Raw genomic sequence first — 55,135 nt, 5'->3', positions numbered from 1 at the left:
AACGGCGGCCCGCCGTCGCGAGGCCGGACCGATCATCGCGGCCCTGGCCGCAGCCGCGCAGGTGGCTGTTCCCGGCGCGGAGCACCTCGAGAAATGGGCCGAGTCGGCCGGTGGAGCGCAAACGGAATAGGGCGGTCAGGCTCGGCGGCGCCACCAGGCGGGGCGGGGTGGGGCCAGCTGGTTGAGGCGGGTCCGGACGGCGACGGCCAAGTCGCTGTTGCGGCCGAACGTGCGCTCGGTGTCGGCCAGCAGATCGCGGTATCCGGTGCGGGCCTCTCGGGTCTGGCCCCGCTCGGCCTGGACGTCGAGCAGGTTGCCGCGGGCGTTCAGGCTCAGCGGGTGGGCCGGGCCGAACGCGGCGACGCGGAACTGGACGACCTGGCGCAGCAGCTGTTCGGCCTCGGCCAGGCGGCCCCGCTCCCACACCACCAGGGCCAGGTTGAGCAGGCACGACACGGTGAACGCGTGGGACGGGCCGACGCTCTGGCTGAACTCGGAGTGGGCCGTGACGAACTGGCTCTCGGCCTCGGCCGTGCGGCCGCTGTCCTGCAGGGCGAAGGCCAGGTCGTGCCGGCACGCGGCGACCTCGATCACGGCCGCGCCCCGGCGTTCCAGCTGCTGGAGCCGGGCCTGGAGCTGGTGCACGTCAGCGCTCATCTTCCGCCCTCCACAATCGACCTTAAGGCAATGTGCACTCGTTGTGCCGACGTCGTCACAGGATGAGATGCAGCGGGCCGCGAGGGAGACACGGGATGAGACACTGGGGGCCGCCGTCGAGGGGGATGAATGTCGTTCCGTTACTTCGTCTACATCAGCGACGCCAAAGTGGAGATGTTGCTGCAGCAGATCGATCCGCAGGCCCTGCGCAAGCGCAACACCGAGTTCGGGGTCGAGCTCAAGGTCCTGACGGCCAAGCGCGGCGGCGAGGCGATCGCGGGGGCGGAACGTACGGCCCGGCTCGAGCGGGTTGTCCGCTATCTGACCGACTTCGGCGACCTCGGCACCGTGGAGCAACCGGGCCAGTTCTTCTGGGGGATGCTGCCGCTGCGCTGGGGGCCGACCGTGGGGGCCGACGGCTTCCCGATGGTCTATTTCGGCGCCCGCACCGGCAAGACCGTGCTGGGTCTCGGCGGCTCCCGCGCGCACGTCTTCGGCACGCCGCCCGGCGCCGACCAGCAGGTGCTGCCGATCGCCCGGTCGATGCTGCCCTCGCTGCTCGAGGGAATCACCCGGGTCGAGGGAGCCCAGGCGCCCGAGTCGGTCACCGCGGCCACCGACGCGTTGCGCGGCCCGGCCCAGAACATGGAGTTCATCGCCAAGCGCCTGATGGACGAGCCCGGCCCCGAGGGCGAACGGGTGCTGCTCGGTTCTCCGCTCTATGTGGCACTGGTTGACTGACAGGTGACCTGGGAAGCCGGTCAGGTCGTGTTCGAGCACTACGAAGTGCTCGACGTGGTCCGCCGCGGTGGCATGGGCGTCGTGCACCGGGTGCACCACCGGGAGTGGGAGACCGACTTCGCGGTCAAGACCCCACGCCCCGAGCTGAGCCGCGACGAGAAGAGCCGGGCCGCGTTCGAGCGCGAGGCCGACACCTGGGTCCGGCTGGGCGCGCACCCGCATGTGGTCGGTTGTGCCCACGTACGGCGTCTGGACGGTCTGCCCCGGGTCTTCGCCGAGTGGGTCGACGGCGGCAGCCTGGCCGAGGCCGTGGCCGCCGGCCGCCTCGGCCTCGACGACCAGCCCGGGTTGATCGACACCGCCGTGCAGATCGCCTGGGGGCTGGCCTTCGCGCACGAGCGCGGCCTGGTGCACCAGGACGTGAAGCCGGCCAACGTGATGCTCGAACCCGACGGCACCGCCAAGGTGACCGACTTCGGGCTGGCCCGGGCCCGCGCGGCCGGGGGAGAGGTCAGCTACGCCGGCTGCACCCCGGCCTACTGCTCACCCGAACAGGCCCGGTCCGCGGCGGGGGATCTCCAGCCGATCACCGCGGCGACCGACGTGTGGTCGTGGGCGCTGTGTGTGCTGGAGATGGCCATGGGCGGCCCGCCGACCCGGCACGGCCAGGCCGCGGCCGAGGTCTTCGAACAGTCCGGCCTGAAATTGCCGGCCACGCTGACCGACCTCCTGCGCCGGTGTTTCCAGCACGAACCCGGGCAGCGGCCGACCATGACCGAGGCCGCCGACACGGTGGCCGCCCTGATCCCGCACCCGCGGGAGCGGCCGCCTGCGACCGGGTTGCTGGCCGACGGGTTGTCGAACCAGGCGCTGTCGCTGCTCGAACTGGGCGAGGTGGACAGCGCCGAGGAGGCCTGGCGGATCGCGACCGGTCTGCATCCGGGGCACCCGCACACCGTCTACAACCAGGGTCTGCACCTGTGGCGGACCGGCCGGATCACCGACGAGCAGGTGGTCTCGGAGATGACCGCGCTGGCGGTCGACCCCGCGGGCCGCCGCCTGCTCGACCTCCTGCGGCAGGAACGGGGCTCGGACCTGCCGGGCCCGTCGCTCGAGTTCACCGGCACCGGCGGGACGGTCACGGCGGTGGCGACCGACCACGAGGGCCGCACCGCGCTCAGCGGCGACGAGGACGGCGCCCTCGTGGTGTGGTCGCCTCCGGACGGCAAGCGCCGGCACCGCCTCAGCAAGCGGGGTGCGGCGGTGGTTGCGGTTGCGGTCGACCGCAACGGCCGTACGGGAATCGCGGCCCGGGCCGACGGAAGCACCGAGGTGTGGGACCTGCGATCCGGCCGCCGCACGACGGTCATCAACTGGGGCACCAGCGCCGCCTCCCACGTTGCGATCAGCGGCGACGGGCGCACCGGGCTGACCGGAGGCCACGACGGTGTCGTGCAGGTCTGGGACCTCACCGACGGCGCTCAGGTCGGCCGGCTTCGAAGACACACCATTCCCGTACGGGCATTGGCGTTGAGCCCCGACGGCCGGCGGGCGGTGACCGCCGCCTTCCACGGGCAGACGGGTGCGGTGGTGCTCTGGGACGTCGGCGCCGAACGGATCGAGCGCGAGCTGACCGGGCACGACGACCACAACTTCTGCGAGGTGGACCTCGTGGCGGTCAGCCGCGACGCCCGGCTGGCGGTGATCGCCGAGTTCCACGGCTACCTGCTCGTCTGGGACACCCGGTCCGGGACCGTACGGCGTACCGCCCGCAACCCGCTCACGCTGTCCGACCGGGCGCTGGCCGTCACCGCCGACGCGGAACTGCTCGTGTCGGCCGGGCATGGACGGGCCACGCGGTTCTGGCTCACCGAAACCGGCCGCAGCCTGCACACGCTGGCCACGACCGGCTCGGAGGCCCACCGGATGGTGCGGCAGGTCGCGCTCAGCGGCGACGGCCGGATCCTGCTGATCGCCGATGGTCGCGAGGGCGTGCGGGTGCGCCCGGTGCCACCGACCGGCGTGCGGGCGCCGTGGAGCTATGCGCGTTCCCGCGACGCCGGGCGGCTGGTCACCGATCAGGCCGCCTTCGCCGCGGCTCTGGAACGTTCCGACCGGGCCGCCGGAAGCGGGGACGTCGCCGCCGCCGCGGCCGAGCTGCGCCGGGCCCGCACGATTCCCGGGTTCGCCGCTCACCCCTGGCTGCTGGACCGCTGGAACGAGCTCGGGTCGCACGGCCGGCGGACCGAGTTGCTGGGCGTCTGGCCTTCCCACGAGCTCGAATCGATCCGCCACTTCACCCAGCCGGTCCGCCCGTTGCTGACCGCCGACGGCAACCGGCTGCTGACCGGCGGGGCCGACGGCTATCTGCGGGTCTGGGAGCGCGGCAAGCTGATCTACACGTTCCCCGAGCGGAACGGCCGGATCTCGGCGATCGCGTTCGACCCGGAGGAGCACTACGCGGCGTCGGTGAGCAACGACGGCGCCGTACGGGTGTGGGACCCGGACACCGCCGGCTGCCGCGCGGCCCTGCCCGGCGCGACCGGGCGTGCGACCGCTTTCGCGCTGACCACGACCGAGGTGGTCGTCGGGGACGAGAACGGCGCCGTGCAGGTCTGGAATCTGGAAACGGGGACGTCCCTGCTCACCATTCCGGGCGAGGGCGGCCGGGTCGACTCGCTGGCGGTCCACCCCGACGGCACACGGTTGCTGGTCGCGTCCACGCATCCGGACCGTCCGATCGCGGGCGACGTCCGGCTCTTCACTTATCCCGATGGGGAGTTCGTCGCCCGGGACGACGCCGGACGCGACGCGCGCGTCCTCTACAGCCCGGACGGCGCCCACTTGCTGATCCACGTCGGTGGGAGCGTCCTCTCGTGGGATCCCTCCACGCTGGAATATCGATGGCACCACTTCTTCGGTTTCCCGGGCGCGATGGCCGTGGGCGCCGACTGGCGGCTCGGCGTGGCCGGCGGTTTCGAGAAGCCGATCGTCTTCGAGCCCTCGACCGGCCGGGTCCGGCGACGGCTCGACAACGCCGGTTTCACCCAGGTCGCCGCGGTCACCCGCGACTCCCGGTTCGCGGCCACGGGCGGCGTCGACCGCCGGGTCCTGATCTGGGACCTGGACCGCGGCGAGCTCGTCCGCACCCTGGAGGGCCACCGGACGATGGTGACCGACCTCGTGTGGAACGCCGACGGCAGCCTGCTCGTCTCGTGTGACGCGTCGCCGGCCGTGCACCAGTGGCGCTGCGACTGGGACTACGAGTTCGTCTGACTCTCGGTCGGGGCGGGCTTTTCCCGTACGGGGGAAGGGTCGTGACCGCTCGCCGAAGAGCTCACCTCGCGGGCCCGGCGGGTCGCCGGATGATCCGGGCCGAGCACGCGCACCGCGACCGGCAGCAACTCACGGAACAGCTGCCCGGACTCGCGACGGCGGTCCATGTCGTACAGCAGATTGGCGTAGTTGGCCGCGGTCAGCACGGTTCCCGGATGGTCGAGGCCGAGCACCCGGCGGTGGTCGTCGACGATCACCCGGAACAGCTCGGCCGCCTCGTCGGGCCGCCCCAGGGCGCGCACCAGCGAGGCCAGGTTGCTGCGGGCGACCAGCGTGGACGGGCTGTCCGGCCCGTTGTTGCGCTCGAGGTCGTCGACCACGCCGCGCTGCACCGCCTCGGCGTCCGGGTGCTCGATCCGGGTCAGCAGCATGGCCAGCAGCGTCCGCAGGTTCATGGTCAGCTGGTGGTCCGGGCCGAGCATCGCGTCGGCCGCGGCGAGGGCGTCGCGATATTCCCGGGCGGCCTGATCGTCCTGGCCGGCCGCCTCGAGCAGACGACCGAGCCGCCCCCAGCCGACGATGTCGTCGTAGTCGCGACCCTTCGGCCGGTCGAACACCTTGCGGGCCTCGGCCAGGCGGCCGCGACCCGCGAGGAAGAGGAACAGGCTGTCCCGGGCCCGCTCGGCAGGCTGCGAGCCCCGTTCGGCGAGGTCGAGCGAGGACCGGTAGTGGCGCTCGGCCTCCCGTTCCTCCCCGCGTGCCGCGAGCACGTCACCCAGCACCCGCAGGGCCTCCAGCGTCATCGGGTGGCGCTTGCCGATCTCGCGGCGGAAGTCGGCCAGCACCCGAGGCGCCACCTCGGGCCCGCGCGGATGGCCGGGCTCGACCTCGAAGCAGCGCAGCAGGTCGAGGCCGAGCACCTTCCAGTCGTAGTCGTGCCGGGCGTACGCCGTGAGCAGGATCTGGATCCGCTGATCCATGGTGACGTCGCCGAGGTCGGGCATCAGGTCGAGGTTGACGGTGGTGCGTGCTCTCCGCTCCATGGCCCCAACGTATCGACCCCGCGCGAACTAGCTTCGGGCCCCGAGAACGCCACGGCGGCGCAGTTCGGCCTGCAGCGCCGCGATGTCCAGGTCGTGCGGGGTGTTGCCGGAGCGCACGGCCAGCGCCGCCGCGGTTCCGGCCGCCTCGCCGGTGGTGAAGCAGGTCGCGGTGATCCGGGCCGAGCCGTTCGCCTCGTGGGTGCTCGACACGCAACGGCCGGCGGCGAGCAGGTTGCGCAGGTCGTGGGCGAGCAGGATCCCGTACGGGATGTCGTAGGCGGCGTTGGGTTTGTCGGTGTGCGACAGACCGGCCGAGGCGGCGTCGTGCACGTCGATCGGGAACGCGCCCTGACCCACGCTCGTCGGCGACGACCGGCCCAGCTTGACGTCGTCCTGGGTCAGCGTCTGCACGCCCAGCACGCGCCGGGACTCGCGGACACCGATGCGGTCGGCGACGTCGGCCAGGTAGGCCAGCCGCCCGCCGGGCACGTAGTCACGGAACCACGAGACGGTCTCCATCACCTGGGACGCCAGACGGAGATAGGAGTCTTCCCCGGCCACCGTACGGGTGAGGTTGAGCACCGCCTCCCCGCGTGTGGGCCACCCCGCCAGATGCATTTCCGTACGCCGCCAGGACAGTCGCCCGTCGCGGAATCCCTTCTCCAGCAACGTCCCGAAGCCCCACAGGTTGACGTGGTCCTCGGTGTGCTCGCCGATCCGGCTGCCGGGCCGGAAGTCGTCGGGGTGGACGCGGGCGTAGTCGAGCAGCGGCGCGTAGTCGATGCCGCCGAGCTTGAGGGTCAGCGAGACCGGCTGGGTGGCTGCGGTGTCGGTCTGCAGGGCGGCGCCCGCGTGGCCGAACACCACCGCGTCCCCGGAGGCGTCGACGATGGTGGACGGGCGCAGGACCGCGCGCGGCGACTCGACGGTCACCGACGTGACCCGGTCGCCCTCGACGGTCGCGCCGACCACCGGCGTGTTCAGCATCAGCCGCACGCCCGCGCGCTGCAGCATGATGGCCTCCACCATGGACAGCTCGGCGTGGTTCACCGGGGTGCGGGTCGCGGTGTAGGCCACGTCGTCGGGCACGTGACCGGGGCTGCCGCCGTACTCCTGCAGCAGTGCGACGATCCGCTGCCCGACCCCACCGGTGACCTGGTTGCCGGCGGCGTCGTGGAAGCCCGCGCTGTGTTCCAGCAACTGCCGTGCCAGGGTGCCGCCGACGTGGCCGCTCGCCTCGACCAGAAGGGTGTCGGCCCCGGTCTCGGCGGCCGCGATCGCCGCGGCCACACCGGCCGAGCCGGCTCCGACCACAAGAACGTCAGTCATGTCAGCCTTTCACTCCGCCCGCGGTCAGGCCCTTCTCGTAGTAGCGCTGCAGCACGAAGAAGAGGACGACCACGGGGATGGTCACGAGGGTGCTGAGCGCCATGATCGCGCCCCAGCGGATGTCGAACGAGGTCACGAACCCGGCCATGGCGACCGGCGCGGTGACGTTGTCGCCCTGGGCGATGACGCTGGCGAACAGGTATTCGTCCCAGGACAGGATGAACGAGAACATGGCGGTGGTGGCCAGGCCCGTACGCAGCAACGGCAGCGTCACCCGCAGGAAGCCGCGGAAGTAGCCGAGGCCGTCGACCCAGGCCGCCTCCTCCAGCTCACGCGGCACCGCCTCGACGAACGACTTCATCAGCCAGGTCGCCAGCGGCAGGGTGATGGTCACGTGCGCGATCACGATGCCGGTCAGCCCGCCGACCAGACCCAGGCTGGAGAGCACCAGATAGAGCGGCACGAGCAGCAGGATGGCCGGGAACAGGTAGCCCACGCTCAGGCCGATCAGCAGCAGGCGGCGGCCGGGGAAGGTGAACCGGGTGACCGCGTAGCCGGCCGTGGTGCCGACCACGAGCGAGATCAGGGTGGCGAAGACGGCCACGATCAGGCTGTTGGCGAACCACTGCAGGGCGTCGCTGGCGAACACCTCGCGGTACCACTCGCCGGTGAAGCCGGACGGGATCAGCGACGGGTCGGAGACGAACAGCTGGTCGGCCGGGCGCAACGAGCTGAGCACCATCCACAGCAGCGGGCCGACGGCGAAGAACACGATGAGGGCGAGCGCGATGACGCGCCAGACCTTAGCCATTCGTCCGCCTCCGCAACTGCGTGCCGAGCCACGCGATCAGGCCGATGACGGTGATCAGCAGGCCGGCCGCGGTGGCGATGGCGGCCGCGTAGCCGACCCGGAACTCACCCATCACGATCTTGTAGATGTAGGTGGCCAGCACCTCGCTGGAGCCGGCCGGGCCGCCCCGGCTGAGCAGCCAGACGAGCTCGAAGTACATCAGCGTCCAGATGCCGCGCAGGGCCAGCAGGGCGATCACGGCCGACCGCAGGTTGGGCAGCGTGATGTGCCGGAACTCCTGCCACGCGCCGGCGCCGTCGACCCGGGCCGCCTCGTACTGCTCCCGGTCGATGCTCTGCATGCGGGCCCAGAACACCAGCATGGCGAAGGGGAAGCCACGCCAGACGTTGACCAGGATGACGGTCCAGAGTGAGGTGCTCTCCTGCCCGAGCGGCGAGACGCCGGTCTCGAGCAGGCCCGCGCCCTGCAGGTTGGTGCTGAGGATGCCGTAGTGCCCGTCGAGCATCCACTGCCAGATCAGGGCGGTGGCGATGACCGGCACGACGTACGGGATGAGCAGGATCTGCCGGACCCAGCGCATGCCCTTCCAGTCGCTGTCGATGAGCAGGGCGGCGGCCAGGCCGAGCAGGATCTGCCCGGCCAGCGAGCCGACCGTCCACAGCAACGTGTTGACGACGGTGGACCGCAGGCCCGCGTCGCCGAACAGCGCGGAGTAGTTGCCCAGACCGGCGAACGACGCGTCACCGGTGAGCAGGTCGATCGAGTATAGCGACGTCCGGAAGCTCTCGAAGATCGGATAGGCGAGGATCGCGGCGAACAGGAGCGCCGCGGGCAAGGCGAACGCCATGCCCGCGCGCTGCTGCCGACCGGTCAACCCCCGGGAGAGGAAGGCGGGTCGAAGGGTCATCAGGACACCTTGGCGAGACGCTTCATCTCGGCGTTGATCGCGTCGAAGGCCTGCTCGGCCGTCTTGCTGCCGGCCGCGGCGGCCTGCAGCTGGTCGCCGACGAAGGTGGTGGCCTCGATCTGCCCGGCCAGCTGGTTGAGGCCGGCCTCCATGCCGTAGCGGTACCACTGCGGCAGGATCTGCTCGCGGATCGTGGTGATCTCGGTGCCGAACTCCTTGACGGTCGCGTTGTCCTTGTAGGTTGCGGTGTCGGCGGCGCTGTTGGTGGCCGGCAGCGCGAAGACCGGACGGGTGTTGGCCCGCGCGGCCGCCGACTCGGGCGCCATCATGCACTCGACCAGCGTCTTGGCCGCCTTCTCGCGGCGCTCGTTGCTCTTGCCGATCATGTAGAAGTAGCCGCCGCCGAGCACGCCCTGCGGCTTCGCGCCCGTGGTCGGGGCGGGCAGCGGGAACACGCCCATGTTCTTGAGCATGTCGGGGTTCTGCTCCTTGGCCAGGCCGACGACCGCGCCGAAGTCCATGACCATGCCGAGCTTGCCCTGCACAAAACCGGTGCGGAAGTCGTTCCAGACCCAGGTGCGGGCCTCCGGCGGTGAGGCGGCCTTGTAGAGGTCGAGCATGTACTGGGTGGCCTCGACCGCCTTGGCCTTGTCGCGGTCGAGCGCGTACTCGCCGGTCTCCGGGTCGAACGTGTGCACGCCGTTGGCGTACAGGAACTGGTAGTAGGTCTGCGGGGCGACCAGGGCCGAGCCCATCGGCACGGCGAAGCCCTTGACGCCGGCGGCCGGGTCGTTGAGCTTCTTGGCCGCCTCGAGCAGCTCGGGCCACGACTTGGGGATCTGGATGCCCTTGGCCGCGAACAGGTCCTTGCGGTACCAGACCTCCTGGTGCAGGGCCCAGTCGGGGACGGCCCAGGTCTGGTCGTCCTTGCTCACCGCGTGCAGGTAGGACGGGATGAAGTCGGCGCGGCCGTGGGCGTCGATGACGTCGTCCACCGGCACGATGTAATTTCCGGCCTGACCTGCGGCGACGCCGCCCTCCAGGGTATTCATGACGTCGGGGCCGTTGCCGGCTTTGAATGCCGTCACCATCTTCGGGTACATGCTGTCGAACGGCACCGCCTCGAACTGCACCGAGACGCCGTCCTGCTGGGTGGCGCACTTCTCGGCCTGCTGCTTCACGGTGTCCGACTGGGCGGCCACGGTCAGGTTCGACCACAGGTTTAGCGTGATCGGGCCGCCGTCGTCGGCCTTGCCGGCCGAGCCCGAGCCGGTGCCCGCTCCGGGCGGGGAACAGGCGCTCATCAGGGTCGCGCCGAGCAGGGCGGCAGCGGTGACGGCGAGCCGGGCACGGGATCGATGCCGATTGCGGTCAACGGTCATGGGGAGTCCTCGTATTCGCGAGCGGTGGCAGCTTTGAAATCGGTAACATGATCTTGATCAAGGCGTCCGATCAGCGGGACGGACTTTGATACAAGCAGCTCATCACCCTGAAACACAAGGTTGACATCACATCCGGGATGAGAAATATTCGGTCGGCATGTAACCGGTAACATTCCGGTCCTGCGCCACGTCTCCATACCCTGGGAAAGGGCTGCACCGTGTCTTCTGATCTTGAACTCGCCGGCATCATTCCCCCGCTCGTCACCCCCTTCGACGCGAACGAGAACGTCGACATCGAGAAGCTGCGGGCGGAGGTCCGTTTCCACCTCACGCTCGGCGTGCACGGCATCTGCGTGACCGGCTCGACCGGCGACGGCCAGATGTTGTCGTGCGAGCAGTCGGTGGAGATCGCCAAGGCCGCGGTCGAGGAGGTCGGCGGCCGCATCCCGGTCATCGCCGGCATCATCCGTGACTCGACCGCCGAGGTGATCCGCTACGGCAAGGCGCTCAAGGAGGTCGGCGTCGACGCCCTGCAGGTCACGCCGGTGCACTACCTCTTCCAGCCGGACGAGGCGACCACCCTCGACTACTACCGGCGCATCACCGAGGAGACCGGGCTGCCGGTCATCGTCTACAACGTCATCCCGTACGCGCTGATCCCCGCCACCACCGTCTATCGCGTGCTGCAGGAGATCCCCGGCGTCGTGGGCGTCAAGCAGTCCGGCGGCAACATCCACCACCTGGCCGACCTGCTCAAGGCGGCGCCGACCGGCGGGGCCATCCTGACCGCGGTCGACGACCTGCTCTACCCGGCCTACCTGCTCGGCGCGCAGGGCGCGGTCAGCGCGACCCTCACCGTGGTGCCCGAACTCTGCGTCGAGCAGTGGCACGCCGTGCAGAACGGGAACCACAAGACCGCCCTCGAGATCCACAACCGGCTGCTCCCGGTGTGGCGCTCGATCGACGGCCCGAACATGACCGTCCGCATCAAGACCGCCCTCAAGCTGCAGGGTCGCGACGGCGGGCTCGGCGCCCACCCGCTCACCCCGGTCAGCGCCGACGAGGAATCGACGATCCGGGCCGCTCTGGTCGAAGCGGGCGTGCTCGGCGCGTGATTGACTCACCGTCGGCTCTTAACGGCCTGCCTGCATCATCGAGGAGTCGGCTGGTGGTTGGAATTCGAGACGTGGCCCGGCTGGCCGGGGTGTCCACGGCGACCGTGACCCGGGCGTTGCGCGGCGACCCGTCGGTCACCGCGGCGACCAAGGCCAAGGTGCAGGCGGCGGCGGTGCAGCTGGGCTACGTGCCCAGCGCCGCCGCCCGGGCGCTGTCGCGCGGACACTCCAATCTGCTCGGCCTGTTCGTGCCCGACATCGTGAACCCGTTCTACGCCCAGGTCGCCCAGGGGCTGGAGGACCGGGCCGCGGAGGAGCGCTACCACTGCGTCATCGCCAGCTCGCACCTCAACCGGGAACGCGAGCAACAGCTGCTGACCTCGTTCCAGGACGGCACGCTGGCCGGGCTGGCGGCCACCACGGTCGGCAGCGACGAGAGCTTCGCCGCGGCCCTGACCGCCACCCGCGGCCCGCTGGTGCTGGTCGACCGGCGGCCGCGCGGGTTCAACGCCCCGCTCGTGCGCACGGACAACCGCAAGGTGACGCGCCACGCGATCAGCCGGCTGTTCGCGATGGGGCACACCCGGATCGCCATGATCTCCGGCCCCCGCGAATTCGACACCGCCTGCCAGCGGTTGTCCGGCTTCCGGATGGCCTATCAGGACGCGGGTTCCTTCCTGCCCGACTCCTACATCCGCCACGGGCATCTGGGGGAGGCGGGCGGTCACGCGGCCATGCGGGAACTGCTGGCCCTGCCTCAGGTGCCGACCGCGGTGTTCTGCTTCAACAACCTGGTCACGGTCGGCGCGCTCACCGCCATCCGGGCGGCCGGACTGAAGATCCCGCACGACATCAGCGTGCTCGCGTTCGACGACATGTCCCTGTTCCCGCTTGTCGACCCGCCCATCACGGCGATCGCCCAACCGGCGTACGAGATGGGCCGGGCCGCGGCCGACATGCTGCTGCGCCGCCTGGCCGGCGAGCAGGAGGTCACCGACATCGTCCTGCCGGCCACGCTCATCGAACGGGAGTCGCTCGGCCCGCCGCCGGCTGCCGAGAGAATCACGCCGCCGGCCACATAGAACGGAGCCTTCGGCCATGGCCGAACCCTTCCTCGACTCGTCCTCCGACTACGTCGACCGGGCCCTCGCCGGGTTCGCGCTCGACCACCGCGACATTGTCGACCTGCATGACAACCCCGCTTTCGTACGGGCCAAGGCGACCGCCCCCGGCCGGCGCGTGGGACTCGTCTCGGGCGGCGGATCCGGTCACGAGCCCATGCATGCGGGGTTCGTCGGGGCCGGAATGCTCGACGCCGCCGTACCGGGAAAGGTCTTCGCCTCTCCCCACAACCGGCAGATCTACGAGGCCAGCCGGGCCGTCGCGGGACCGGACGGCGTGCTGCACATCGTCAAGAACTACACCGGCGACCGGATCAACTTCGGCATCGCGGCCGAACGCCTGGCCCACGACGGGATTCCGGTCGCCCGGGTGCTGGTCGACGACGACGTGGCGACCGAGAGCGAGAAGACCGCGACCGGGCGCCGCGGGACCGCCGCCACCATCGTGGTCGAGAAGCTGCTGGGCGCGGCCGCCGACCGCGGCGACGACCTGGACTCGCTGGCCAAGTTGGGATCGCTGGTCGCCTCGGCCTCGCGCAGTGTCGCGGTGGCCTCGCTGGCGCACACGTCACCGGTGACCGGCGAGCTCGCGTTCCCCTTGCCCGAAGGCGAGATCGAGTACGGCGTCGGCATCCACGGTGAGCGCGCCGCCCAGAGCATCGCCCGGCCGCCCCTGCCCGCCCTGGTCTCGCGGATGACCACCGAGGTGCTCGGCAAACTGCCCGCCGGCGACCGCGCGATCGTGCTCGTCAACGGGCTCGGCGGCACCACGTCGATCGAGCTCTACAACGTCTTCGCGCTCGTGGCCGAGGCGCTGCACGGCCGCGGCGTCGAGGTGGCCGGCAGCCTGGTCGGCACGCTCTCACCGGCCCTGGACATGAAGGGCTTCTCCATCACCGTCACGATCCCGGCGGACGACTGGATCGGGCTGTGGGACGCGCCCGCCCGAACCGCCGCCCTGCGCAAGTGAGGCCACCCGCCATGTTGATGAGCACCTACCTCGAGGCGGCCGAGACCGCACACGCCGCCCTGACCCGCATCGACCAGGCCGCCGGGGACGGCGACTTCGGCGACAACCTGCGCGGAGGCCTGCGCGGCGTGGTCGCCGCCCTGCCCGCCGACGCCGGCCTGACCACCGAGTTCACCGTCGCCGGCACCTACTTCCTGGACGAGGTCGGCGGCACCAGCGGCCCGCTGATCGGGCTGCTGCTGCAGAACGTCGCCGTAAGCCTGGGCCGCGACGGAGAGACCGACGCCGCGCTGGTCGCCGGGCTGGAGGCCGGAACCGCGGCGATCCAGCGCGTCGGCGAGGCCGTGGTGGGCGACCGTACGATGGTCGACACTCTCGCCCCGACCCTGGACGACCTGCGCACATCGGGCGATCCGGTGGACTGGGCGGCGATCGCCGGTCGCGCGCTCGAGCACGCCCGCGCCACGGCTTCGCTGTCGCCGCGGATGGGCCGGGCCAGCTATGTGGGTGACCGCGCGCTGGGGGTGCCGGACGCCGGTGCGATGGGTATCGCGCTGCTTTTCTGGGCGCTGGCCTCGCGTTCGTCGTCCTTGGCCTTCCCCTCCGAGCTGGCCTCGCCTTCCGAGCCGGCCTCTTCTTCAGAGCCGGCCTCTTCTTCCGAGTTGGAGGCGTGATGCATCGGCTCACCGGAGAGATGTTCGTCGGCGCCGAGCGCGTCATGGGTTCCGCGGGCACGGCCGATTCGGTCGACCCGGCCACGGGCGTCAAGTTCCTTCCCCCGTACGGGATGGACGACGGCACCGCCGCATCCGAGGCGTGCCGGAAGGCGGCCGCGGCCTTCGACACCTACCGCGCGCTGCCCACTGAGCGCCGGGCCGAGTTCCTGCGCGCCGTCGCGTCGGAGCTGGAAGCGGCCGGCGAGCAGATCGTCGAGCTGTACGCGGAGGAGACCGCGCTCGGCGAGGCCCGCGCCCGCAACGAACTGGCCCGCACCACCGGGCAGTTGCGGATGTTCGCCGACCTGCTCGACGACCCCTCGTGGCCGGAGGTACGGCGCGTCGACGGCCTGGTGTCGCGGCGCGTTCCGCTGGGGCCGGTGGCCGTCTTCGGCGCCTCGAACTTCCCGCTCGCCTTCTCGGTGGCCGGCGGGGACACCGCCTCGGCGCTGGCCGCGGGCTGCCCGGTCGTGGTCAAGGGACACCCGGCCCACCTGCGGGTCAGCGAGCTGGCCGGCGCCTGCGTGGCCGCGGCGGCCGCCGCGACCGGGATGCCGGACGGGGTGTTCTCGCTCGTCTTCGGTGCCGGCAACGACATCGGGCAGCAGCTCGCCGCCGACCCCCGGATCGCCGCGATCGGTTTCACCGGTTCGCGCGCCGGAGGCACCGCGCTGATGGGCACCGCACAGCGGCGTGCGGTGCCCATCCCGGTGTACGCGGAGATGTCCAGCATCAACCCGGTGTTCCTGCTGCCGGGCCGGCTCGAGGCGGGCGCGGCCGAGGTGGCGGCCGGGTTCGCGGGCTCGCTGACGATGGGGGCGGGCCAGTTCTGCACCAACCCCGGGCTGCTGCTGGCCGTCGAGGGGGCCGGGCTGGCCGAGTTCCGGCGGGCGCTGGTTCCGGCGCTCGGCGGGCAGGCCGGTCAGACGATGCTCACGGAACGGATCGCCACCGCGTACGGGGAAGGGGTGGCTCGTCTCGGAAGCATCCCGGGCACCGGGCGGATCGCCGTGGGAGGCGAGGGCCCGAACCCGCCGGCCGTCTACGAGGCCGATGTGGAGACCTTCCTGAAGCATGAGGAGCTGCACGAGGAGGTGTTCGGCGCGGCTGGGCTGCTCGTGGTGTGTCCGAGCGCGGAAGACCTGGTGCGGGCCGCGGAACACCTCGGTGGGCAGCTCACCGCCACGCTGCAGGCCGCGCCCGGCGACCGGGATCTGGCGCTGGCGCTGCTGCCGGTTCTGGAGCGCAAGGCCGGGCGCATCGTCTACAACGGCTGGCCGACCGGGGTGGCGGTGACCGCGGCGACCGTGCACGGTGGGCCCTACCCGGCCACTTCGGACGGCCGGAGCACGTCGGTCGGGACGATGGCGGTGGAACGGTTCCTGCGGGCGGTCTGCTATCAGGACTTCCCGGGTGGGTTGCTGCCCAACCTAGGGACGTAGCAGCTTCGGCGCGTCTGTGGAGCCGTACGGGGGAATTCGACCCGATCCGCGGTCACTTCTATATCGCTGGGTGGAGCGATCCGGATCTTTGTCGATGGTCGAAATGTCACAAATGCAGAATGCTTGTTACAGCCCCGGGTGCCCGTCTCCGACCTTTCGGACGAAGGACCAAGGCCGGCATCCGGGGTCTGTCTGCCTAAGGCCCGTTTTATAACTGAGATGGGGCTGCGGAGGGGCCCAGATCCCGTCTGGCGGCGTCCCGTGGAAGTCCGGTTCCAACACCGGGAGCCGGACTTCCACGGGCCGACACCAGACGAAATCTGGACCCCGCCTCACTCCCACCCCAGTTATAAAACGGGCCTTAAGCTCGTCTCGTGATCGAGCGACATGTGAACACGTTGGCGGACTTCTGTGCGTTGCGGGACGTTCCTGAGCTGACCCGCGACGCCGTCGAGGAGGTGGCCGGCGGCCGGGTCGACGTCGCGATCCTGTTCGGCGGCAGCACCCTGGCCGGGGGCGACGTGTTCGCGCAGGCGATCGCGGACGAGGTCGCGGACCGCTACATGATCGTCGGCGGGCAGGGGCACTCCACCGACGTGCTGCGCGCGGCCGTCGGGTGGCCGGACGCCGAAGGGATGACCGAGGCGGCGATCTTCGACCGTTACCTGGGCGAGCGCCACGGCGTGCGGACCGACCTGCTGGAGCAGGAGTCGACCAACTGCGGCAACAACGTGACCCTGGCCCTGGCCCGGCTCGCCGAGCATCACGTCCCCGTGCGGCGGATCCTGATCATCCAGGACGCCACGATGCAGCGGCGGATGGACGCCGGCTTCCGTCTGCACGCGCCCCGCAGCCGGATCGTGAACTTCGCGTCCCACCGTACGCACGTTCCGGTCGCCCGGCCGCCTCTCGGCATGTGGGCGCCCGAGCGGTACCTCGAGATGCTGATGGGGGAGATTCCCCGGTTCACCGGGTACGGCCCCGAGGGGCGCGGTTTCATCGCCCACGTCGACGTGCCCGCTGCGGTGACGGAGGCCTGGGCCGCGCTTCGTGACCTGGGGGTGGGGGAGGCGCGGGTCGCCGACCAGCGGTGGGCCGGATAAGCGCGGTTGCGTCGGTCGTCAACTCCGGGTTGACGATTCCTAGTCGTCAACCTATGGTTGACGCATGACTTCCGAACCTGTGGCCCAAGTGGTCCGGCTGGACGATCTGATCGAGGCCATCAAGAGAACCCATTCCGGCGCGCTGGACCAGCTCAGCGACGCGGTGCTGGCGGCCGACCACCTCGGCGACGTCGCCGACCACCTGATCGGCCATTTTGTGGACCAGGCGCGCCGCTCCGGCGCTTCCTGGACCGAGATCGGCCAGAGCATGGGCGTCACCAAGCAGGCCGCCCAGAAGCGTTTCGTGGCCAAGCCCTCCGACCTCGACAGTGGCCACGCGTTCAGCCGCTACACCGACCGCGCCCGGAAGGTGGTCGTGGCGTCGCAGGAGGAGGCCCGCAACCGGGGCAACAGCGAGATCGGTGTGGCGCACCTGTTGCTAGGGCTGGTCGCCGACCCGACCGCCCTCGGGGCCCGGGCGATCGTCTCGCAGGGAGCCACACTCGACGCCGTACGGGCCGCCGCCGTGGCCACGCTGCCGCCGCCGATTTCGTCCCTGCCCGCGATGATCCCGTTCGAGGCCCCGGCCAAGAAGGCACTCGAGCTGACGTTCCGCGAGGCCCTGCGCATGAACCACACCCACGTCGGCACCGAGCACATCCTGCTGGCGTTGCTGGAGCTGGAGGCCGGAGCCGGCATCCTGGCCGACCTCAACGTCACCAAGCCCACCGCCGAAACCGCCATTGCGGCCGCCCTGGCCGCCACCCCCAACCCGTAGGAGCACGGTGGGCTCAATCCCGGCCGATTCGGGCCCGTTGTGGCCGGCCCCGAGCGGCCCCAGCGGCTCCCGGGGCCAGGCCCACTGTGACCAACCGAGAGCAACCCCGATGGCGCGATGTGAAGGCCGGACCGCCGGGCAGCACGGCCCTCGCCTGACGGCCTTGTCAAGGCTGGGGCTCGTCGCCTGGTTCCAGCGTGAAACGCCGCAACGTCATGGCGGTGAGGGCGGCCATGACGAACGGCACGACCATGCACACCGACATGGTCAGGACCGTCTGGCTGCCCAGGGCGCCGGTCAGTGGGGTGGTCAGAGCTCCGCTGAGGAACGGGAGGCCGCCGCTCAACGCCGAGGCTGTTCCGGAGAAGCGGCGGCCGGCGTTCTGGGCGATGGCGGAGTTGGCGGGGAAGTAGAGGCCGAGGCCGCCGGTCATCAGAGCCAGGGCGGCCCATACGACCACCAATGGCGGGTGGTTGCCGGTGGCCAGAACGGTTGCCAGGAACAGGATGATGACCGCGGTGGTCTGCATGGCTACCGCCCAGCGGCGGAGGATCACGGCGCCGGTGCGTTTGACCAGCAGGCGGAACACGACGCTGGTGGTGACCATGGCGATCGCGTTGACCGTGAACAGGGCTGTGTAACCGTGCTGGGTCAGGCCCAGGTCCTGTTGCAGGACGAACGACGACCCTCCGATGTAGACGAAGAAGCCGGCGACCGTGAGGCACTGCACGAGCACCGGCACGGCGAAGCGCGGATCGGTCAGCAGATCGCGGGAACGGCGGCCCAGGTTGAGCAGGCCGCCGGGATGCCGGCTCTCGGGCGGCAGCGACTCGGGCAGGGCCACGGCGGCGGCGACGGTCATCGCGACGCCGACCGCGGCCAGGAACCAGAAGACGATCCGCCAGTCGCCGACGGTCAGCAGCAGGCCGCCGATGGCGGGCGCGAGCACCGGAGCCAGCAGACCCACGGCCGACAGCGTGCCGAACAGCGCGGCGGCCTCGCGGCCCCGGTAGCGGTCGGTGACCACGGCCCGCCCCACCGCGGCGGCCGTGCCCGCGGCGGCGCCCTGGATCGCCCGCTCGACGACCAGCAGCGGCCCGCTCGGCGCCAGCGCGCACAGCACCGACACGACGGTGAACACCAGACAGGCGCCGAGAATGATGGCGCGCCGGCCGCGCGCGTCGCTGACCGGACCGGAGATCAGCTGACCGGCGGCCAGGCCGGCGATGAAGGCCGTGATGGTGAACTGGACGACCTGAGCCGAGGTCTGGAGCGAACTCTCCATCGACGGCATGGCGGCGATGTAGGTATCGGTGGACAACGCCGTCGTGCCGGTGACCAGCAGGAGGGCGGCCAGGCGCGGTTGGGCGGTTCTCGGCGTCAATACCGATGATATCATTTTTATTCTCCGGCTCTTTTTCGAGCTTAAACCGAGAATGGCCGACTCTCAAAATGATGATTTCATGCTAATGGCGACCGAAGATCGGGTCCGCGAATATGTCGCCTACTCGCCGGGCACCTTTCGGGGCGAGCTGGCGGCCGAACTTCGTCTGCCCGCGCCGACGGTGGTGAGCGCGGTGCGCCGGCTCCTGTCCGCCGGGGAGCTCGTCGAGACCGAGGTGACCCGGGCCCGGGCGAGTGCCGGGCGTCGCCCGCGGGTCCTGCGCGTGAGCGGTCCGGCGACGCTCGTCGGGCTGGTCAGCTGGGACGGCGACGGCCTGCGGGCCACCTGCGTCGACGTCGAGGGCGCCGTCGTGGCCACCCGGGCGTTGGCCGCGCCCCGTCCGCACGCCGGCATCGACGGCCTGCGCGCCGCCGTCGACCAGGTCATCGCCCTCGCGCGCGGCCAGGGGCAATTCCTTCTCCGTACGGTCGTGATGAGCGTCCCCGGTCCGTGTCTGTCCGGCCGTGGCGTGCCCCGGGAGCCCGCTCTCGGCGCGCCGACCTTTCCCGTGACGGTGCCGGGCGACCTGGCCGCGATCCTGTCCGAGCGCTGTGGCCTGCCGGTGGCCGTCGAGAACGACGCGAACGTGTGCGCGCTGGGCGAGCTCTACCGGGGCGGGCTCCGGCGCCACGCCGATGCCGTCTCGCTGATCGTGACCGGCCACGGCTTCGGCAGCGCCCTCATCGTCAACGGCGCGCTCGCCCGGGGCGCCCAGGGTTATGCGGGCGAGTTGCCGCACCTGCAGGTCGACCGCGAGGGGCCATTGTGTGCCTGCGGTGGGCGGGGCTGCTTGCTTTATTCCGTACGGGAAAGGGTTGTCGCCTCCGCCCAGGCCGCCTATGCCGAGCCCATCACGTTCGGCGATCTGCCCCGGCTGGCTGCCACCGGTGACATGGGCGCGGCCCGGATGCTGCAGGACGTGGGCCGGGCCCTCGGTGGACCGCTCGCACACCTCTGCACGTTCCTCGACCCCGAAGTGCTGCTGGTCGGCGGAACCCTGGGGCCGTCGGCCGAACACGTCGTCGCCGGCATCCGCGAGGTGCTGGCCGTGCAGGCGCCCCCGGCGGTCGCCGGCAACGTCGCCGTCGTTCGGAGCACGCTCGGCCCGGCCGCCGAGCTGCTGGGCGCCATCGAGCTGGGCCGCCTACGCGCGCGCCGCTGAGGTGTGGAGCGTCGAGTGCACCCGTTGGAGAGCGCGGTCAGTGCAAGAGCGTGACGGCGGCCAGCGGCAGGGCGACCAGCAGGTCGACCGGCCAGGCAAGCATCAGCATGCGGGCGGTGCGGCGCCGCGGATTCCAGCGTTCGCGAATCAGGTGGCCGGCCACGAGGGCCTTCACGAACTGCAGGCAGGCCAGGTCGAAGAAGAGCCTCACTTCGCGGGCCGGCGGCGGCGCCACAGCAGGTCGGCCAGCACGACACCGGCGGCGGCGAGGATGGCCGCACCCACCCAGCGGGACGTGACGACGAACGGCACGAGCAGCACGCCCGTGGCGAGGGCGATCAGCAATCCGGGCGAGCGGGGGCGGTTCCGGGTGGTGATGCGGTTCGCGACGTCGCGTGCTCCCGGTGTGCCGCGCGCGATCTGCGCGGCGGCCTCCCGGGTCTCGGGGCTCGGCGTGCGGCCGGCGAGGATGACGACCGCGGCCTGAACCTGGACGGTGAGGTGGCAGTCGCGGGTACGCACGTCGGTCAGCAGCCGCTGTTCCACCTGCGATCGGAGGCGCGCGTCGGTCACGATGCGCCAGCCTGGTACAGCGACTTCGCGAAGAAACCGCGGGAACATGACGGTTGTGTGTCATTCCGCCGGTAGCCAGCAATGTATGACCGTAATACAATCTGGCGATGGAGTTGACTGCGGTGGTGACCGGGGCGGCCCGGGGGATCGGGCGTTGTGTCGTGGATCGGCTGACGGCCCAGGGATATCGGGTGGTCGCCGCTGACCGCTCGCCGGTCGAGGCCGGTGACGGGATCGTCCCGATGACGGTTGATGTCAGTGAGCCCGGCGCCGCCGAGGCCGTCGTCGGCCGGGCGGTCGACGAGTTCGGGCGGCTCGACCTGCTCGTCAACAACGCCGGCCGGTTCCTGCGCCGGCCCGTCCTGGAGACCACCGACGACGACTTCGACGCGCTGTTCGCGGTCAACGTGCGGCCGGTGTTCCGGTTCTGCCGGGCCGCGCTGCCCCACCTGGCGCAGACCCGCGGGAGCATCGTGAACACCGCCTCGATCTCGGGCCTGGTCGGCATCGCGAACCAGAGCGTCTACGCGATGACCAAGGGCGCGGTCGTCCAGCTGACCCGGCAGCTCGCGATCGAATGGGCGGCGAGCGGGGTACGGGTGAACGCCGTCGCGCCCGGTGCGGTCGACACCGGATTCATGGACGAGGCGCGGGCCGCCGACCCCGACCCGGCCCGGAGCCTGGCCACCACCCTGAGCAACCACCCCATCGGGCGCATGTCCACGCCCGACGAGGTGGCCCGCGCGATCGTCTTCCTGGCCGCCCCGGAGTCGGCCGGCCTAACCGGCACGATCCTGAGCGTCGACGGTGGTTACGTGGCCCGCTGAGAAGGCGGAGGTGGCCGTGGTTACGTGGTCTGCTCAGCGGCGAAGGCGGCCGCCTCCTCCAGCAGGATCGGGGCGGCCGCGGTGACGCCGTGGATGCCGAGAACCGAGGCGATCTCCATGACCTCCAGGATCTCGCGTGGCGTGGCCCCGTAGCCGATGGCGTTCTCGATGTGCAGCTTGAGCCCCTTGACGTACAGGTGGGTGGCCGCCGTGTCGAACGCGATGTAGACGAACTCCTTGACCTTCGGCTCCAGCGTGCCCGACCGCCACGGCACCGAGGAGAACTCGGTGTAGGCCGCGAACATCTCCGGGTCGAGCTCCAGCATCTCGTCCCAGAACGAGTGCCAGTAGCCCCGCGTCTTCGTGAAGTCGGCCTTCAGCTGTTCCTGGCGCTCGTCCAGCGGCGCCGGCCCGTCCCGCAACCCCTTCTCCTCCAGCACCTCGACCAGAATCGGCACGCCGATGTTCATGGCGTGGATGCCCAGGGTCGCCGAGAGCTCGAGCACCTCCATGATCTCTTCGGGCGTGGCGCCCAGGGCGAGCGCGGCCCGGATGTGCTGGCGCACGCCCGGCAGGTACATGTGGGTGGCGTTCGCATCGATCGCAATGTAGATGAACTCCTTCACCTTCGGATCGAGCACACCCGAACGCCACGGCACGGCCGAGAAATCGAGGTACGCCTTCAGGAATTCGGGGTCCAGCCGCAGCACGCCTTCCCAGGTGTCGCTCCAGGTCCCTCGCACGCGAATGAACTCGTCCTTGATCTCCTGCTGACGAGCGCTCAGTAGCGGGGTGCTCGAAGGCTTGGCGCTCAGCGGCGCGGTGTCCGAAGGCTGGGCGCTCAATGGCTGTTCGCTCAATGGTCGGTCGCTCAGAGGCTGGTTACTTGGGGCCTGGGCGTCGCGGGGCCGGGAATCGGAGTTCGGGGTCGACGTCATCGCGTCAGTCCTTTCGCAGCCAGTTCACGATTTCGGTGTGGTCGGCGCCCGGGTCGAGCGCGTCGGCGGCCCGCTCCCAGAACGAGACGGCGGCCTCCCCGAGCGGATCGGGTGTGCCGACCGACGCGGCCAGCCCGGTCGCGATGCGCATGTCCTTGAGCATCAGCCGCAGTCCGAACCCGGAGTCGTAGGTCTCGGGCAGGATGAAGTTGGGCCACTTGTTCTCGGTCGATCCGCTGCGCCCGCTGGAGCTGTTGAAGATGCTCAGCATGGTCGCCGGGTCGAGGCCGAACCGTTCGCCGGCCAGCATCGCCTCGCTCGTCACCAGCAGGTGAGCGGCCGACATCAGGTTGTTGAGCGCCTTGACCGCGTGACCGCTGCCCACCTCGCCGGCCCGCGTGGTCGTGCCGAGGCAAGCGAGAACCGGTTCGACGCGCGCGAGGGCCTCGGGTGAGCCCCCGGTCATGATGGTGAGTTTTCCCGTACGGGCCCTCGCGACCCCGCCGGAGACAGGCGCGTCGACGAGCGTGATGCCGCGGTCGGCCACGGCTTCGGCCAGCGCCCGCGTGCGCAGGGGCTCGGACGAGCTCATGTCCACGACGAGCGTGCCCGGCGGGACGTCGAGGTCGTCGACGGTCGCCTCGACGATGTCGGAGTTGGGCAGCATCAGGATGACGATCTCGGCGTCACGCACGGCGCCGGCCAGATCGGGTGCGCTCGTGCCACCGGTGTCATCCAGTGCCTGCCGGGCGTCGGGGGAGAGGTCGAAACCCCGTACGGCATGACCGGCCGCCACCAGCCGGGCCGACATCGGCCCGCCCATGTTGCCGAGTCCGACGAACGCGACCGCCGTCATGCGACCTCCTCGGCCCAGTGCGTGTTGCCGAGTCCGACGAACGCGATCGCTGTCATGCGACCTCCTCGGCCCAGTGCGTGGTGCCGAGCGAGACGGCCAGGTGGGTCATGACCGAGTCGGGGGCGGCGCCGTGCCAGTGCCGTTCCCCGGCCGGCACCCAAACGACATCGCCGGCCCGGATGACTTCCGGCTCGCCGCCTTCCGAGCAGACCAGCCCGCGCCCGGTCACCACTTGCAGAACCTGCCCGTGCTCGTGGCTGTGCCAGAACGTGCGGGCGCCCGGCGCGAAGGTCACCGAGGCGATGGTCGTGCCGTCGGTGGCGGGCAGCACCGGTTCGAACCACACCTGCCCGGTCACCGTCGCGCGCTGGTCAACCGGCCCGCGCTCGGACGAGTGGACAATCTTCATGACAGCTCCTTGTCGTCCGTCGAGATGTCACCGGTGGCGTCAGATGCTGGCGTGTCACCGGTGGCGTGAGCGGTCGCATTGTCACCGGTGGCGTCAGGTGCCGCCTTGTCACCGGTGACGTGAGAGGTCGCGTTGTCACCGGTGGCCTCAGGTGCTGGGGTGTTGCCGGTGACCTGAGGGATCACGTTGTCACCGGTGGCGTCGTGCAGGCGGACGCCGCCGGACAGGTCGCCGAGCGCGTCGACGACCGTGTTGCTGATCTGGTCGGCGTAACCGAGGGCGCGGGCCACGCCGAAACTGGCGAGCGGGCCGGCCGAGTTAGGGCTGGCCACGCCGAGGCGGGCCACCAGCTCGACGTACAAGTTGACGTCCTTGAGCATCAGCGTGTTGGTGAGCCCGCCCTTGAGATAGTCCCCGTGGATGATCTTCGGGAAGCGGTTCAGGGTGGCGAAGTTGACGCCGCTGCTCGCGTTGAGCACGGCCAGCAGCGTCTCCAGGTCGATCCCGGCCTTCTTCCCGGCCACCATCACCTCGGCCGTGGCCGACAGCGCGATCGCGTTGAGGAAGTTGTTGAGCAGCTTCACCGTGTGCCCGGCGCCGCTCGGCCCGCAGTGGAAGACGTTGCTGGAGAACAGATCCAGCACCGGCCGGGCCCGATCGAGCACGTCGGCCTCGCCGCCCACCATGAGTGTCAGCGCGCCCTTCTCGGCCGCCGCCGCGCCTCCGGAGATGCCCGCGTCCAGATAGGCGGCACCCTGGGCGGCGAGCCGTGAGTGGAGCCGCACGGTCGAGTCGGGCGCCGCGGTGGACAGGTCGACCACGATCAGGCCGGGCCGGGCGTGGTCCAACAGGCCGTCCGACATGACCGCCTCGACGACGCGGCTGTCGGGCAGCGACAGCAGCACGATGTCGCTGCCGTCCACCACCTCACCGATCGACGCCGCGGGCTTCGCGCCGGCCGCGGTGATGTTCTCCTCCCGGACGTCGTAGCCCAGAACCTCGTGCCCGGCCCGCACGACACAGGCGGACATGCGCCCGCCCATGTTCCCCAGCCCGACAAATCCGATCCGCATCAGCTCTCCTCTCCGAGCGCCGGCCAAGGCCCGGCGTCCGACGTGACACCGACGGCAAGCCCGGCGATCGGGGTGTCACCGGTGGCAAGGACGGGCCCGGCGATTGGCGTGTCACCGGTGACAGGCGCCAGACCGGGAACGGCGCCGATCGTGGCCGCGAGGCCGGCCAGCGCGCCGCCGACCGGGGTGAAACGGTCCAGCGTCGCCGGGTCGTGGCCCGACACCACGTGGTCCACATCCATCGAGCGGATCCGGTCGAACGCCTCGTACATGGCGACCAGATCGGCCACCTGGGTGAACGGCATGTTCCGGTCGAGTTCCTCGTAGTAGTGCACGGCGTCGGACGCCAGCAGCACTCGGCCTTCGCTCGTGTCAACGGTGACAACGCTCTGGCCCGGTGTGTGCCCGCCGACGCGCAGCACCCGTACGCCCGGCGCGAGTTCCAGCTCGGAGTCGAAGGTCCGCAGGCGTCCCTCCCGCGAGATCTGGCGCAGGTGGTCGATCTCGCCGTCCTCGACCGAGTGGTGCACGAGCGTGCGGTGCGCGTACGGGCCGGTCCAGAAGCCGTACTCGGCCGCCGCGATCGTCACCGGTGACATGGGGAAGAGGTCGAGGTTGCCGATGTGGTCGTAGTGGGCGTGCGTCACCACGACCGGTGGCCCGGCCGCCCGGTCGATCCCGAGCGCGTCGAACGCGGCCGCCGGCTCGATCAGCGTGGTGCGCTTGCGGTTGGCGCCGCCCAGAGCCGAGAAACCGGTGTCCACCACGATCGTGTGCGAGGCGTTGCGGACGACCCAGAAGTAGTAGTCCATGCCGATCGGGCCGTCCGGCTCGCCGTACAGGTGGTAATTGAGATAGACGTCGCTGCGCACGGTCTGCCGGGTCCCGTACTTGACGATCGTCACCTGATAGGGGCTCACGGCAGCAACAGCTGGCCGGCGGTCGTGCCGGTCAGGCGCCGGATGTCGTCCTCGGCCAGGCCGGCGTCGATCAGCGCGCGGACACCCCGGCGGAACAGCGTCACCGGCAACGGGTTGTTCTTCTGGCCCGAGTCCGACGACAGGATCGTCCGCTCGATGCCCACCTCCTTGATGAAGGTGAGCAGCTCGTCGAGGTCGCGCCGGCGTTCCTCGCGGCCGAAGTACATGACGATGCAGTGCTCGATGGTGACGCCCTTGCGGGCCCACGCCACGGCCTGCTCGATCGAGGCCCCCACGACGAAGATGGGGTGGTTGACCACGATCCGGCTCACGCCCTCCTCGAGCGCGGCGTCGATCAGCGCCGACGACTCCTCGACGCCGAGGTGCCCGCAGGTGAGCACGGCGTCCTCGGCGGCGATGACCGACAGGATGTCGCGCACCTCGGGCCGCACGGCCCCGCGGTCGTCCAGGATCGTGATGATCTCGTTGGGGCGCAGGTCGACCTCGGGGGTCGGGAAACCGGTGTCATGGTGCTGGTGGTGGGTGACGTGGGCGTTGGAGGAGAGCGTGGGGAACCACACCATGCGCCCGCCCATCCGCAGCGCGAGCTCGACCGCGTACGGGTTGAGGCCCCCGACCGTCCGGTTGAGCGCGACCCCGCCGTAGACCTCGGTCGACAGCTCGGCCAGCCCGGCCGAGCGCAGCGCCAGGATGTCGGTGACCATGCTGTGGTGATGCGACTTGGCCACGATCGCGCGGAAACCCGCGTCCGAGGCGTCACGCGCCGCGTCCAGGATGCTCATCCGCCGCGGGAACGGGCTGGGTCCGGGGTGCTGGTGCAGATCGACCGCGCCGATCAGCAGGCTGTCGGCCTGCTCGTCGGGCTGCCGGTTGTCGGATTCGGTGGTGAAACCGTAGTCGACGTTCATGGGTTCCTCACTCGCAGGAAGGCGCTGGCGGAGCGCGCGAAAGACGCTGGTGGTGCGTGCGCACAGACGCTGGTGGTGCGTGCGCACAGGCGCTGGTGGTGCGTGCGCAGAGACGCTGGTGGTGCCTACGCCAAGGCGCTGGTGGTGCCTACGCCAAGGCGCTGGTGGTGCCTACGCCAAGGCGCTGGTGGTGCCTACGCATAGACGCTGGTCGAGCGTGCACAAAGACGCTGGTGGTGCTTGGCCAAGGCGCTGGTGGAGCGTGCGCAAAGGCGCTGGTTGAGCGCGCAGAAACGCGCTGGTGGAGCGCGCGGGACGGCTTACTCGCTCACCAGGACCTGGTCTTCGGGCCGCCAGTGGGCGACCACCCGCGCGCCGGGACTGATCTCGGCCGGGGCGCCGACGGGCAGCACCGCGCAGCCGACGGAGTCGTCGGCGAAGGCCAGTTCGATGCGGTAGTACGTGCCGTAGAAGGAGACGTCGGTGACCGCGGCCGGAGCGACGTTGCTCCCGGCGGGCACCGACGTCTCGTCAAGGGCGACCCCGAGGCGCTCGGGCCGGACGATCAGGGCCTGTCCCTCGCCACCGCCGCCGGGCGAGACAGCCCACTTGCGGTCGTGCCACTCGTAGACGTCGGAGGCCGCGAGATAACGGCCCGCGAACACATTGGACTCGCCGAGGAACCGCGCCACGAACGTCGTGTTGGGCCGGTGGTAGAGCTCGGTCGGCGTGCCCACGGCGACGATCCGGCCCTGGTCGAAGATGGCGATCCGGTCGGACAGGGTCATCGCCTCGTCCTGGTCGTGCGTGACGAACACGAACGTCAGGCCCAGTTCGTCGTGCAGGCGCTTGATCTCCCGCTGCAACGACTGCCGCAGCTTGCGGTCGAGCGCGCTCAACGGCTCGTCGAGCAGCAGCAGGTTGGGGGAGAAGACGACTGCGCGGGCCAGGGCGACGCGTTGCTGCTGACCGCCGGAGAGCTCGTGCGGGCGGCGATGGCCCATCCCGCCCAGGTCGACCAGGTCGAGGGCCTCCCGCACGAGCTTGTCGGTCTCGGCGGCCGCAACCTTGCGTTCGCGCAACGGGAATGCCACGTTCTGCGCCACGGTGAGGTGGGGGAAGAGCGCGTAGTTCTGGAACACCATGCCGAAGTTGCGCTTGTGGGCCGGCGTACGGGAAATGTCGTTGCCGTTGAGCTCGATGCGCCCCGAGGTCGGGTCGGTGAAGCCCACGATCATGTTGAGCGTCGTGGTCTTGCCGGAACCGCTCGGGCCGAGCAGCGTGATGAACTCACCCGGCCGGATGTCGAGGTCGACGTGGTCGACGGCGGGATCACCGGTGCCGTACTGCTTGGTCAGGCCGATGAGTTGAACTCGGGCGCCGGTCATCGGGACCTCCGCTTTCGTGCTCCCGCGAGCTGTGCGAGCAGGATGGGCACACTGACAAGGACAACCATCAGGCTCGACGCGGCCGAGATGGTCGGGTCGATCTGGACGGTGATGCTGTTGAACATCTGGACCGGCAGCGTGATGGCGCCGGGCGCCTGCAGGAACAGCGCGATGACGACCTCGTCGAGCGAGCTGACGAAGGCCAGCACCGCGCCCGAGAGGATGCCCGGCAGCACGAGCGGCAGGGTCACCCGCCGGAAGGCCGACACCGGGCCGGCGCCCAGGCTCGCCGCCACCGCGGGCAGCCGGGCGTCCATGCCCTGCAGCCGCGCGGTCACCGCGATCACGACGAACGGCAGCGCCATCGCGGTGTGGGCGAGGATGATGCCGAACAGCGTGCCGTTGAGGCCGAGCTGCAGGAAGGCCGAGAACACGACGAGCGCGACCAGGATGTGCGGCACGATCATCGGTGACAGCAGGAAGCCGTTGACCGCGCCCCGCCAGCGCGGTTGCAGGCGGGCCAGGCCGAACGCGGCCATCGTGCCCAGCACCGTGGCGAGGACCGAGACGTAGAGCCCGACCTGCACCGTGTTGAGGATGGCGGCGGTCCAGTCGGGCGAGGTGAACAGGTTCTCGTACCAGCGCAGGGACCAGTTGTCGGGCGGGAACCGGAACGTCTCGGCGTCGGAGAAGCTCATCGGCAGCACCACGAGCGTCGGTGCGACCAGGACGACGGCGGTGATGGTCGTGTGGATGCGCAACCACGGGCGTACGGGAGAGGAGCCTTCCGCCGCCGACCGCGAGGGCTGGCCCCCGGCCGCCGTCACCGCCGCGTTCTGACCGGCCAGGCGGCGGCTGAGTCCCAGCACCACCAGCGTGACGACGAGCAGGAACATGCCCATCGCGCCGGCGCCGCCGAAGTCCAGCAGCTCCTTGGCCCGCACGTTGATGACCTGCGCGATCATCGCGCTGCGGGTCGAGCCGAGCAGCGCCGGCGTGACGTAGAAACCGAGCGCCAGCACGAAGACCAGCGACATGCCGGCGACCACACCGGGGGTGGAGAGCGGCAGATAGACGCGGCGGAAGGCCCGCGACCGGGGCGCGCCCAGGCTCTGGCCGGCGGCGACCAGGCGGCCGTCGATCTGCGACATCGCGCTGTACATGGGCAGCACCAGGAACGGCAGCAGCACCTGGGTCATCGAGATGCCGACGGCCAGCGGGGTGCCGAGCAGCCGGACGTCGCCCAGCCCGAACGGTTTCAGGATGGTCTGCACCAGGCCGCCGTCCTGCAGCAGCACCAGCCACGCGAAGTTGCGGGCCAGCATGCTCGTCCAGAACGGCACCAGCACCACGGTCACCAGCACGGCTCGCATCGTCGGGCCGACCAGTGTCATCGCGTACGCGTAGGGATAGGCCAGCAGCAGCCCGGCCACCGACACGATCAGCGCGATGACCAGCGTGCGCCCCAGCACCCGCAACGTGTAGCCGTCGGTGAACAGTGAGGCGTAGTTGCCCAGCCCGGTCTCCGGCTCGGTGAAGCTGTCGATCACGAGGCTGGCCAGCGGCAGGACGAACAACACGACCAGCGCGATCAGAGCCGGAGCGAGGGAGAGCCAGCCGGAGGAGCGCCGGGCCGCGGTCTTGGCGACAGCGGGGGCCGGCGTCTCCCGGGTGGCTGTGTCGACAGCCATGGTCAGCCGACCTTCCAGCTGGTCCAGCGCTTCACGAGCGCGTCGGTGTTGTCGATCCACCACTGCTTGTCCTGCTCGAGCGTGCGGCCGCGGTCAGGCAGGAACGCGTTGAACTTCTTCTGCTCCTCGGTGTAACCGACCGAGTTGAGGTCGATCTCGGGCCGCGACGGGGCGGTTCCGGTGAGCTTCGCGTACGCGATGGACTGCTCGGGCTCGGTGACGAACGCGAGCATCTCCTGCGCCAGTTCCTTGTGCGGCGCGCCCTTCGGGATGACCAGCGCCCCGATGTCGGTGGTGTTGAAGTCCCACACGGGTACGAGGTTGGCCCCGCTCTGCGCCGACACGATCGTGCGGGCCGTGACCGTGAGGACCATGCTGGCCTGCTTGTCGACCATCATCTGCTGGATCGCGCCGTAGCTGGGCGCGAAGACCAGCGAGTCCTTGATGGTGTCGATCTTCTTGAACGCGCGGTCGAGGTCGAGCGGGTAGACCTGGTCGGGCGCCACCCCGTCGGCGACGAGCGCGGCCTCGAACAGGCCGGCTTTCGGGTAGTCGTAGACGACCCGCTTGCCCGGGAACTTCTTGGTGTCGAAGAAGTCGTCGATCTTGGTGGGCTTGTCGCCGGGGTAGAGGTCGGCGTTGTAGCTGAACAGGTTGGCGTAGCGGTAGGTCGGCACGAAGCAGTCACCGGTGGTGCCCTCGGGGAACTTGCTGCGGTCGAGCGCCGGGTTGTCCAGCTTCTCGAACAGCTCGCCGCAGTAGGCGCCGGCGTAGATCCAGCTCATGTTGGCCAGATCCCAGATCGTCTTGCCGGACTTCACCATCGTACGGACCTGGGCCTGCTCGGCCGGGCTGATGTTGGTGAACTTGGTGCCGGTCTTGGTGGTGAACGGGACCTGGAGGGCGTTCTTCTCGTCCTCCTGGAACTGGCCACCGGTGCTGGCCCAGGTGAGCGCCTTCTCGTCGGCGCCACCGCCGCCCGAGTCACCGCCCACCCCGCAGGCCGAGATCACGAGGGTGGCGGCCGCTATCGTCGCGAGAAATCGGTATGTCTTCATGGTTATCGCCTTCTCTTCTTCGAGAATCCGCGCACGATGAACAGGGACGGTGTGAGCCGTCCGGTGCTGGCTATGGGGTTTCACGTTGCTCAGTCGAGCGGACTGACCATCCGCCGGCTGATCGTCTCGGCGCCCGCCAGCAGTGCGCGGGCGACGTCGCTGTCGGTTCCCTCGGGTACGAACTGGGCGATGTCGACGGCCGCGAGCGTCGCCACGACCTGACCGCCCGGGTCGCGGACGACGGTCGACACGGCGCTGATGCCGTTCTGCGGGCTGCCCCGGAAGGCGATCCCGGTGCGGCGGACCTCCTCGAGCTCCGCGCCGGTCGCGTTGACCGGCGGGGCATCCTCGCGGAAGCGGTAGTAGGAGTCGTTGCGGAAGGCCCAGAAGGCCATGGTCTGGGCGGCGTCGGGGCCGAGGTGGCTGCCGACCGCTATCGACACGTGCGCCGTACGGCTGTTGTCCTCGCGCACCTGGGCCACCACGGGGCAGGAGCCGTTCCAGACGCTGAGCACGATGGTGAGCCGCACCCGGTCGCAGATGTCGTCCATGACCGGGCCGGCCAGGTCGAGCACCCCGAGCCGGGACAGGGCCATGGTGCCCAGTTCGGCCAGCAGCACCCCGAACTCGTACTGGTTGCGGTCTCGGCGCTGCAGGAGACCGTGGTTCTCCATCGAGGCCAGGTAGCGGTGGGCGGTGGACTTGCCGACGCCCAGTTCCTCGGCGGCCGACACCAGGTCGATGGTGTCGTGGGCCGCGAGCAGTCGCAGCAGCTGGACCACCCGGGCGACCACCTGGAGGTCGCCGCTGGCGATCTCGAGCCCGTCGGCCGCGGCGCGCGGACCTCGCGAAGCGCTCGTCATAGGTCCTCCTTGATGCGTCCCGCATTTCGGGGTGGCCGTCCGTGTATCCGGTACCGAGGAGGTTAGGTGATCCATCCCGCGACATGTCAAGGTCCTTGAGTGATTTCCTGTCGACTACTCGCAAGTTAAATCTCGGCGGTGACAGCATTGTACGATTGACATACAATCCTTGACCAGCGTGAACGGGATCGACGGAGGTGGAGACATGCGCGGACTCGCGGGCAAGGTCGCTGTGGTGACCGGTGCGGCGGGCGGGATCGGGGCCGCCACGGCCCACCGGCTGGCGTCCGAGGGCGCGCACGTGGTCGCCGTCGACCTCGACGAGGAGCGCGTGCGCAAGGTCGCCGAGTCGTTGCCCACCGAGGGCCTGGGGGTGGCCGCCGACGTGTCGGCCGAGGAGGGCGTGGACGCCTATCTGCGGGCCGCCGCCGACCGGTTCGGCCGCGTCGACCTGCACCACCTCAACGCCGGCATCCCCGGCTCGTTCGCCGCCCTGCCCGAGCTGACGGCGGCCGAGTTCGACCGGGTCATGGCGGTCAACGTCCGCGGCGTCTTCCTCGGGGTGCGGGGGGCCTTCCGCCGGTACGCCGCACAGGGCACCGCGGGCAACATCGTGATCACGGGTTCGATCGGCAGCCTGCGCGGCAGTGCCGACCTGCTCGCCTACCAGACCTCCAAGCACGCCGTGGTGGGCATTCTGAAGGGCGCCGCCATGTACGGGGGCCCCTTGGGCGTACGGGTGAACGCGGTCGCCCCCGGCATCGTGCCGACCGACCTGTTCGCCGCGACGCCCGATGTCACCGGTGGCAAGGACGACATGTCGGTGCGGGCGAGCAGCACGCCGCTGCGCCGGGCGGGCACGGGCGACGACGTCGCCGGGGTGGTGGCGTTCCTCCTCAGCGACGACGCCGCCTATATGACCGGCGAGCTGGTCTCGGTCGACGGCGGGGCGAGCATCGTCAGCACGGTCCGGCCCTCGGGCGGGGCGGGCGCGTGGGACTTCGCCGCCTACGACGAGTCCCTTTACGGGCGCCCTACGAGCTGACCGGCAGCGGCGCCACCACGCCGATGTCGGTGTGCACGTCGATCACGACCGGGCGGCCCGCCTCCAGCGCGCGATTCAGCGCCGGCGCGAGGTCGCCCGGCTTGTCGACGCGGATCCCCAGCGCGCCCATGCCCTCGGCGATCCGGGCGAAATCAACGTCCTCGTACGTCCACAGCTCGCGCGACTTGTCGGTGGGCCGCCCGCCGTACGCCCGCTCGAAACCCCGCTTGCTCTGGTTGCCGCCATGGTTGTTGTTCACCACCGTGATCAGGTTGACCCTCCGGCGTACGGCGGTCTCGATCTCCCCGAGGTGGTAGTAGAGCCCGGCATCGCCGGTGAACACGACAACCGGCCTCTCCGGCGCCGCGCACTTGGCGCCCACGCCGGCGCAGAACGCCCACCCGAGATGGCCCGCGCTGCGCAGATAGCTCTGAGCGGGTGACGTGACGTCGTGGAACTGGGCCATCCACATGCCCGCGTGGCCGGTGTCGGCGACCAGCACCGCGTCGCCCGGCAGGCCGGCGGTCAGCTCGCCCGCGATGCGCTCGGGCCGGATCGGCACCGCGTCGCTCGTCAGCACCTCGCGATAGCGGCTGCGCCAGGCGGCCTTGAGGTGGTCGACCTCGGCCCGCCATTCCGCGCGATCCGGCGGTGTCTCCGCCAACGCCAGCATCCGGGCCAGGGCCAGCCTCGCGTCGGCGGCGACGAAGGCCCGCAACGGGTAGTTGAGCCCGAGATGCGACGGCTCGATGTCGATCTGCACGGCCGGCGTGCCCTCCGGTGGCACCGCCCAGAAATGCGTCGTCATGCCGCCGGTCGCGGTGCCCACGAAGCACACCAGATCGGCCCGCGCGACCACCTGGTTGGCGCACTCACGCGAGTACGAGCCGACCACGCCCACCGACAGCGGATGCGTGCCGGGAATCGTGTCCTTGCCGTTGGCCGAGGTCGCGACCGGGATGCCCAGCGCCTCGGCCAGAGCGACCAGTTCGGCGCCGGCCCGCGACTGCCGCACCCCGCCGCCGGCCACGATGACCGGACGTACGGCCGCGTTCAGCAGCCCCAGCACCGTCCGTACGCTCTCGTCGTCCGGCGCCGGACGGATCGCCGGCACCCGGGCGAACGCCGGCTCCACAACGGCTTCGGCGTCCGTCTCGTCGGCGTCGAGCTGGCCCTCGTTGCCGCGGATCTGCAGATGCACCGGCCCCGGGGCGCCGGTGGTGGCGACCCGGAACGCCTGCCGCAGCATGTCGGGCAGGCGGCCGGCGTCGTCGACGACCGCGTTGAGTTTGGTGACCGGGTCGAACGCGGGCCGGTCGTCGACCTCCTGGTAGACCCGGCGGAACTGGGTCGCGGGGGAGCGGCCCCCGGTGAGGGCGATGACCGGGGCGCCGGCCAGGAACGGCTCGCGCAACCCGGCCGCGAGGTTCAGGGCGCCGACCACCTGGGCCGCCGCCAGCCCGGGGCGCCCGGAGACGCGGGCGTAGCCGTCGGCCATGTAGGCGGCCGCTTTCTCGCCGTGGGTGACCACCCGCTCGATGTGCGGGTGGTGCCGCTCCAGCTCGGCCAGGGTGCGGCGCAGGATCGCCGGGACGAGGAACAGGTGGGAGACGCCGTAGCCGTCGAGCATGTCCGCGACGACGTGGGCGCCGGTGCGCCCGCTCATCCGGCGGCTATCGGGGCCGGTTCGTTCTCCTGCTTCCACTCCTGGATGGCCTTCTCGGCCAGCCGGAACGACTCCAGGGCGGCGGGCGCCCCGCAGTAGGCGGCGGTCTGCAGCAGGACCTCCTGGATGTCGGCCTCGCTGCAGCCGTTGTTCAGCGCGCCCCGCACATGCACCGAGAACTCGTGCGGGCGGTTGAGCGCGGTCAGCATCGCCAGGTTCAGCAGGCTGCGCGTACGCCGGTCGAGGCCTTGGCGCGACCACACGTCGCCCCAGCAGCTGGCGGTGACGTACTCCTGTACGACCCGGGTGAACTCGGTCGCGCGCAGCATCGACCGGTCGACGTGTGCGTCCCCGAGGACTTCACGCCGTACCCGGTTGCCGCGCTCGAGCCTGCTCTCGTCCATGAACCGCTCCTGTCTCAAGCCGTGATGGGCAGGGACAGCGTACGACGGTCATACAATCTTGAGAAGGATCAGTCTTGCTCGGAGAGGGCCTGCAGGCCCGCCAGCCCGGCCTGCTCGACGTGGCGCGCGCAGGCCGCGGCGGCGGCGTCGGGGTCGTTGTTGTCGACCGAGCGGACGATCGTGCGCAGCTCCTCGACGCTGTGGTCGAGGCGGCCGGGCACGGTCATCGACAGCGAGCGCAGCACGCTCACCCGCGCGTGCAGGCCGGCCGCGACCTGCTTGAGCGCCTCGTTGCCGCCGCCGTCGAAGAGCACGTCGTAGAAGGCGTCCTTGGCGGCGAGGATCGGCTGGCCGCGGTCCTTGAGCCGCTCGATCTTCTCGAGCGCGCGGGCCAGGGCCCGGCGGTGGGCCGCGTCGGCATTTTCCACGAAAAGCCGGCCGGCCAGCGCCTCGAGCGCCGAGCGCACCTGGTAGAGCTGGCGGGCCTCTTCGGCGCTGACGCTGGTGACCACCGTGCCCTTGTTGGGGATCGCGGTGACCAGGCCCTCGGCGGCGAGTTCGCGCAGTGCCTCGCGGACACTGGTGCGCGAGACGCCGGTCAGTTCGACCAGTTCCCGTTCGATCAGCCGTTGACCCGGGGCCAGCCGGCGGTCGATGATCGCTTGCCGGAGGTTGTCCGTCACCTGCGAGCGGATCAGGGCCGGAGCCCGCTCGACGCGCAACCCGTTCGTCTGACTCACGGCGTCTCCTTGTGTGTTTGTCAGACATCCTATCGTGGCGCAGGATCGTATGACGATGTTACAATTTCACGACCCAAAACCCCTCGTGAGGAGCGTCCATGGCGCGGTTGGGTTTCGCTCGCAGACTGGCCGAGGCCGACCGGTGCCTGATCGGCACCTGGCTCAAGATCCCGGCCCTGGAACCGGTGGAGATCCTGGCCGACGCCGGCTTCGACTACATCGTGATCGACCAGGAACACGCCCCGCTGACCCTCGAGTTCGCCTACCAGGCGACCGTGGTGGCACAGGGCGCGGGCCTGTCCGTCATCGTGCGGGTGCCCGACCGCAGCGGCAGTCACCTGCAGCGGCTGCTCGATTCGGGCGTCGACGGCATCCTGGTTCCGCGCGTGACCACGGTCGAGGAGGCGACCTCGTCCGTACGGGGAATGGTCTTCTCGCCCGCCGGTGACCGCGGCCTCGGCACCACCTCGCGCGCCGGCCGCTGGGGTGGCCTGCCCCGCGAGGAATATCTGCGCTTCGGCGACGAGGAGGTGATGCGCGCGGTCCAGCTCGAGGAGCGCGCCGCCCTCGAACGGGTCGACCAGATCCTCGACGTGCCCGGCCTCAACGGCGTCTTCCTCGGCATGGGCGACCTCGGCCTGTCCTCCGGGCTGCCCGCCTCCGACCCGTCCATCCAGAAGCTTGTCGACGGGCTGCTCGACGCGGCCCGGGTCCGCGGCATCCCGGCCGGCACCGCCGTGCAGACGCCGGAACAGGCCCGCCAGGCCGCCGGCCGCGGCTACTCCTACGTGATGGTCAGCAACGACACCAGCCTCCTCCGGTCCGCCGCGACGTCCACCGTCGCCGGCTTCCACGGCTCCCTCGGCTCATAAGGAGAGACCCCCTCATGGCGTTCGATTCCACCGATCTGCGCTCCACCCTGCCGTCGGCCGCCGCCGCGGCGCCGACCCCCGAGCGGTTCTCCGGCGCCGAGCACGTCCAGTTCGGCGACCTCGCCCCGGCCGAGAAGGGCGACGGCGTCTCGACCTGGTACGCCCGCGGGCAGAACTTCGTGGTCGGCTACTCCGAGCTCGACGGCACGGCCACGTTCAGCCGCACCGGCCAGCCCGACGAATATGTGGTGCTGCTGGCCGACGCCACGCTCAGCGCCACCGTCGGCGACGTGACGGCCTCGGGCCAGACGATGATCGTGGTGCCGCCCGGCGACAGCACCGTGACCGTGACCGGCCAGGGCCGCGTGATCCGCCTGCTCACCACGCAGTCGGCCGACATCGCCGCCCTGGCCGCCAATGCCGCCTCCTACGACGAGCGTCACGAGAACATCGCGCCGTACGAGCCGTGGCCCGAGCCGGTCGGGGGTTACCGCGTACGCACCTATGACCTGACCGTCGAACCGTTGAAGAACCCGCCGTTCCGCCTCTATCGGTGCACCACGTTCATGGTGAACTTCATCGACCCCAAGCAGGGTCCGCGTGACCCGTCGAAGATGTCCCCGCACAAGCACGACGACTTCGAGCAGTGCTCGATCGTGCTGGAGGGCGAATACATCCACCACATCCGCTGGCCCTGGACGACCAACAAGGCGAACTGGCGGGAGGACGAGCACCAGCGCGTGGCGGCGCCCTCGGTCACGGTGATCCCGCCGCCGTCGCTGCACACGAGCGAGGCCGTCAGCCCGGGCACCAACCACCTCATCGACGTGTTCTGCACGCCCCGGTTCGACTTCTCGGCCATGGACGGCTGGGTCTTCAACGCCGCCGACTACCCCGCCCCCTCCGCTCCTTCCGCTCAGTCCGCCTCGTGAAGCCGCTTCGCGTCGCCATCATCGGCGCCGGCATGGGCGGCATCGCGGCCGCGGTCAAGCTGCGCCGCCTGGCCGGTGTCGAGTTCGTCATCTTCGAGCAGTCGGCCGGCGTCGGCGGCACCTGGTTCGACAACCGCTATCCCGGGTGCGAGGTCGACGTGCACTCGCACGCCTACTCGTTCTCCTTCCTCAAGTACGACTGGAAACGCACCCACGCGACCCAGCCCGAGCTTCTCGCGTACGCCGAACACGTGGTCGACCACTTCGGGCTGCGACCCCACCTGCGCCTCGACACCCGCGTGACCGACCTGGTGTGGGAGGAGTCGACGTCGACCTACACACTGTCCACCTCGGATGGTGAGAGCGCCGAGTTCGACGTCGTCGTGTCGGCGCTGGGGCTGCTCAGCGTGCCGCGCTATCCCGAGTGGCCGGGCCTGGAAACGTTTGCCGGGCCGTGCTTCCACACCTCGCGCTGGGAGGAGCACGACCTGGCCGGCAAGAACGTGGCCGTGGTCGGAACCGGCTCGACGGCGGTGCAGATCGTGCCCGCGATCGCGCCGATCGCCGCGAAGGTGCACGTCTTCCAGCGCGAGCCGGGCTGGATCGAACCCAAGAACGAGCGCGAATACAGTCCTCGCGAACGGGCGTTCTTCCGTACGGTGCCGTTGGCCCAGCGCCTCAACCGGGCCTGGATCTTCCACAAGGGCAACCGGCGGTTCAAGGGCTACGACGTGGGCTCGCGGCGTCAGGGGCGGATGCGCGCGCTGTGCGAGGGATTCATCGCGGGCAGCATCACCGACCCGGCCACGCGCGCCGCCGTCACCCCCGGCTACCCGTGGGGCTGCAAGCGGCCGGTGCTCTCGTCGACGTTCTATCCGGCCCTCAACCGTGACAACGTCGAGCTCGTGCCGCACGCGGTGACAACCGTTTCCCCGTACGGCGTGGTGGACGCGACCGGGAAAGCCCGTGACATCGATGTCCTGATCCTCAGCACCGGGTTCCAGCCGACGAAGTTCCTCGCGAGCCTCGACGTCAAAGGCCGCGACGGCCGCAGCATCCACGACGTGTGGCGTGAGCGGGCCAGCGCGTTCCTGGGCATCACGGTGCCCGGCTTCCCCAACTTCTTCATGCTCTACGGCCCCAACACCAACGGCGGGGTCTCGGTCATCGCCCAGCTCGAACGGCAGGCCGAGGTCATGGTGCGGGCCGTACGGCGGATGCGACGCGACCGCCGGGCCGTCGACACCTCGCCCGACGCCGCCCGGCGCTTCGTGGCGTGGGTCGACAAGCGGCTGGCGACCAGCGCCTCGGCGATGAACTCAGGCTGCCACAACTACTACCACGACCCGTCGGGGCACAACGTGACGCAGTGGCCGGCCGGTCACCTCGCCTACGCGGTCGCCACGCGGGTCATCGACCGGCTCGGGTTGCGGGCTCGCTGAGGTTCACCGACCGGCTTGGGCTGGGGCTGGGGCTGTGGGCTTGCTGAGGCGCCAGTCGTTCTTGCCGGCCGACTTCACGGCGTACATGGCCGCGTCGGCCCGGCGCAGCAGCTCGGCCGCCTCGGGGGCCTCGCTGACGAAGGCGACGCCGATGCTGGCGCCCACCCGGGCCGTGTGCCCGTCGAGGACGACCGGCTCGGCGACGGCCGTCACCAGCCGGTCGGCGATCTCCGCGGCCGGGCCGTCGGTCAGCACCACGAACTCGTCGCCTCCGAGCCGGCAGACGGTGGCGCCGGGCGCCGTCGCCAGCAGCCGGGCGGTGACCTCGCTCAGCAGCCGGTCGCCGCCGTGGTGGCCGAGCGTGTCGTTGACCGCCTTGAAGCCGTCGAGGTCGATCAGCAGCAGCGCGGTGTCGGCGCCGGTCTCGTGATACCGCCGCACGGCCTCGTCGGCCCGGCGGACGAACTGGGCCCGGTTGCCGAGCCCGGTCAGCTCGTCGTGCCACGCCTGGTGCTGCAACTGTTCGGTGAGCACCCGGTTCTCGGCGAGCAGCCGGTTGTTCTCGCGCAGGGCCGCGAACTGGCGGGCCGTCACGAGACACAGCGCCGCGCCCACACCGGCCAGCACACCCAGCCGGCGCCACTCCAGACCGGGGGAGACCACGAGCAGCAGCAGACCGAAGGCCGCGGCCGAGGCGGCGTACGGAAGGACGGTGAACTGACGGCTGCGGCGCGGGAGCTCGTCCGAGCCGGTGAGCGTGGCCTCGTACTGCCACCGCGCCCCGGCCAGGCTGATCAATTGTGCCGAGAGCAGCAACACGGTCGAGGCCATCGGCACCCCGCCCGGATCGCCGGGCAGGGCGGTGGCCAGTCCGGAGAGCGCGATGGTGACGATATAGCTGATCAGGGTGGGCCGGATCAGAAGCCGGGCGCCCGAGAACGCGACGCGCAGCACGCCGAACCCGGCGACCATGACCATCACCGGCAGGGCGAGAGCGTCGGACAACCAGAGCAGGCCGTCGCCCGGCGTCCAGCGTGAGCTGACCGTGAAGTACCAGATGAACGAGGCCGCGCCGAGCAGCACGATGCCGATGTCGAGGCCGACCTGCAGGCGTTCGGAGCGGGTGCGCGTGACCGTCGGATAACGGAAGACGGCGTACAGGATGAGCAGGCCCGCAAGGGGATAGACGAGCTGGGCGCCGTACATCGGGACCTCGCGCCCGCTGACCGCGGTGACGAGCAGGCTGGCGAGGTCGACGGCCATGCCGAGCGCGTACGCCGCCATGGCCCAGACCATGCCGGCCCAGAACCGGGCGGTCGGCCGCGCGAGCCCGGGAACCCGGCCGGTGCGGTGGAACATGACGGTCAGGGCCACGATCAGGAGCAGGTCGACCAGCACGATGACCGGGTTGGCCAGGCCGGCCGGCAGCACGATACCCGCGAGCACGGCCACGGCGGCCGCCACTGCGCCCGCGGGCAGCAGCCCGGTGATGCCGTTCTTCATTCCCCGCCCTCAGCCAGTCCGGTGTCCGGAGGGGCTTATCGGCGCGGCGCGGGACGATCTGAGTCCGGTCCCGCGCCGGTTTGACCGCGGCGGCCCGCCTCAGGTGAGCTGCCACTTCTGGGTCTGGCTGGCTTCCTCGGGGTGGGTGCTCAGGTGAGCTGCCACTTCTGGGTCTGGCTGGCTTCCTCCGGGTGGGTGCTCAGGTGAGCTGCCACTCCTGGGTCTGGCCGGCCTCTCCGGGATGGGTGCTCAGGCGGAAGCGGGCCGGGTCGACTTCGCCCTTCAGCTCGAAGACGATTTCGCGCTCGGTCCACGAGCCGGGATCGAGCCGGGCCGGGTTCTGGAGCTGGCGGGTCGCGCTCAACTCGGGGTCGTGCGGGTAGGAGCGACCGTCCTTGCCGACGATCCGGCTGTATTTTTCGACGTCGGACAGGAACGGGACGGCGCCGGTGTTCCTGATCTCGACGACGACCTCGATGTGCCGGTAGCCGAGTCGCGGTGGCAGGTAGGGCGCGTGCGGGTTCCGCGGGTCGAACGGCCCGACCGGGTTGGCGATCCGGATCACGCGGAGCGTCATCTCCTCGCCTGAGTCGCCGGGCAGGACGACGGCGCCGTCGGACGGCAGGACCCCGCCGCCCGCCGGGACCGCCGGCGGCGGGCTGGTGGGCCGCGGGTTCACCGTCGGAGCCCCGGCGGTCGTCGCGGGGTCGATCGCCGCGGGCGGGACCGGTGTCGCGTAGAGCCACGGACTCGATTCCCACAGTCGGGCCTCGAACTCCGCGACCGCGGCGGGGTCCGACTCATAGGGCTCGGCTTCCGGGGCGCGATGGATGTATGTGGCGACGGCCGTGATGCCGGCCGCGGCCGCCACCACGCCGGCCACCAGGACCATGGGCCGCCGCCGGGGTGCCGCCTTCGACGGCTCGCCTTGCTGCGGCTCGCCCGGTGTCACCGGTGTCCGCTCGCCTCGCGTCACCGATGTCGGCTCATCCCGCGTCACCGATGTCGACTCGCCTCGCGTCACCGGTGTCCGCTCGTCCCGCGTCACCGGTGTCGGCTCGCCCTGCTGCGGCTCGGTCGGGGCCGTTGGTGTCGACTCGACTGGCGTGGCAGGCGCGAGCCCGCCTTGTGTCACCGGTGTCGGGTCGCCCTGCGCTGCGAGCTTCAGCCTGGCCTGTGTCACCGGTGTCGGCGCACCCGGGCTGCCGGGCGCCTCGGCCGTCGCCGCGGCAACGTCAGGCGCGCTGGGGAGGCCCGCTCGTGCGAGTTCGACTGCCTCGGCCCGGCCGCGGCGCACACCCCAGGCGGCGCCACCGGCCGCTGCCCCGGCCACCGCCACCATCACCAACCACCGGGAGCGTCTGTTCACGGCTGAGGCATCGGCACCCGAACCGCAACCTTGAGGCAATCGAGCCCGCCGCGTACGGGGAATCAGGTCAGTCACCGGTAGTCGAGATCACGGCCTCGTGCAGGCCGTCGGGCCTTCGGTGGATGGGGAATCGGGTTGGTCAGTCGCCGGCCGTCGAGATCACGGCCTCGTGCAGGCCGTCGGGCCCTTCGGTGGACGGGGAATCGGGCTTGTCAGTCGCCGGCCGTCGAGACCACGGCCACGTGCAGGCCGTCGGGCCCCTCGGTGGAGGGGAAACGGTCCCAGACGGCCGCCTCGTGGAACGGCAACACGCGCCGGGTGTCGCCGCCCACCCCGGCCAGCAGGTCGTCGGCGAAGCTCAGCCATGTGGCCGCGCTGCCGGTGGTCATGGCGATCGGCGCCAGCACGCCGTCGCCGTGCAGGCCCTCCAAGTTCTCGTAGCTGTAGACGTTGTCGCCGGCGAACACCCACGTGCCATCGGTGTCATTGGTGACCGCGACGACCTGCGACCCCGCGGTGTGGGTGTCGAAGGCGGGCCGCAGCTCGACCCCCGGGGCCACGGTGGCGAAACCGTCGGCCAGCGTCGACGGCCGTGACGCCAGGACCTGCGGCAGGTCGGCCTGGCACGAGCGGGTCAGGAATTCGAACCGGCCGGGCCGGGCGGCCGCGGCGACGTACGACTCGACCTCGCGCCGCTGGATCCAGATGTGCGCGTCCGGGAACGCGTCCAGGCAGCCGGCGTGGTCGAAATGGTTGTGGGTCAACAGGATCGTGTCGACGTCGCCGGGCGAGACACCAACCCGGGCCAGCGCGTCGACCGGATGCCGCCACCGCGTCTCGCCGTATTTGGTGGTGAGCCGCCGATAGACGGCCTCGTCGGCGAAGCCGGTGTCGACCAGGATGCATCGGCCGGCCGAGCGCAGCAGTCCGAAGCAGTAAGGCATCCGGCGGTGGCCCTCGTTCGGCTGGGCGGCGAACAGGTTGCTGGCCGGGAACCGGTCGACGTAGCCGTACTCGAGGATCTGGATCGACCAGTTCACGCCGGCGGCCGCACGTCGAAGACGGCCAGCTGCAACGCGACCATCGTGTAGTAGCCCACGATCGTGACCAGCTCGAACAACCCGGCCTCGGTGAGCACCCCGGACGCCTCCCGGAACTCGGTCTCGTCGAGGGTGCCGTGGTCGAGGATCGCCCGCGTGGACCGCAGCACCGCGCTTTCCACCTCGGTCAGGTCGGCCGGATCCTTGCCGTCGGCCAGCGCGGCCAGGTCCGCCGGCGTCAGTCCGGCCGCCGCGCCCGCCCGCTCATGGGCGTACAGCTCGAACGGGCTGCGGTGGTGGTGACCGACCAGCAGGATGGCGATCTCGCAGGCCCGCGCGGGCAGCGCCGAACCGAACCGGACAGCGGCGCCGATCTGTTGCAGCGCCGAGCCGAACGTGGGGCTGAGGACCCAGATCGCCGGCGGGCCCTGCAACCGGCCGTCCGGCGCGACGAGCAGGAACGGATTGTCCGGCGTGGCCCGCGGTCCGGTGGCGTAGCGGTCGTAGAGCGCGCGCTGGGCGTCGGTCATGTCCGCCGGATCGACGTGGGCGACTCTCATGCCGGTTCTCCTAAGAAGGTGAGGGGGTTGGTGGCGACCATCGTGCGGATCTGCTCGGCGGTCCAGCCGAGGTGGGCGAGTTGTTCGACGAACATGCGCAGGCATTCCGGCTCGGGCGGCACCCAGCGGCTGAACACGTCGGTGGTGAGGACCGCATTGTCGGCGCCGACGGCCGTCAGAGCATCGTGCACATCCCGTACGCGCAAATGTCCCTCCGGATGCAGCAGGGGAGCGTTGCAGAACTCGAGCAGCGCACCCATGTCGGCGAACTCGCGCAGCTCGGCCGGGTCGGTGGTGTAGTGCAGCGGATGGGTGACCAGCACCCGTAGCCCGATCTCGGCGCCATACGCGGCGACGGCGCGACTCTCGGCGGGCGAGGCGTGCCCGGTCGCCAGCGCCAGGCCGAGCGCGCGGCAGGCGTCGGCAACTTCCCTTGCCCGTAGGGACAATCGCCCGCTCGGATCGCAGAGCGCGACGGCTTGGCGGGCCGCGTATTCGTCGAACGAGGGTGCCGACCGCCGCAGCAGCCTCGTGATGTAACCGTCGCGGGCCATGTCGGCGGCCGAACCCCACGTCGGCAGGAACACCACCCGCGCGCCGTGGGCCGCCGCCATCTCGACCACGGCCGGTTCGAGACCGCCGACCGGGGGATTGAGCGTGATGCTGCCGAACACCCGGAAACCGGTTGTGGCCGCCGGGCTTTGGGCTCCGGCGGCCGCGCTCGGCTCGATCGTGGTCGCCGGGCGGTGGATCCCGGCCAACGCCTGCGTGACCGCTCGGGCCCGGTCGGTCGTCGGCCAGAGATGCGACTTCAGAACCCAGCCCGACATACCGTACGCGTGAGCCAGCCGCGCCACATCGACGTCGGAACCCCGGTTGGGCAGCGCCGCCGACACATCGGGCTGACCGTGGACATGCACGTCGATCGCGCCGTGCAGCAGTGAGCCGAAGCCCTCGGGAAGGGCGGCCAGGAACGCGTCGGACATCGCTAGATTGTATGACGGTCCGACATTAGGATCAACGACATGACGCTGCGATCCGACCTGTTCATCGACGGCAAATGGCGGCCCGGCGCGGACGGCGGCCGCTTCGAGGTGGTCGACCCGGCCGACCAGTCGACCGTGGCCCGCTTCGCGATCGCGACCGCGGGCGACTGCCACGACGCCGTCGACGCGGCCGCCGCCGCGCAGGACGGCTGGGCGGCCGCACCACCGCGCGAACGGAGTGAACTGCTGCGGGCCGCGTACGAGATCCTGGCCGCCGAGACCGACGACCTGGCCGAGGTCATCGTGCGCGAGAACGGCAAAGCCTGGGCCGACGCGGTCGCCGAAGCCAGGTATGCGGCCGAGTTCTTCCGATGGTTCGCCGAGGAGGCCGTCCGAGTGCATGGCGACTACCGGCTCTCGCCCGCCGGGGACAAACGCATCATCGTCGACCGGCAGCCCGTGGGTGTGTCGCTGCTCATCACGCCGTGGAACTTCCCGGCCGCGATGGCCACGCGCAAACTGGCGCCGGCCCTGGCCGCCGGGTGCACGACAATTCTCAAGCCCGCCCGCGAAACTCCGCTGACCGCCGCGTACGTGGTCGAGGCCCTGTTCCGCGCCGGGCTCCCGGCCGGGGTGGTCAACCTGGTCACGCCGGTGCCGACCGGGCCGATGGTGCAACTGATGCTCGACCGGCCTGAGGTGCGCAAGCTGTCGTTCACCGGCTCGACCGAGGTCGGCCGGCAACTGCTGCACGCGTGCGCCGACCGGGTCGTCAACACGTCGATGGAGCTGGGCGGCAACGCGCCCCTGATCGTGCTGCCGGGCGCCGACCTCGGCGAAGCGGTGGCGGGTGCCCTGCTCGCGAAGATGCGTAACGGCGGGTCGGCCTGTACGTCGGCCAACCGTTTTTATGTGCACGACTCGGTGCACGACGAGTTCGTCGCCCGGATGGACGCCGCCCTCGGGGCGATCCCGGCCGGCCCCGGACTCGACCGGGCCAACGAGCTCGGCGCGTGCGTCTCGCGGGCCGAGTGCGAGAAGGTGGCCGCGCTGGTCGACGCGGCCGTCGCCGAAGGGGCCACTCTGCGGCGGGGTGGCCGGGCCGCGGGCGCGTTCTACGACGCCACCCTGCTCACCGGCGTCGAGCACGGGTCGGTCATCAACCGTACGGAAATCTTCGGGCCGGTCACCGCCGTGGTGCGCTTCACCGATGTCGACGAGGCGGTGCGGATGGCCAACGACACCGAGTTCGGCCTGATGGCGTACGTCTTCGGCGAGGAGCGTCCGGCGGTGGCGGTCGCTCGCCGGCTCGAGTCGGGGATGGTGGCCGTGAATCGGGGCGTGGTCAGCGATCCGGCGGCGCCGTTCGGCGGGGTGAAGCAGAGCGGGCTCGGGCGTGAGGGCGGGACCGAGGGGATTCTGGAGTTCCTGGAGGAGAAATACATCGCCCTGACCGCCTGACCCTTCGTGGCGCCGGCTGCCCGCACGTCGGATGGAACCGTGGCAGTCTCCGCCGTCTGAGCTGAGGGCGCGTCGGTGGCGGCGACGTGGGTTAGCTCTCTGATCGAGATGCTAGAGAGTCTAGCTATCTCGCGGGAATTGGGTGATGATCAGGGCGGACGGGCGTGGGGCGGATCGAGTGCGTGAGGTGGTGCCTGCTGATGGGCGTCGGTATCGAGCGCAACGTGCCCCGGCGGTGGGCTGCCGATGAATCGGGCGGTGGCTGATGGGCTCGCGCCACGGTGACGAGGCCTGCCGCGACCATGTGCGGCGCTATCTGGAGGCGCCCTTCCTGGCCGACGAGGGGCGGCTGGTGCTGGCCGGCTGGGTCGGCGTGGACGACCTGTTCGGCGAGGCGGTGTGGCCCGACATCGCCACGGCCGGGGTGCCGCCCTCGCTGTGCCGCGCCCTCGAAGACTGGGTGACCCAGGAATCCACCCCCGACGAGGACGTCGCCGACTTCATCGGATGGCCGCTGCCCAAGGTGCGGGAACACCGATGAGCGACGATCAGAGCCTCCTGCCCGAGCTCGCCGACACGACCCTCGCGGTCCAGCAGCTCATCGGCGCTTCGCGGGAACTGGCGGCGCGGGCCTCGCGGGAGCTCGGCGTCAACGGCACCGACATGAACGCCCTGTCCCTGCTGCAGCAACACGGCCCGATGGGGCCGGCCGAGATCGCGTCGCGTCTGGGCATCCGCTCGGCGTCGGCCACGGTGCTGATCGACCGTCTCGAGAGCGCCGGCCACGTGGAGCGCACGAGCCATCCTTCGGACCGCCGCCGAGTCACGGTTTCGGCCACCCCGTCGGCGTTGCGGGCCACGCTGGAACTCCTGCGCCCCTCGATTCTGGCCATCGACGCCCTGAGCCGTTCCCTCGACGAGGACTCCCGTCGCATTGTCACCCAGTTCCTGACGGACGTGACGCGGGCGATGCGGCCCTGAGTTCGCGCGGCGCGGGCCGGACGGATGCACGGATCGCCATCTCGCAATTAGACGATAATTTTTGAAAACGATTATCGTTCTGGCTCGAGGGCGTTGGAGCGCGGAGGTTCCCGAGCGGGGCCTCGAAGCGCGGGCGTCCAGGACAGAGGCGTGGGGAGAGCGAGCAGCGAGCAAGGCGCTCCGAGCGCGCTCAGTGGTGGCGGCGTTCGGCGAGCGGGCGCCGCGGAACGAGGGCGCCCGGGCGCCCGGAACAGAGGGGCGGACGATGACACTGGCCCTGCGATATGCGGGTGTGAGCCTCGGCTATCAAGGCCGCGCGGTTCTCACCGATGTGAATCTCGAGCTTCGGGCCGGGCAGCGGCTGGCGCTGGTCGGGCCCAACGGCGCCGGCAAGTCGACGCTCATCAAGTCGATGCTGGGGCTCGTGCCGGTTCTGCGAGGGGAAGCGGAGGTGCTCGGCGGCGAGCGCGGCCGCGCGGGCTATGTGCCGCAGACCGACACTCTCGACGCCGACTTCCCGATCAGCGTGCGGCGGGTCGTGATGATGGGGCGCTACCGGCGGATCGGCTGGTGGCGACCGGCCCGCACCGAGGACCGGCGCGCGGTGGCCGAGGCTCTGGACCGGGTCGGGCTGGCCGACCGGGCCTCGCACCGGTTCGGCACGCTCTCGGGCGGGCAGCGTCAACGGGTGCTGCTGGCCCGGGCCATCGCCGCCGAACCCCGGCTGCTGCTGCTCGACGAACCGTTCAACGGCGTCGACGTGGTGAGCCAGGAAGCCATCGTGCGGGTGCTGCGCGAGCTGAGCGCCGACGGGGCCGCGCTGGTCGTCAGCACGCACGACTTCGCGGTGGCGCGGGAACTGGCCGATCTGGTCTGCCTGCTCAACGGGCGGCAGTGGGCGGTCGGCCCTCCGGCCGAGACCCTGACGGCCGGGCCGCTGCGACGGACGTACGGGGGAAGCGTCGTTGATCTTGACAATGACATGGTGCTGATCGAGCCGTGATCGCACCGTTCGAGCTGCACTTCATGAGCCGGGCGCTCACCGAGATCGTGCTGCTGGCCCTGATCTGCGGCCCCGTCAGCGTTTTTGTGTACGCCCGGCGCCTTTCCTTCGTCTCCGACGCGCTCACCCACACCGTCTTCCCGGGCGTGGTCATCGGATTTGTGGCCGGGGGACTGGAGGGCGTGTTCATCGGCGCGCTCGTCGCCGCGCTGCTCACCGCCGTGGTGCTGACCGTGCTGACCCGCGGCGCCCGGGTCTCCGACGACACCGCGACGGCCGTCGTGCTCACCGCCATGTTCTCGATCGGCGTCGTGCTCGTCTCGCGCCGGTCCTCGTACACCTCGGATCTGACGTCGTTCCTCTTCGGACGGCTGCTGACCGTGACGCCGCACCAGATCGCCGAGACCGCCGTGCTGGCCGCCGTGGTTCTGGTCGCGTTGCTGATCGGGGCGAGGGCGATGATTTTCCGTACGTTCGACCCGGCCGGAGCCGCCGCGGCCGGTTACCGGATCGCGTGGATCGACCTGTGGCTCAACGTGATCGTCGCCCTCGTCGTCGTGGCCGCGGTCCGGGCGGTCGGCACGATCCTGGTGGTGGCGCTGCTCATCGTCCCGGCGGCCGCCGCCCGCATGGTGACCGACCGGCTCGCCGTGATGGCCGTCCTCGGCACGGTGCTGATCGCCGGCGTCGGCTACGCGGGACTGCTGCTCAGCTGGACCGCCTCCCTTTCCTACGGCGTCGCGCTGACCTCGGCCTCGTCGGTGGTGCTTCTGCTGGTAGCGGCGTATCTGCTGCTCATTCCCGTACGGCTGATTCGCGACCGACGTCGAGGCAGCCCGCCGCCCGTGCCCGAGAGGAACTCCGCCCATGAACTGGTGGGATGACGCGCTGCACCGCGCGACCGCCGAGGTGGTGCTCGCGGGGGCGCTCGCCGGCCTGATCGGGGTGCAGGTCGTGTTGCGCCGGCTGTCGTTCTTCACGATGGCGCTGACCCACGCGACTTTCCCCGGCGTGGTCGCCGCCTCGATCATCGGCGTCAACATCATGCTCGGCGGGGTCGTGGCCGGTGCCGTGGTGGCGCTGGGCGTGGCCGCCCTGACCCGCCGACGTGGCCAGGACGCGGCCGCCGCTACCGGAGTGCTGCTGTCGGCCGGGTTCGCGCTGGGCGCGGCGCTGGTCGCCACCCAGAGCGGGTTCAGCCGTGCCCTGTCGTCGTTCCTGGTCGGCTCGATCCTCACGGTCGGCGTGCCGGATGTCGTGACCACGGCCGTGGTGCTGGTCGTGGTGGCGCTCGTGCTGCTGGCCGGCGCCCGTCCGCTGGTGCAGATCGCCTTCGACCGCGGTGGCGCCGAGGCAGCCGGGCTGCGCCTCGGGGCCTGGGACGTGGTGCTGCTGCTGACGATCGAGGTCGTCGTGGTCACGCTGGTGCCGGCGGTCGGCACGATCCTGGCCCTGTCGCTGATCGTCGCGCCCGCCGCGGCCGCCCGCCTGTGGTCCGACCGGTTGCCGCTCATCACCGCGCTGGCGGTTGTGTTCGGCGTGGGCAGCGGCCTGGCCGGCCTGTGGATGTCGGGCCAGTGGAACGTGGCCGCCGGCGCCGCCATCTCGCTCACCGCGACCGGCGTGCTGCTGGTCTCCTGGCTCTGCACCCGCCTGCGGACGCTGCTCGCGACAACCCGTTCGGTGGTGCCCGCGTGACCGGAGAAAGCACCGTCGACCACACGTCCCCGGCCGACACCCGAGACCTTCCCACGCCGCGCAGCGCCGGGATGACCGCCGGGAGCACGCTCGACCGGGCGGTGGAAGCGTTGCGGGGCCTCGCCTACGGCAGCCGGCTGCACATCGTGGCTCTGCTGCGTGAGGGGGAGGCGACCCCGTCGGCGCTGGCGGAGGCGATCGAGGCGCACCAGTCGGTGGTCGCCCACCACCTGCGCTACATGGTCGACGCCGGCCTGCTGCGGCGGCGCCGTCAGGGGCGCCAGATCTTCTACTCCCTGGCCGACGAGGGCACCGCCCGCCTGATCGACGAGATCCTGCGATACGCGAAGGATCGCTAGCGGCTCGGCCGGCGGGGTTTGACGGCGTGGACGGCGCGGGCCACCGACATCGGCAGGCGGATCTCCGGCCCCTGCGCGGTGATGACGACCTGCTCGAGGTCGCGGTAGACCACGACGCTGTCGCCGGGGCGCACCTGGCCCAGCAGCTTGGCGTCCGACTGGGCGCCCTCACCGATGCGGGTGACCAGCACGCAACCGATCAGGGCGGGCGCGGCCAGGTCGACTTCGGCCCGCGAGGCTCGCGGCGAACGGGGTCCACCGATGCCGGGCAGGCCGGGGATCGGATTCCCGTACGGGGAATGGGTCGGCTGCCCGAGCCGCGCGAACAGGTGGCTCTCGACGCGGTCGCCGATCGCGTGCTGCAGGCGGTCGGCCTCGGCGTGCGCCTGCTCGTAGGGCACGCCCAGCTCGCTGACCAGCATCACCTCGGCCAGGCGGTGCTTGCGAAGCACGGCCGTCGCGATTCGGCGGCCCCGGGCCGACAGCAGCAACCGGCGCCGCGGATCGACCTGCACGAGGCCGTCACGCACCATGCGGTCGACCATCCGGCTCACCGTCGGCGCGCTGCGGTCCAGGCGCTCGGAGATGCGGGCCCCGATCGCGGGCACCCGGTCCTCCTCGCATTCGAGGATGATCCGCAGTGACATCGCGACGGGATCGATCAGCTCGCCTTCGCGTCCCGCCAACATCCGCCAGATCCTACACCCTGTAGGCGATTGTTCCGTGGGCGGTGTCACCGGTTCGCGAACTGATTCCAAAGATAGGCGTCGATATGTGGCGCGGGCCGTCCCAGCCGCCGCGGATCGGGAAAACCGCCGCGCTCCGGCCCCGGAACGAGCCAGCGGCGCGCGTTGGTGGCGATCTGGTCGTCCGGGTCCTCGGCCAGAATCTCGTAGACCGCTCGCGTCGACCCGGGCAACCCGGCCACCCAGTAGCGCACGTTGACCGAGCGGTCCCGGGCCAGCCGCAGCAGATCGTCCTCCGGAATCACCCATCCGAGCCGGGCCATCGCGTGCAGCAGCGCGGACCGCACCGTCGCCGCCGGGTCACGCGCCAACTGACGGCGCTGCTCCTCGGTGGTGTGACGATTCTGAGCGGCCTGGGCCCGTACGGCGGGATGGCCGTCCTCAACCAGCGTCGCGAGCGCGTCCGGATCGTCGGTGTGCTCGGCGACGAACTCCCGCACCGCCCGAGCCGGATCCCGCGCCAGCCGCGCGACGACGGCGCTCGGAAGGCCGGGCTGCTGAGCCAGCATCAACCGCGCATCCTCGTACGGGGAAGAGCAGAACGTTTCCCGTACGGCGTCGCCGGCCGCCGGATTGCCGACCGCCGCGTAGCGCACCTCGTACCGTCGATCGCCGGCCAGCGCGACCAGAACCTCGCCCGGCGTTCGGACGTTGGCCGCCACCGCTTCGCGCGTGCCCGCGTCCGGATCCCCGGCGAGCGCCCGCAACGTCTCCACCGGCGTCCGCTCCCGCCCCGCCACGATCCGCCGCACGCGGCCCGACGGATCCGCGGCCAGCGACCCGAGCACCTCGACGGTGGCGTCGGGATGCGCCGCGGCCGCCACCCTCGTCCGAACCAGATCAGGCGACACAGCCCAGATTGTGCCCCACGCGCGGCGGAACGTGGGCCGAAGCGGGACAGTGGCGGGATGACAACCGACGAATATCTGCGGCGGTGTGTGGAGCTGGCGGCGGAAGCCCTCGACGGGGGTGACTTTCCGTTCGGATCGGTGCTGGTGGGAGCCGACGGCCGGGTGCTGGCCGAGGACCGCAACCGCGAAGTGAGCGAGGACGACCCGACCGCTCATCCGGAGCTGCGGCTGGCGTTGTGGAGTGTGGCCAACCTGAGCGCCGAGGAGCGGGCCGCATCGACGGTCTACACCTCGGGGGAGCACTGCCCGATGTGTGCCGCCGCGCACGGCTGGGTGGGGCTCGGACCGATTGTGTACGCCGGGTCGGCTGCTCAGCTGGCCGCCTGGCGCGCCGGATGGGGGCAGCCGCCGTCACCGGTCGCGGTCCTTCCCGTGGACCGCATAGTGCCGGGGTTGCGAGTCACCGGCCCGGTGAAACCGTTCGACGAGGAGATGCGCGTGCTGCACGAGCGGGCGGCTGGAAGATGAGCGGCGAGATGCAGGTGCGGTACGAGCGGGAGGTCAGAAGATGAGCGGCGAGGTTCGGCAGATGCGGCTGGTCGTCGAGGTCGAGGATTTCGACGCGGCGGTGGCGTTCTTCCGCGACACGCTGGGGCTCGACGAGGAGGCGGCCTTCAGCGGCGACGGGGACGAGCGCGTGATGATTCTGCAGGCGGGACGGGCCACCCTGGAACTGGCCAACCCGGCCCACCACCGCTATGTCGACGCGGTCGAGGTGGGCCGGCCGGTGGCGCCCCGGTTCCGGATCGCGCTCGAGGTCGGGGACGTCACCGCGAAGACGGCGGAGGCGGTCGAGGCCGGCGCCGAAGTGGTCGCGCCGCCGACGGTGACGCCGTGGCAATCGGTCAACGCGCGCCTCGAGGCCCCGGGCGACCTGCACATCACGCTGTTCCAGGAACCCGGGTGACACGAAGGCGCCGCCCGCGTCGGATGACACGGGCGGCGCCTGACAAGCAACGGCCTACTTGGTGGTGAGCATCGTGTTGGCCGAGACGAACGTGTAGCCCTCGGCCTTGACACCGGTGACGACCTGCTTCAGGTAGTCGGTGCCCAGGTACGGGTGGTAGAAGAAGCTGGCCACGCCGTCGCGGATCGCGAGGTTGCGCTCGGCGGAGGCGATCAGGTCGGAGGAGACCCGGGCCGGGTGGTTGTTGAACGCCTCGGGTTCGATGTTGCCGATGTTCTCGGGCACCACGACCGAACCGTAGACGTCCCGGACCACGTACGGGAAGAACTGTCCGAACTGACGGCTGTAGTCGAGCTTGCCGCCGCTGAGCACACCCGGGAAGTAGAGGCCCCGGTCGTAGCGCTTGCCGAAGAGCGTGTTCACCGCTTGGTAGTCGGCGGCGCTGGCGGCGTAGTGCGGGAACTCGAAGATGGTCGGCGTGCCCAGGCCGGCCGCCGCGAAGACCAGGCCCGAGGCGAGCATCCGGCCGGTCGCCCACGCCGCCGAGTCACCGGCCACCGGACCGTCGTAGATGACGCTGTCGTTGGCGTCGACGTGCGCGGTGTAGAACTCGAAGTCGTTCGCGCTGACCCCGTCGTACGGGTTGGCGACGTTGCCGTACTGGTGGGTGTAGCCGTGCATCAGCAGCGTTCCCCCCTTGCTCTGCATGTACTTGAGCGCGGCCACCACCTTCGGCTTGCTCAGCAGCGTGTAGTCCTGGGCCTTGCCGCCGTTGTTGACGCCCTTGGGGTCGCGGTAACGCGGGTAGACGGCGACCGTGAACGGCACCTTCTCCGAGGACAGGTAGTCGGCGACGGCCTTCAGCTCGTCCGGGTCGGAGTCGGGGCCGACGTCCTCGATGCGGACCAGGCCGCGGTGGCGGTCGGCCGTGACACCGGTGTCCCCGAGCGAGTCGAACAGCAGGTCGGCGAACGCGAGGTAACGGTCGTCGTGGGTGACGTAGGAGAACGGGATCTCACCCACGTACGTGAAGTTGCCCGAGCTCACCGCCCACGGGAAGGACGACCCGTCCGGCCGTACGGCGGTGGCCAGGGTCTTGACCTTCGACGCGTCCGTGATCGACAGGTTCATGATGCCGGACTTGTTGGTGGTGTCGCGGGTCAGCTTCTGGCCCTTGTAGTCGACCTCGGCCACGTCCGCGAAGTCGAACCCGCCGCTGGTGAAACCGTGCTCGGCGGCGAACCTGCCGGTCGCGGTCAGCTGCCAGATGTTGTCGAACATCCAGGTGACCGGCTTGGTCGTGGCGGCCACATCGGTGAGGAAGGCGGCCGGGATCGGCTCGTCGTAGGTGGATCCGACGTAGATGACCGCGGTGTAGGCGTTGAGGTCGCCGGTCTTGTAGGCGCCGACCGGGGCGGCCGTCCACGAGCCGAAGTGCGAGCTGAGGTTCGCGGTCTGGGTGGCGTAGACCTCGCCCATCCAGCCGTAGTCGCCCGTGGTGTCGTACAGGACAAGGGTTTTCGCGGTGCCGCCGGTCGGCGCGGCCTTGCCGGACTTGGCGGCCGGCAGCGCGGTGACGACGGCGGCGGGCTTGATGGTGGCGGCCTCGGCGCCGACCGAGCTCAGGGCGAAGGCGCCCAGGGCCACGGCGGCGACACCGGCGGACAGGAGGGGCTTGGAGAAACGCATCAGCGGGACACTCCGATCATGGCAACGGGGGAGCTGGTGAGGCCGAGCAGGCCGGCGGTGGCCTGCGCCGTGCGGTGGGCGGCCAGGCCGTCCCCGTACGGGTTTCCGCCGGAAGTCATCGCGTCGCGGCGGGCGCGGTCGTCGAGCAGGGCCGACGCCTCGGCGACAATCAGGGCGGTGTCGGAGCCGACGAGCTTGGCGCAGCCGGCGTGCAGCGACTCGACGCGCTCGGTGACGTCGCGCAGCACCAGCGCGGGAACGCCGAACGAGGGCGCCTCCTCCTGGATGCCACCCGAGTCGGTGAGCACGAGGTAGGCCTCGGAGAGCAGGCGGGACAGGTCGGGATAGGCCACCGGGTCGGTGACGGTGACGCGCTCGAGGCCGGCCAGGCCCGCCTCGACCTGCGCGCGGACGGCGGGGTTGGGGTGGCTGGGCAGGATCACGTCGATGTCGTCGTACTTGGCGACCAGTTCGCGGACGCCGGCCAGGATCCGGTCGAGCGGCGCGCCCCACGATTCGCGGCGGTGCGCGGTCACCAGCACCAGGCGGTTGGTGCTGGTCGCACGGGCGGCGGCCACGGCCTGGTTCTCGTACGGCATCTTGCGCCCGGCCACCGCCAGCGTCGCGTCGACCACCGTGTTACCGGTGACAAAGACGTCCTCGCCGGACACGTTCTCGTCGAGCAGGTTCATCGCGGCGAGCGGGGTCGGCGCCAGGTGCAGCGACGCGATCTGGGCGACCAGCTTGCGGTTGGCCTCCTCGGGGAACGGCGAGTCGAGGTCACCCGAGCGAAGACCGGCTTCCAGGTGTACGACCGGGATCCGGCGCCAGAACGCGGCCAGCGCACCGGCCAGGCTCGTCGTGGTGTCGCCCTGCACGATGACCGCAGCCGGGGTGCGGACCTCCCACAGCGCGTCGAGCTGCCGGACCATCTCGGTGAACAGCTCGGCCTGGCTACCGGTTACCCGCTCGACGGTCAGCGTGATGTCGGCGGTGAGGTCGAACGCGGCCAGGGCCTGGGTGACCATCGTCGGGTGCTGACCGCTGGCCAGCAGCACCGGCTCGACCAGACCCTGCTCGCGCATGGCGATCGCGACGGGGGCGAGCTTGACGGCCTCGGGGCGGGTGCCGCCGATCAGGTGGACTTCAGGGAGCGACATGGGGGGTCTCCTGGGGTGGGGGTCAGGCAGCGAGCGCGAGAGCGGGAACGGGGAGTTCTTCTTCGGCGAGGCGTTCGGTCTTGGCCCAGGCCTGCCGGCCGGTGGCCTGGCGGGCGATGGCCCGATAGGTGGCGACCAG

The 55,135-nt window shown here is 70.7% G+C and carries 56 protein-coding genes and 1 pseudogene (2 of these 57 only partly in view); 25 read left to right on the top strand and 32 right to left on the bottom strand.

What is annotated here, in order from left to right; all coding sequences use genetic code 11:
• A protein-coding gene (locus tag JIG36_RS04890; protein ID WP_203374744.1) for a hypothetical protein crosses the window boundary here: on the top strand, positions 1 to 130 show its 3' end. 2,444 nt of this gene lie to the left of the window's left edge; only the last 130 of its 2,574 coding nucleotides appear in the window; its start codon lies off the left edge, out of view; the stop codon is at positions 128 to 130.
• A 5-nt stretch (positions 131 to 135) separates the two neighbouring features.
• On the opposite strand, the gene JIG36_RS04885 is transcribed toward JIG36_RS04890, so the two are convergent.
• Entirely contained in the window at positions 136 to 657 is a 522-nt protein-coding gene (locus JIG36_RS04885) for a tetratricopeptide repeat protein (protein ID WP_203374743.1), read from the bottom strand.
• A 129-nt stretch (positions 658 to 786) separates the two neighbouring features.
• Here JIG36_RS04885 and JIG36_RS04880 point away from each other — a divergent pair, with 129 nt between their 5' ends.
• Complete coding sequence (locus tag JIG36_RS04880) at positions 787 to 1,398, top strand: DUF7019 family protein (protein WP_203374742.1); 612 nt, start codon at positions 787 to 789, stop codon at positions 1,396 to 1,398.
• Between the two features lie 3 nt (positions 1,399 to 1,401).
• A complete protein-coding gene (locus tag JIG36_RS53900) occupies positions 1,402 to 4,674 on the top strand; it encodes a WD40 repeat domain-containing serine/threonine protein kinase (protein WP_203374741.1) in 3,273 nt (1,090 codons plus the stop codon).
• Here the strand turns inward: JIG36_RS53900 and JIG36_RS04870 are convergent.
• From JIG36_RS04870 to JIG36_RS04850, 5 genes are read right to left on the bottom strand one after another with little or no spacing between them, the layout of a single operon-like run.
• Entirely contained in the window at positions 4,659 to 5,717 is a 1,059-nt protein-coding gene (locus JIG36_RS04870) for a tetratricopeptide repeat protein (protein ID WP_203374740.1), read from the bottom strand. The two genes, JIG36_RS53900 and JIG36_RS04870, sit on opposite strands and share 16 nt — an antisense overlap.
• Before the next feature lie 27 nt (positions 5,718 to 5,744).
• Entirely contained in the window at positions 5,745 to 7,046 is a 1,302-nt protein-coding gene (locus JIG36_RS04865; protein WP_203374739.1) for an FAD-dependent oxidoreductase, read from the bottom strand.
• 1 nt (position 7,047) lies between these two features.
• A complete protein-coding gene (locus JIG36_RS04860; protein WP_203374738.1) occupies positions 7,048 to 7,857 on the bottom strand; it encodes a carbohydrate ABC transporter permease in 810 nt (269 codons plus the stop codon).
• Positions 7,850 to 8,764: a carbohydrate ABC transporter permease gene (locus tag JIG36_RS04855; RefSeq protein WP_203374737.1), complete on the bottom strand. Its 915-nt coding sequence runs from the start codon at positions 8,762 to 8,764 to the stop codon at positions 7,850 to 7,852. Before JIG36_RS04855 ends, JIG36_RS04860 begins: the two co-directional genes overlap by 8 nt.
• A complete protein-coding gene (locus JIG36_RS04850) occupies positions 8,764 to 10,146 on the bottom strand; it encodes an ABC transporter substrate-binding protein (RefSeq protein ID WP_203374736.1) in 1,383 nt (460 codons plus the stop codon). Before JIG36_RS04850 ends, JIG36_RS04855 begins: the two co-directional genes overlap by 1 nt.
• Before the next feature lie 218 nt (positions 10,147 to 10,364).
• On the opposite strand from JIG36_RS04850, the gene JIG36_RS04845 reads away from it, so the two are divergent.
• The 7 genes from JIG36_RS04845 (at position 10,365) to JIG36_RS04815 (ending at position 17,391) form a co-directional block, all read left to right on the top strand.
• Positions 10,365 to 11,261, top strand: coding sequence for a dihydrodipicolinate synthase family protein (locus tag JIG36_RS04845; RefSeq protein ID WP_203374735.1), 897 nt, complete (start codon positions 10,365 to 10,367; stop codon positions 11,259 to 11,261).
• Positions 11,262 to 11,314: 53 nt separating this feature from the next.
• The gene (locus JIG36_RS04840) at positions 11,315 to 12,343 is read left to right on the top strand and encodes a LacI family DNA-binding transcriptional regulator (RefSeq protein ID WP_203374734.1); all 1,029 of its coding nucleotides are present in this window, start codon (positions 11,315 to 11,317) and stop codon (positions 12,341 to 12,343) included.
• Between the two features lie 16 nt (positions 12,344 to 12,359).
• Positions 12,360 to 13,352, top strand: a complete 993-nt coding sequence (locus JIG36_RS04835) for a dihydroxyacetone kinase subunit DhaK (RefSeq protein ID WP_203374733.1) — start codon at positions 12,360 to 12,362, stop codon at positions 13,350 to 13,352.
• Between the two features lie 11 nt (positions 13,353 to 13,363).
• Positions 13,364 to 14,026, top strand: a complete 663-nt coding sequence (locus tag JIG36_RS04830; protein ID WP_203374732.1) for a DAK2 domain-containing protein — start codon at positions 13,364 to 13,366, stop codon at positions 14,024 to 14,026.
• Complete coding sequence (locus JIG36_RS04825) at positions 14,026 to 15,510, top strand: aldehyde dehydrogenase (NADP(+)) (RefSeq protein ID WP_236045524.1); 1,485 nt, start codon at positions 14,026 to 14,028, stop codon at positions 15,508 to 15,510. Before JIG36_RS04830 ends, JIG36_RS04825 begins: the two co-directional genes overlap by 1 nt.
• Before the next feature lie 374 nt (positions 15,511 to 15,884).
• Positions 15,885 to 16,613 carry a YdcF family protein gene (locus tag JIG36_RS04820; protein ID WP_203374731.1) on the top strand — a complete coding sequence of 243 codons (729 nt, stop codon included), beginning with the start codon at positions 15,885 to 15,887 and terminating at the stop codon, positions 16,611 to 16,613.
• A 64-nt stretch (positions 16,614 to 16,677) separates the two neighbouring features.
• Positions 16,678 to 17,391, top strand: coding sequence for a Clp protease N-terminal domain-containing protein (locus JIG36_RS04815; protein WP_203374730.1), 714 nt, complete (start codon positions 16,678 to 16,680; stop codon positions 17,389 to 17,391).
• A 166-nt stretch (positions 17,392 to 17,557) separates the two neighbouring features.
• On the opposite strand, the gene JIG36_RS04810 is transcribed toward JIG36_RS04815, so the two are convergent.
• Entirely contained in the window at positions 17,558 to 18,775 is a 1,218-nt protein-coding gene (locus JIG36_RS04810; RefSeq protein WP_203374729.1) for a Bcr/CflA family efflux MFS transporter, read from the bottom strand.
• 79 nt (positions 18,776 to 18,854) lie between these two features.
• On the opposite strand from JIG36_RS04810, the gene JIG36_RS04805 reads away from it, so the two are divergent.
• Positions 18,855 to 19,997, top strand: coding sequence for an ROK family protein (locus JIG36_RS04805; protein WP_203374728.1), 1,143 nt, complete (start codon positions 18,855 to 18,857; stop codon positions 19,995 to 19,997).
• Positions 19,998 to 20,034: 37 nt separating this feature from the next.
• On the opposite strand, the gene JIG36_RS04800 is transcribed toward JIG36_RS04805, so the two are convergent.
• Entirely contained in the window at positions 20,035 to 20,208 is a 174-nt protein-coding gene (locus JIG36_RS04800; RefSeq protein WP_203374727.1) for a hypothetical protein, read from the bottom strand.
• The gene (locus JIG36_RS04795; protein ID WP_203374726.1) at positions 20,205 to 20,570 is read right to left on the bottom strand and encodes a BON domain-containing protein; all 366 of its coding nucleotides are present in this window, start codon (positions 20,568 to 20,570) and stop codon (positions 20,205 to 20,207) included. Before JIG36_RS04795 ends, JIG36_RS04800 begins: the two co-directional genes overlap by 4 nt.
• Positions 20,571 to 20,677: 107 nt before the next feature.
• Here JIG36_RS04795 and JIG36_RS04790 point away from each other — a divergent pair, with 107 nt between their 5' ends.
• Entirely contained in the window at positions 20,678 to 21,397 is a 720-nt protein-coding gene (locus JIG36_RS04790) for an SDR family NAD(P)-dependent oxidoreductase (protein ID WP_203374725.1), read from the top strand.
• Between the two features lie 20 nt (positions 21,398 to 21,417).
• Here the strand turns inward: JIG36_RS04790 and JIG36_RS04785 are convergent, their stop codons facing one another.
• From JIG36_RS04785 to JIG36_RS04740, 10 genes and pseudogenes are all read right to left on the bottom strand, one after another.
• A complete protein-coding gene (locus JIG36_RS04785) occupies positions 21,418 to 22,335 on the bottom strand; it encodes a carboxymuconolactone decarboxylase family protein (protein ID WP_203374724.1) in 918 nt (305 codons plus the stop codon).
• A 4-nt stretch (positions 22,336 to 22,339) separates the two neighbouring features.
• Positions 22,340 to 23,215 (bottom strand): annotated as a pseudogene (locus JIG36_RS04780) (NAD(P)-dependent oxidoreductase); the annotation flags it as partial.
• A 28-nt stretch (positions 23,216 to 23,243) separates the two neighbouring features.
• Positions 23,244 to 23,600: a cupin domain-containing protein gene (locus tag JIG36_RS04775; protein ID WP_203374722.1), complete on the bottom strand. Its 357-nt coding sequence runs from the start codon at positions 23,598 to 23,600 to the stop codon at positions 23,244 to 23,246.
• Positions 23,597 to 24,673, bottom strand: coding sequence for an NAD(P)-dependent oxidoreductase (locus tag JIG36_RS04770; RefSeq protein ID WP_236045522.1), 1,077 nt, complete (start codon positions 24,671 to 24,673; stop codon positions 23,597 to 23,599). The genes JIG36_RS04775 and JIG36_RS04770 overlap by 4 nt, the downstream gene beginning before the upstream one ends.
• Positions 24,673 to 25,593 carry an N-acyl homoserine lactonase family protein gene (locus JIG36_RS04765; RefSeq protein WP_203374721.1) on the bottom strand — a complete coding sequence of 307 codons (921 nt, stop codon included), beginning with the start codon at positions 25,591 to 25,593 and terminating at the stop codon, positions 24,673 to 24,675. The genes JIG36_RS04770 and JIG36_RS04765 overlap by 1 nt, the downstream gene beginning before the upstream one ends.
• Entirely contained in the window at positions 25,590 to 26,522 is a 933-nt protein-coding gene (locus tag JIG36_RS04760) for a DUF6282 family protein (RefSeq protein WP_203374720.1), read from the bottom strand. The genes JIG36_RS04765 and JIG36_RS04760 overlap by 4 nt, the downstream gene beginning before the upstream one ends.
• A 320-nt stretch (positions 26,523 to 26,842) precedes the next feature.
• Complete coding sequence (locus JIG36_RS04755) at positions 26,843 to 27,910, bottom strand: ABC transporter ATP-binding protein (protein WP_203374719.1); 1,068 nt, start codon at positions 27,908 to 27,910, stop codon at positions 26,843 to 26,845.
• Positions 27,907 to 29,601: an ABC transporter permease subunit gene (locus JIG36_RS04750; RefSeq protein WP_203374718.1), complete on the bottom strand. Its 1,695-nt coding sequence runs from the start codon at positions 29,599 to 29,601 to the stop codon at positions 27,907 to 27,909. The genes JIG36_RS04755 and JIG36_RS04750 overlap by 4 nt, the downstream gene beginning before the upstream one ends.
• A gap of 2 nt (positions 29,602 to 29,603) precedes the next feature.
• A complete protein-coding gene (locus JIG36_RS04745) occupies positions 29,604 to 30,659 on the bottom strand; it encodes an extracellular solute-binding protein (RefSeq protein WP_203374717.1) in 1,056 nt (351 codons plus the stop codon).
• An 89-nt stretch (positions 30,660 to 30,748) separates the two neighbouring features.
• Positions 30,749 to 31,522 carry an IclR family transcriptional regulator gene (locus JIG36_RS04740; protein ID WP_203374716.1) on the bottom strand — a complete coding sequence of 258 codons (774 nt, stop codon included), beginning with the start codon at positions 31,520 to 31,522 and terminating at the stop codon, positions 30,749 to 30,751.
• A gap of 205 nt (positions 31,523 to 31,727) precedes the next feature.
• On the opposite strand from JIG36_RS04740, the gene JIG36_RS04735 reads away from it, so the two are divergent.
• Positions 31,728 to 32,567 (top strand): SDR family NAD(P)-dependent oxidoreductase, encoded by an 840-nt coding sequence (locus tag JIG36_RS04735; RefSeq protein ID WP_203374715.1) that lies wholly within the window; start codon positions 31,728 to 31,730, stop codon positions 32,565 to 32,567.
• Here the strand turns inward: JIG36_RS04735 and JIG36_RS04730 are convergent.
• From JIG36_RS04730 to JIG36_RS04720, 3 genes are all read right to left on the bottom strand, one after another.
• A complete protein-coding gene (locus JIG36_RS04730; RefSeq protein ID WP_203374714.1) occupies positions 32,557 to 34,233 on the bottom strand; it encodes a thiamine pyrophosphate-binding protein in 1,677 nt (558 codons plus the stop codon). The genes JIG36_RS04735 and JIG36_RS04730 overlap by 11 nt on opposite strands.
• The gene (locus JIG36_RS04725; protein ID WP_203374713.1) at positions 34,230 to 34,637 is read right to left on the bottom strand and encodes a carboxymuconolactone decarboxylase family protein; all 408 of its coding nucleotides are present in this window, start codon (positions 34,635 to 34,637) and stop codon (positions 34,230 to 34,232) included. Before JIG36_RS04725 ends, JIG36_RS04730 begins: the two co-directional genes overlap by 4 nt.
• Positions 34,638 to 34,705: 68 nt before the next feature.
• Positions 34,706 to 35,377: a GntR family transcriptional regulator gene (locus JIG36_RS04720; protein ID WP_203374712.1), complete on the bottom strand. Its 672-nt coding sequence runs from the start codon at positions 35,375 to 35,377 to the stop codon at positions 34,706 to 34,708.
• 98 nt (positions 35,378 to 35,475) lie between these two features.
• On the opposite strand from JIG36_RS04720, the gene JIG36_RS04715 reads away from it, so the two are divergent.
• The 3 genes from JIG36_RS04715 to JIG36_RS04705 are packed head-to-tail and all read left to right on the top strand — an operon-like array spanning position 35,476 to position 38,623.
• Positions 35,476 to 36,249 carry an HpcH/HpaI aldolase family protein gene (locus tag JIG36_RS04715; RefSeq protein WP_236045521.1) on the top strand — a complete coding sequence of 258 codons (774 nt, stop codon included), beginning with the start codon at positions 35,476 to 35,478 and terminating at the stop codon, positions 36,247 to 36,249.
• Positions 36,250 to 36,263: 14 nt separating this feature from the next.
• On the top strand, positions 36,264 to 37,181 hold the full coding sequence (locus JIG36_RS04710; RefSeq protein ID WP_203374711.1) for a cupin domain-containing protein: 918 nt from the start codon (positions 36,264 to 36,266) through the stop codon (positions 37,179 to 37,181).
• Positions 37,178 to 38,623 (top strand): flavin-containing monooxygenase, encoded by a 1,446-nt coding sequence (locus tag JIG36_RS04705; protein ID WP_203374710.1) that lies wholly within the window; start codon positions 37,178 to 37,180, stop codon positions 38,621 to 38,623. The genes JIG36_RS04710 and JIG36_RS04705 overlap by 4 nt, the downstream gene beginning before the upstream one ends.
• A 3-nt stretch (positions 38,624 to 38,626) precedes the next feature.
• Here the strand turns inward: JIG36_RS04705 and JIG36_RS04700 are convergent, their stop codons facing one another.
• From JIG36_RS04700 to JIG36_RS04680, 5 genes are all read right to left on the bottom strand, one after another.
• Positions 38,627 to 40,126, bottom strand: a complete 1,500-nt coding sequence (locus JIG36_RS04700) for a diguanylate cyclase domain-containing protein (RefSeq protein WP_203374709.1) — start codon at positions 40,124 to 40,126, stop codon at positions 38,627 to 38,629.
• Positions 40,127 to 40,325: 199 nt separating this feature from the next.
• The gene (locus JIG36_RS04695; RefSeq protein ID WP_236045520.1) at positions 40,326 to 41,102 is read right to left on the bottom strand and encodes a hypothetical protein; all 777 of its coding nucleotides are present in this window, start codon (positions 41,100 to 41,102) and stop codon (positions 40,326 to 40,328) included.
• Between the two features lie 605 nt (positions 41,103 to 41,707).
• Positions 41,708 to 42,535 (bottom strand): N-acyl homoserine lactonase family protein, encoded by an 828-nt coding sequence (locus JIG36_RS04690; protein WP_203374707.1) that lies wholly within the window; start codon positions 42,533 to 42,535, stop codon positions 41,708 to 41,710.
• Complete coding sequence (locus JIG36_RS04685) at positions 42,532 to 43,095, bottom strand: carboxymuconolactone decarboxylase family protein (RefSeq protein ID WP_203374706.1); 564 nt, start codon at positions 43,093 to 43,095, stop codon at positions 42,532 to 42,534. Before JIG36_RS04685 ends, JIG36_RS04690 begins: the two co-directional genes overlap by 4 nt.
• A complete protein-coding gene (locus JIG36_RS04680; RefSeq protein WP_203374705.1) occupies positions 43,092 to 44,081 on the bottom strand; it encodes a DUF6282 family protein in 990 nt (329 codons plus the stop codon). Before JIG36_RS04680 ends, JIG36_RS04685 begins: the two co-directional genes overlap by 4 nt.
• A 39-nt stretch (positions 44,082 to 44,120) precedes the next feature.
• Between JIG36_RS04680 and JIG36_RS04675 the strand changes: the two genes are divergently transcribed.
• The 7 genes from JIG36_RS04675 (at position 44,121) to JIG36_RS04645 (ending at position 49,583) form a co-directional block, all read left to right on the top strand.
• Positions 44,121 to 45,542 carry an NAD-dependent succinate-semialdehyde dehydrogenase gene (locus JIG36_RS04675; RefSeq protein ID WP_203374704.1) on the top strand — a complete coding sequence of 474 codons (1,422 nt, stop codon included), beginning with the start codon at positions 44,121 to 44,123 and terminating at the stop codon, positions 45,540 to 45,542.
• Between the two features lie 265 nt (positions 45,543 to 45,807).
• Positions 45,808 to 46,083, top strand: a complete 276-nt coding sequence (locus JIG36_RS04670) for a hypothetical protein (RefSeq protein WP_203374703.1) — start codon at positions 45,808 to 45,810, stop codon at positions 46,081 to 46,083.
• Positions 46,080 to 46,523 (top strand): MarR family winged helix-turn-helix transcriptional regulator, encoded by a 444-nt coding sequence (locus JIG36_RS04665; RefSeq protein ID WP_236045519.1) that lies wholly within the window; start codon positions 46,080 to 46,082, stop codon positions 46,521 to 46,523. Before JIG36_RS04670 ends, JIG36_RS04665 begins: the two co-directional genes overlap by 4 nt.
• A 265-nt stretch (positions 46,524 to 46,788) precedes the next feature.
• Complete coding sequence (locus tag JIG36_RS04660; protein WP_203374701.1) at positions 46,789 to 47,526, top strand: metal ABC transporter ATP-binding protein; 738 nt, start codon at positions 46,789 to 46,791, stop codon at positions 47,524 to 47,526.
• Positions 47,523 to 48,410, top strand: coding sequence for a metal ABC transporter permease (locus JIG36_RS04655; RefSeq protein ID WP_203374700.1), 888 nt, complete (start codon positions 47,523 to 47,525; stop codon positions 48,408 to 48,410). Before JIG36_RS04660 ends, JIG36_RS04655 begins: the two co-directional genes overlap by 4 nt.
• A complete protein-coding gene (locus tag JIG36_RS04650; RefSeq protein WP_203374699.1) occupies positions 48,394 to 49,224 on the top strand; it encodes a metal ABC transporter permease in 831 nt (276 codons plus the stop codon). The genes JIG36_RS04655 and JIG36_RS04650 overlap by 17 nt, the downstream gene beginning before the upstream one ends.
• Complete coding sequence (locus JIG36_RS04645; protein ID WP_307872569.1) at positions 49,221 to 49,583, top strand: ArsR/SmtB family transcription factor; 363 nt, start codon at positions 49,221 to 49,223, stop codon at positions 49,581 to 49,583. The genes JIG36_RS04650 and JIG36_RS04645 overlap by 4 nt, the downstream gene beginning before the upstream one ends.
• Here the strand turns inward: JIG36_RS04645 and JIG36_RS04640 are convergent.
• Complete coding sequence (locus tag JIG36_RS04640) at positions 49,580 to 50,272, bottom strand: iron dependent repressor, metal binding and dimerization domain protein (protein ID WP_236045518.1); 693 nt, start codon at positions 50,270 to 50,272, stop codon at positions 49,580 to 49,582. The two genes, JIG36_RS04645 and JIG36_RS04640, sit on opposite strands and share 4 nt — an antisense overlap.
• Before the next feature lie 44 nt (positions 50,273 to 50,316).
• On the bottom strand, positions 50,317 to 51,180 hold the full coding sequence (locus tag JIG36_RS04635) for a hypothetical protein (protein WP_203374698.1): 864 nt from the start codon (positions 51,178 to 51,180) through the stop codon (positions 50,317 to 50,319).
• A 57-nt stretch (positions 51,181 to 51,237) separates the two neighbouring features.
• Between JIG36_RS04635 and JIG36_RS04630 the strand changes: the two genes are divergently transcribed.
• Positions 51,238 to 51,708, top strand: a complete 471-nt coding sequence (locus tag JIG36_RS04630) for a nucleoside deaminase (protein WP_203374697.1) — start codon at positions 51,238 to 51,240, stop codon at positions 51,706 to 51,708.
• Positions 51,709 to 51,748: 40 nt separating this feature from the next.
• Positions 51,749 to 52,147, top strand: a complete 399-nt coding sequence (locus JIG36_RS04625; protein WP_236045517.1) for a VOC family protein — start codon at positions 51,749 to 51,751, stop codon at positions 52,145 to 52,147.
• A gap of 54 nt (positions 52,148 to 52,201) precedes the next feature.
• Here JIG36_RS04625 and JIG36_RS04620 read toward each other — a convergent pair whose 3' ends face one another.
• The 3 genes in view from JIG36_RS04620 to JIG36_RS04610 are tightly spaced (at most 22 nt apart) and all read right to left on the bottom strand, a layout consistent with a single transcriptional unit that may run on beyond the window.
• The gene (locus JIG36_RS04620) at positions 52,202 to 53,836 is read right to left on the bottom strand and encodes a DUF2334 domain-containing protein (protein ID WP_203374696.1); all 1,635 of its coding nucleotides are present in this window, start codon (positions 53,834 to 53,836) and stop codon (positions 52,202 to 52,204) included.
• Complete coding sequence (wecB, locus tag JIG36_RS04615) at positions 53,836 to 54,996, bottom strand: non-hydrolyzing UDP-N-acetylglucosamine 2-epimerase (protein WP_203374695.1); 1,161 nt, start codon at positions 54,994 to 54,996, stop codon at positions 53,836 to 53,838. Before wecB ends, JIG36_RS04620 begins: the two co-directional genes overlap by 1 nt.
• Before the next feature lie 22 nt (positions 54,997 to 55,018).
• A protein-coding gene (locus tag JIG36_RS04610; protein ID WP_203374694.1) for a glycosyltransferase crosses the window boundary here: on the bottom strand, positions 55,019 to 55,135 show its end. 1,227 nt of this gene lie beyond the right edge of the window; 117 of the gene's 1,344 nt are visible here — the last part of the coding sequence; its start codon lies off the right edge, out of view; the stop codon is at positions 55,019 to 55,021.

Source organism: Paractinoplanes ovalisporus, assembly GCF_016834655.1.
GTDB lineage: Bacteria > Actinomycetota > Actinomycetes > Mycobacteriales > Micromonosporaceae > Actinoplanes > Actinoplanes ovalisporus.
This window is presented reverse-complemented; position numbering and strand designations above follow the sequence as displayed.

What these genes read in the sequence shown, in the direction of transcription:
- JIG36_RS04885 (WP_203374743.1), bottom strand. Translation starts at nt 657, where the DNA reads ATGAGCGCTGACGTGCACCAGCTCCAGGCCCGGCTCCAGCAGCTGGAA.
- JIG36_RS04880 (WP_203374742.1), top strand. Translation starts at nt 787, where the DNA reads ATGTCGTTCCGTTACTTCGTCTACATCAGCGACGCCAAAGTGGAGATG.
- JIG36_RS04870 (WP_203374740.1), bottom strand. Translation starts at nt 5,717, where the DNA reads ATGGAGCGGAGAGCACGCACCACCGTCAACCTCGACCTGATGCCCGAC.
- JIG36_RS04865 (WP_203374739.1), bottom strand. Translation starts at nt 7,046, where the DNA reads ATGACTGACGTTCTTGTGGTCGGAGCCGGCTCGGCCGGTGTGGCCGCG.
- JIG36_RS04860 (WP_203374738.1), bottom strand. Translation starts at nt 7,857, where the DNA reads ATGGCTAAGGTCTGGCGCGTCATCGCGCTCGCCCTCATCGTGTTCTTC.
- JIG36_RS04855 (WP_203374737.1), bottom strand. Translation starts at nt 8,764, where the DNA reads ATGACCCTTCGACCCGCCTTCCTCTCCCGGGGGTTGACCGGTCGGCAG.
- JIG36_RS04850 (WP_203374736.1), bottom strand. Translation starts at nt 10,146, where the DNA reads ATGACCGTTGACCGCAATCGGCATCGATCCCGTGCCCGGCTCGCCGTC.
- JIG36_RS04835 (WP_203374733.1), top strand. Translation starts at nt 12,360, where the DNA reads ATGGCCGAACCCTTCCTCGACTCGTCCTCCGACTACGTCGACCGGGCC.
- JIG36_RS04830 (WP_203374732.1), top strand. Translation starts at nt 13,364, where the DNA reads ATGTTGATGAGCACCTACCTCGAGGCGGCCGAGACCGCACACGCCGCC.
- JIG36_RS04825 (WP_236045524.1), top strand. Translation starts at nt 14,026, where the DNA reads ATGCATCGGCTCACCGGAGAGATGTTCGTCGGCGCCGAGCGCGTCATG.
- JIG36_RS04815 (WP_203374730.1), top strand. Translation starts at nt 16,678, where the DNA reads ATGACTTCCGAACCTGTGGCCCAAGTGGTCCGGCTGGACGATCTGATC.
- JIG36_RS04805 (WP_203374728.1), top strand. Translation starts at nt 18,855, where the DNA reads ATGCTAATGGCGACCGAAGATCGGGTCCGCGAATATGTCGCCTACTCG.
- JIG36_RS04790 (WP_203374725.1), top strand. Translation starts at nt 20,678, where the DNA reads ATGGAGTTGACTGCGGTGGTGACCGGGGCGGCCCGGGGGATCGGGCGT.
- JIG36_RS04785 (WP_203374724.1), bottom strand. Translation starts at nt 22,335, where the DNA reads ATGACGTCGACCCCGAACTCCGATTCCCGGCCCCGCGACGCCCAGGCC.
- JIG36_RS04775 (WP_203374722.1), bottom strand. Translation starts at nt 23,600, where the DNA reads ATGAAGATTGTCCACTCGTCCGAGCGCGGGCCGGTTGACCAGCGCGCG.
- JIG36_RS04770 (WP_236045522.1), bottom strand. Translation starts at nt 24,673, where the DNA reads ATGCGGATCGGATTTGTCGGGCTGGGGAACATGGGCGGGCGCATGTCC.
- JIG36_RS04760 (WP_203374720.1), bottom strand. Translation starts at nt 26,522, where the DNA reads ATGAACGTCGACTACGGTTTCACCACCGAATCCGACAACCGGCAGCCC.
- JIG36_RS04755 (WP_203374719.1), bottom strand. Translation starts at nt 27,910, where the DNA reads ATGACCGGCGCCCGAGTTCAACTCATCGGCCTGACCAAGCAGTACGGC.
- JIG36_RS04750 (WP_203374718.1), bottom strand. Translation starts at nt 29,601, where the DNA reads ATGGCTGTCGACACAGCCACCCGGGAGACGCCGGCCCCCGCTGTCGCC.
- JIG36_RS04745 (WP_203374717.1), bottom strand. Translation starts at nt 30,659, where the DNA reads ATGAAGACATACCGATTTCTCGCGACGATAGCGGCCGCCACCCTCGTG.
- JIG36_RS04740 (WP_203374716.1), bottom strand. Translation starts at nt 31,522, where the DNA reads ATGACGAGCGCTTCGCGAGGTCCGCGCGCCGCGGCCGACGGGCTCGAG.
- JIG36_RS04735 (WP_203374715.1), top strand. Translation starts at nt 31,728, where the DNA reads ATGCGCGGACTCGCGGGCAAGGTCGCTGTGGTGACCGGTGCGGCGGGC.
- JIG36_RS04730 (WP_203374714.1), bottom strand. Translation starts at nt 34,233, where the DNA reads ATGAGCGGGCGCACCGGCGCCCACGTCGTCGCGGACATGCTCGACGGC.
- JIG36_RS04725 (WP_203374713.1), bottom strand. Translation starts at nt 34,637, where the DNA reads ATGGACGAGAGCAGGCTCGAGCGCGGCAACCGGGTACGGCGTGAAGTC.
- JIG36_RS04715 (WP_236045521.1), top strand. Translation starts at nt 35,476, where the DNA reads ATGGCGCGGTTGGGTTTCGCTCGCAGACTGGCCGAGGCCGACCGGTGC.
- JIG36_RS04710 (WP_203374711.1), top strand. Translation starts at nt 36,264, where the DNA reads ATGGCGTTCGATTCCACCGATCTGCGCTCCACCCTGCCGTCGGCCGCC.
- JIG36_RS04700 (WP_203374709.1), bottom strand. Translation starts at nt 40,126, where the DNA reads ATGAAGAACGGCATCACCGGGCTGCTGCCCGCGGGCGCAGTGGCGGCC.
- JIG36_RS04685 (WP_203374706.1), bottom strand. Translation starts at nt 43,095, where the DNA reads ATGAGAGTCGCCCACGTCGATCCGGCGGACATGACCGACGCCCAGCGC.
- JIG36_RS04680 (WP_203374705.1), bottom strand. Translation starts at nt 44,081, where the DNA reads ATGTCCGACGCGTTCCTGGCCGCCCTTCCCGAGGGCTTCGGCTCACTG.
- JIG36_RS04675 (WP_203374704.1), top strand. Translation starts at nt 44,121, where the DNA reads ATGACGCTGCGATCCGACCTGTTCATCGACGGCAAATGGCGGCCCGGC.
- JIG36_RS04670 (WP_203374703.1), top strand. Translation starts at nt 45,808, where the DNA reads ATGGGCTCGCGCCACGGTGACGAGGCCTGCCGCGACCATGTGCGGCGC.
- JIG36_RS04665 (WP_236045519.1), top strand. Translation starts at nt 46,080, where the DNA reads ATGAGCGACGATCAGAGCCTCCTGCCCGAGCTCGCCGACACGACCCTC.
- JIG36_RS04660 (WP_203374701.1), top strand. Translation starts at nt 46,789, where the DNA reads ATGACACTGGCCCTGCGATATGCGGGTGTGAGCCTCGGCTATCAAGGC.
- JIG36_RS04650 (WP_203374699.1), top strand. Translation starts at nt 48,394, where the DNA reads ATGAACTGGTGGGATGACGCGCTGCACCGCGCGACCGCCGAGGTGGTG.
- JIG36_RS04640 (WP_236045518.1), bottom strand. Translation starts at nt 50,272, where the DNA reads ATGTTGGCGGGACGCGAAGGCGAGCTGATCGATCCCGTCGCGATGTCA.
- JIG36_RS04630 (WP_203374697.1), top strand. Translation starts at nt 51,238, where the DNA reads ATGACAACCGACGAATATCTGCGGCGGTGTGTGGAGCTGGCGGCGGAA.
- JIG36_RS04625 (WP_236045517.1), top strand. Translation starts at nt 51,749, where the DNA reads ATGAGCGGCGAGGTTCGGCAGATGCGGCTGGTCGTCGAGGTCGAGGAT.
- JIG36_RS04620 (WP_203374696.1), bottom strand. Translation starts at nt 53,836, where the DNA reads ATGCGTTTCTCCAAGCCCCTCCTGTCCGCCGGTGTCGCCGCCGTGGCC.
- wecB (WP_203374695.1), bottom strand. Translation starts at nt 54,996, where the DNA reads ATGTCGCTCCCTGAAGTCCACCTGATCGGCGGCACCCGCCCCGAGGCC.